Annotated in this window: 56 protein-coding genes and 1 tRNA gene (2 of these 57 only partly in view); 16 read left to right on the forward strand and 41 right to left on the reverse strand. The window is 67.1% G+C overall.

Going from position 1 to position 56,600, the window contains the following annotated elements:
- Positions 1-72, forward strand: partial view of a phosphotransferase gene (locus WT16_RS03115; protein ID WP_063532696.1) — the 3' portion only. It extends 1,035 nt beyond the left edge of the window; 72 of the gene's 1,107 nt are visible here — the last part of the coding sequence; its start codon lies off the left edge, out of view; it ends in the stop codon at positions 70-72.
- Between the two features lie 45 nt (positions 73-117).
- The gene (locus WT16_RS03120; protein WP_063532697.1) at positions 118-1,344 is read left to right on the forward strand and encodes an acyl-CoA dehydrogenase family protein; all 1,227 of its coding nucleotides are present in this window, start codon (positions 118-120) and stop codon (positions 1,342-1,344) included.
- A 48-nt stretch (positions 1,345-1,392) separates the two neighbouring features.
- Here WT16_RS03120 and WT16_RS03125 read toward each other — a convergent pair whose 3' ends face one another.
- From WT16_RS03125 to WT16_RS03265, 29 genes are all read right to left on the reverse strand, one after another.
- The gene (locus WT16_RS03125) at positions 1,393-2,652 is read right to left on the reverse strand and encodes a right-handed parallel beta-helix repeat-containing protein (RefSeq protein WP_063532698.1); all 1,260 of its coding nucleotides are present in this window, start codon (positions 2,650-2,652) and stop codon (positions 1,393-1,395) included.
- A gap of 98 nt (positions 2,653-2,750) precedes the next feature.
- On the reverse strand, positions 2,751-3,233 hold the full coding sequence (locus WT16_RS03130; RefSeq protein ID WP_006025122.1) for a MaoC family dehydratase: 483 nt from the start codon (positions 3,231-3,233) through the stop codon (positions 2,751-2,753).
- Positions 3,230-3,688, reverse strand: coding sequence for a MaoC family dehydratase (locus WT16_RS03135; RefSeq protein WP_063532699.1), 459 nt, complete (start codon positions 3,686-3,688; stop codon positions 3,230-3,232). The genes WT16_RS03130 and WT16_RS03135 overlap by 4 nt, the downstream gene beginning before the upstream one ends.
- A gap of 40 nt (positions 3,689-3,728) precedes the next feature.
- Positions 3,729-4,862: an acyl-CoA dehydrogenase gene (locus WT16_RS03140; protein WP_063532700.1), complete on the reverse strand. Its 1,134-nt coding sequence runs from the start codon at positions 4,860-4,862 to the stop codon at positions 3,729-3,731.
- Positions 4,863-4,873: 11 nt separating this feature from the next.
- Positions 4,874-6,070, reverse strand: coding sequence for an acyl-CoA dehydrogenase family protein (locus tag WT16_RS03145; protein WP_059934739.1), 1,197 nt, complete (start codon positions 6,068-6,070; stop codon positions 4,874-4,876).
- Between the two features lie 60 nt (positions 6,071-6,130).
- Positions 6,131-6,553, reverse strand: coding sequence for a DUF1178 family protein (locus tag WT16_RS03150; protein ID WP_006025118.1), 423 nt, complete (start codon positions 6,551-6,553; stop codon positions 6,131-6,133).
- A gap of 143 nt (positions 6,554-6,696) precedes the next feature.
- Positions 6,697-7,287 (reverse strand): NUDIX hydrolase, encoded by a 591-nt coding sequence (locus tag WT16_RS03155; protein ID WP_006025116.1) that lies wholly within the window; start codon positions 7,285-7,287, stop codon positions 6,697-6,699.
- Between the two features lie 36 nt (positions 7,288-7,323).
- Positions 7,324-7,629: a DUF2818 family protein gene (locus tag WT16_RS03160; protein WP_015601582.1), complete on the reverse strand. Its 306-nt coding sequence runs from the start codon at positions 7,627-7,629 to the stop codon at positions 7,324-7,326.
- Entirely contained in the window at positions 7,629-9,086 is a 1,458-nt protein-coding gene (gene nuoN, locus WT16_RS03165) for an NADH-quinone oxidoreductase subunit NuoN (protein WP_197486456.1), read from the reverse strand. The genes WT16_RS03160 and nuoN overlap by 1 nt, the downstream gene beginning before the upstream one ends.
- Positions 9,087-9,125: 39 nt before the next feature.
- Complete coding sequence (locus tag WT16_RS03170) at positions 9,126-10,616, reverse strand: NADH-quinone oxidoreductase subunit M (RefSeq protein WP_015600700.1); 1,491 nt, start codon at positions 10,614-10,616, stop codon at positions 9,126-9,128.
- A gap of 14 nt (positions 10,617-10,630) precedes the next feature.
- Positions 10,631-12,679, reverse strand: a complete 2,049-nt coding sequence (nuoL, locus tag WT16_RS03175) for an NADH-quinone oxidoreductase subunit L (RefSeq protein WP_063532702.1) — start codon at positions 12,677-12,679, stop codon at positions 10,631-10,633.
- A 17-nt stretch (positions 12,680-12,696) separates the two neighbouring features.
- On the reverse strand, positions 12,697-13,002 hold the full coding sequence (gene nuoK, locus WT16_RS03180) for an NADH-quinone oxidoreductase subunit NuoK (protein WP_004185739.1): 306 nt from the start codon (positions 13,000-13,002) through the stop codon (positions 12,697-12,699).
- 18 nt (positions 13,003-13,020) lie between these two features.
- Positions 13,021-13,677, reverse strand: coding sequence for an NADH-quinone oxidoreductase subunit J (locus WT16_RS03185; protein WP_006025111.1), 657 nt, complete (start codon positions 13,675-13,677; stop codon positions 13,021-13,023).
- 110 nt (positions 13,678-13,787) lie between these two features.
- Complete coding sequence (gene nuoI / locus WT16_RS03190; RefSeq protein ID WP_006025110.1) at positions 13,788-14,276, reverse strand: NADH-quinone oxidoreductase subunit NuoI; 489 nt, start codon at positions 14,274-14,276, stop codon at positions 13,788-13,790.
- Between the two features lie 15 nt (positions 14,277-14,291).
- Positions 14,292-15,356 (reverse strand): NADH-quinone oxidoreductase subunit NuoH, encoded by a 1,065-nt coding sequence (gene nuoH, locus WT16_RS03195; protein WP_009911792.1) that lies wholly within the window; start codon positions 15,354-15,356, stop codon positions 14,292-14,294.
- The gene (nuoG, locus tag WT16_RS03200) at positions 15,357-17,687 is read right to left on the reverse strand and encodes an NADH-quinone oxidoreductase subunit NuoG (protein ID WP_015601723.1); all 2,331 of its coding nucleotides are present in this window, start codon (positions 17,685-17,687) and stop codon (positions 15,357-15,359) included. It lies immediately after the preceding gene.
- A gap of 82 nt (positions 17,688-17,769) precedes the next feature.
- Entirely contained in the window at positions 17,770-19,080 is a 1,311-nt protein-coding gene (nuoF, locus tag WT16_RS03205; protein ID WP_063532703.1) for an NADH-quinone oxidoreductase subunit NuoF, read from the reverse strand.
- Positions 19,077-19,562 (reverse strand): NADH-quinone oxidoreductase subunit NuoE, encoded by a 486-nt coding sequence (nuoE, locus tag WT16_RS03210; protein ID WP_006025106.1) that lies wholly within the window; start codon positions 19,560-19,562, stop codon positions 19,077-19,079. Before nuoE ends, nuoF begins: the two co-directional genes overlap by 4 nt.
- 166 nt (positions 19,563-19,728) lie before the next feature.
- Complete coding sequence (locus tag WT16_RS03215; protein WP_006025105.1) at positions 19,729-20,982, reverse strand: NADH-quinone oxidoreductase subunit D; 1,254 nt, start codon at positions 20,980-20,982, stop codon at positions 19,729-19,731.
- 9 nt (positions 20,983-20,991) lie between these two features.
- Positions 20,992-21,594 (reverse strand): NADH-quinone oxidoreductase subunit C, encoded by a 603-nt coding sequence (locus tag WT16_RS03220; RefSeq protein ID WP_006025104.1) that lies wholly within the window; start codon positions 21,592-21,594, stop codon positions 20,992-20,994.
- 20 nt (positions 21,595-21,614) lie between these two features.
- Complete coding sequence (locus WT16_RS03225; protein ID WP_004186402.1) at positions 21,615-22,094, reverse strand: NADH-quinone oxidoreductase subunit B; 480 nt, start codon at positions 22,092-22,094, stop codon at positions 21,615-21,617.
- 62 nt (positions 22,095-22,156) lie between these two features.
- Entirely contained in the window at positions 22,157-22,516 is a 360-nt protein-coding gene (locus tag WT16_RS03230) for an NADH-quinone oxidoreductase subunit A (protein ID WP_009911791.1), read from the reverse strand.
- A gap of 155 nt (positions 22,517-22,671) precedes the next feature.
- A tRNA-Leu gene (locus WT16_RS03235) sits at positions 22,672-22,756 on the reverse strand.
- A 108-nt stretch (positions 22,757-22,864) separates the two neighbouring features.
- A complete protein-coding gene (secG, locus tag WT16_RS03240; RefSeq protein WP_063532704.1) occupies positions 22,865-23,242 on the reverse strand; it encodes a preprotein translocase subunit SecG in 378 nt (125 codons plus the stop codon).
- A gap of 85 nt (positions 23,243-23,327) precedes the next feature.
- Positions 23,328-24,128: a triose-phosphate isomerase gene (gene tpiA / locus WT16_RS03245; protein WP_197486449.1), complete on the reverse strand. Its 801-nt coding sequence runs from the start codon at positions 24,126-24,128 to the stop codon at positions 23,328-23,330.
- Positions 24,129-24,187: 59 nt separating this feature from the next.
- Positions 24,188-25,207: an NAD(P)H-quinone oxidoreductase gene (locus WT16_RS03250; RefSeq protein WP_063532705.1), complete on the reverse strand. Its 1,020-nt coding sequence runs from the start codon at positions 25,205-25,207 to the stop codon at positions 24,188-24,190.
- A 116-nt stretch (positions 25,208-25,323) separates the two neighbouring features.
- Complete coding sequence (pnp, locus tag WT16_RS03255; protein ID WP_006025098.1) at positions 25,324-27,465, reverse strand: polyribonucleotide nucleotidyltransferase; 2,142 nt, start codon at positions 27,463-27,465, stop codon at positions 25,324-25,326.
- Between the two features lie 301 nt (positions 27,466-27,766).
- On the reverse strand, positions 27,767-28,036 hold the full coding sequence (rpsO, locus tag WT16_RS03260) for a 30S ribosomal protein S15 (RefSeq protein WP_004185828.1): 270 nt from the start codon (positions 28,034-28,036) through the stop codon (positions 27,767-27,769).
- 105 nt (positions 28,037-28,141) lie between these two features.
- Positions 28,142-29,431 (reverse strand): branched-chain amino acid ABC transporter substrate-binding protein, encoded by a 1,290-nt coding sequence (locus WT16_RS03265; RefSeq protein ID WP_063532706.1) that lies wholly within the window; start codon positions 29,429-29,431, stop codon positions 28,142-28,144.
- Positions 29,432-29,777: 346 nt separating this feature from the next.
- On the opposite strand from WT16_RS03265, the gene WT16_RS03270 reads away from it, so the two are divergent.
- The 3 genes from WT16_RS03270 (at position 29,778) to WT16_RS03280 (ending at position 32,955) form a co-directional block, all read left to right on the forward strand.
- The gene (locus tag WT16_RS03270) at positions 29,778-30,278 is read left to right on the forward strand and encodes a hypothetical protein (RefSeq protein WP_009911785.1); all 501 of its coding nucleotides are present in this window, start codon (positions 29,778-29,780) and stop codon (positions 30,276-30,278) included.
- A gap of 449 nt (positions 30,279-30,727) precedes the next feature.
- A complete protein-coding gene (locus WT16_RS03275) occupies positions 30,728-31,363 on the forward strand; it encodes a carbonic anhydrase (protein ID WP_059934734.1) in 636 nt (211 codons plus the stop codon).
- 56 nt (positions 31,364-31,419) lie between these two features.
- A complete protein-coding gene (locus tag WT16_RS03280) occupies positions 31,420-32,955 on the forward strand; it encodes a SulP family inorganic anion transporter (RefSeq protein ID WP_015601549.1) in 1,536 nt (511 codons plus the stop codon).
- 143 nt (positions 32,956-33,098) lie between these two features.
- Here the strand turns inward: WT16_RS03280 and WT16_RS03285 are convergent, their stop codons facing one another.
- The 6 genes from WT16_RS03285 to WT16_RS03310 all read right to left on the reverse strand — a co-directional run bounded on the left by WT16_RS03285 (position 33,099) and on the right by WT16_RS03310 (position 40,132).
- On the reverse strand, positions 33,099-34,646 hold the full coding sequence (locus tag WT16_RS03285; protein WP_006025093.1) for a 2-isopropylmalate synthase: 1,548 nt from the start codon (positions 34,644-34,646) through the stop codon (positions 33,099-33,101).
- Between the two features lie 359 nt (positions 34,647-35,005).
- Positions 35,006-35,878 carry a CDP-diacylglycerol--serine O-phosphatidyltransferase gene (gene pssA / locus WT16_RS03290; RefSeq protein ID WP_009892204.1) on the reverse strand — a complete coding sequence of 291 codons (873 nt, stop codon included), beginning with the start codon at positions 35,876-35,878 and terminating at the stop codon, positions 35,006-35,008.
- A gap of 16 nt (positions 35,879-35,894) precedes the next feature.
- Positions 35,895-36,545, reverse strand: coding sequence for a phosphatidylserine decarboxylase (locus WT16_RS03295; RefSeq protein WP_006025091.1), 651 nt, complete (start codon positions 36,543-36,545; stop codon positions 35,895-35,897).
- Positions 36,546-36,666: 121 nt separating this feature from the next.
- Positions 36,667-37,683 carry a ketol-acid reductoisomerase gene (ilvC, locus tag WT16_RS03300; protein ID WP_006025090.1) on the reverse strand — a complete coding sequence of 339 codons (1,017 nt, stop codon included), beginning with the start codon at positions 37,681-37,683 and terminating at the stop codon, positions 36,667-36,669.
- Positions 37,684-37,765: 82 nt separating this feature from the next.
- Positions 37,766-38,257: an acetolactate synthase small subunit gene (gene ilvN / locus WT16_RS03305; RefSeq protein ID WP_004186134.1), complete on the reverse strand. Its 492-nt coding sequence runs from the start codon at positions 38,255-38,257 to the stop codon at positions 37,766-37,768.
- Between the two features lie 111 nt (positions 38,258-38,368).
- Entirely contained in the window at positions 38,369-40,132 is a 1,764-nt protein-coding gene (locus tag WT16_RS03310) for an acetolactate synthase 3 catalytic subunit (protein WP_006025089.1), read from the reverse strand.
- Positions 40,133-40,528: 396 nt separating this feature from the next.
- Here WT16_RS03310 and WT16_RS03315 point away from each other — a divergent pair, with 396 nt between their 5' ends.
- The 11 genes from WT16_RS03315 to WT16_RS03365 all read left to right on the forward strand — a co-directional run bounded on the left by WT16_RS03315 (position 40,529) and on the right by WT16_RS03365 (position 49,960).
- Positions 40,529-41,089 (forward strand): RNA polymerase sigma factor, encoded by a 561-nt coding sequence (locus WT16_RS03315; protein WP_015601210.1) that lies wholly within the window; start codon positions 40,529-40,531, stop codon positions 41,087-41,089.
- Entirely contained in the window at positions 41,086-41,508 is a 423-nt protein-coding gene (locus WT16_RS03320) for a DUF3619 family protein (protein WP_006025087.1), read from the forward strand. Before WT16_RS03315 ends, WT16_RS03320 begins: the two co-directional genes overlap by 4 nt.
- A 30-nt stretch (positions 41,509-41,538) precedes the next feature.
- Positions 41,539-42,288 (forward strand): DUF3106 domain-containing protein, encoded by a 750-nt coding sequence (locus tag WT16_RS03325; RefSeq protein ID WP_015601828.1) that lies wholly within the window; start codon positions 41,539-41,541, stop codon positions 42,286-42,288.
- A gap of 9 nt (positions 42,289-42,297) precedes the next feature.
- Complete coding sequence (locus WT16_RS03330) at positions 42,298-42,807, forward strand: RDD family protein (RefSeq protein ID WP_015601690.1); 510 nt, start codon at positions 42,298-42,300, stop codon at positions 42,805-42,807.
- Between the two features lie 90 nt (positions 42,808-42,897).
- Positions 42,898-43,836 (forward strand): UDP-2,3-diacylglucosamine diphosphatase, encoded by a 939-nt coding sequence (locus tag WT16_RS03335; RefSeq protein WP_063532707.1) that lies wholly within the window; start codon positions 42,898-42,900, stop codon positions 43,834-43,836.
- Between the two features lie 21 nt (positions 43,837-43,857).
- The gene (locus WT16_RS03340) at positions 43,858-44,892 is read left to right on the forward strand and encodes a glycosyltransferase family 1 protein (RefSeq protein WP_009911780.1); all 1,035 of its coding nucleotides are present in this window, start codon (positions 43,858-43,860) and stop codon (positions 44,890-44,892) included.
- A gap of 8 nt (positions 44,893-44,900) precedes the next feature.
- Positions 44,901-45,446: a diacylglycerol kinase gene (locus WT16_RS03345; protein ID WP_015602132.1), complete on the forward strand. Its 546-nt coding sequence runs from the start codon at positions 44,901-44,903 to the stop codon at positions 45,444-45,446.
- Positions 45,447-45,640: 194 nt separating this feature from the next.
- The gene (locus tag WT16_RS03350; RefSeq protein WP_006025081.1) at positions 45,641-46,360 is read left to right on the forward strand and encodes a TetR/AcrR family transcriptional regulator; all 720 of its coding nucleotides are present in this window, start codon (positions 45,641-45,643) and stop codon (positions 46,358-46,360) included.
- Positions 46,357-46,944, forward strand: a complete 588-nt coding sequence (locus WT16_RS03355; RefSeq protein ID WP_006025080.1) for a TIGR00730 family Rossman fold protein — start codon at positions 46,357-46,359, stop codon at positions 46,942-46,944. Before WT16_RS03350 ends, WT16_RS03355 begins: the two co-directional genes overlap by 4 nt.
- Before the next feature lie 52 nt (positions 46,945-46,996).
- On the forward strand, positions 46,997-47,755 hold the full coding sequence (locus tag WT16_RS03360; RefSeq protein WP_015600657.1) for an SDR family oxidoreductase: 759 nt from the start codon (positions 46,997-46,999) through the stop codon (positions 47,753-47,755).
- A 306-nt stretch (positions 47,756-48,061) separates the two neighbouring features.
- Positions 48,062-49,960, forward strand: coding sequence for a hypothetical protein (locus WT16_RS03365; protein WP_063532708.1), 1,899 nt, complete (start codon positions 48,062-48,064; stop codon positions 49,958-49,960).
- Positions 49,961-50,040: 80 nt separating this feature from the next.
- Here the strand turns inward: WT16_RS03365 and WT16_RS03370 are convergent, their stop codons facing one another.
- From WT16_RS03370 to WT16_RS03395, 6 genes are all read right to left on the reverse strand, one after another.
- On the reverse strand, positions 50,041-51,348 hold the full coding sequence (locus tag WT16_RS03370) for an MFS transporter (RefSeq protein ID WP_082874686.1): 1,308 nt from the start codon (positions 51,346-51,348) through the stop codon (positions 50,041-50,043).
- Between the two features lie 244 nt (positions 51,349-51,592).
- Positions 51,593-52,996 (reverse strand): amidase, encoded by a 1,404-nt coding sequence (locus tag WT16_RS03375; RefSeq protein WP_063532710.1) that lies wholly within the window; start codon positions 52,994-52,996, stop codon positions 51,593-51,595.
- Between the two features lie 241 nt (positions 52,997-53,237).
- A complete protein-coding gene (locus WT16_RS03380; protein WP_009911768.1) occupies positions 53,238-53,879 on the reverse strand; it encodes a DUF924 family protein in 642 nt (213 codons plus the stop codon).
- Positions 53,876-54,607 carry an alanyl-tRNA editing protein gene (locus WT16_RS03385; RefSeq protein WP_063532711.1) on the reverse strand — a complete coding sequence of 244 codons (732 nt, stop codon included), beginning with the start codon at positions 54,605-54,607 and terminating at the stop codon, positions 53,876-53,878. The genes WT16_RS03380 and WT16_RS03385 overlap by 4 nt, the downstream gene beginning before the upstream one ends.
- 111 nt (positions 54,608-54,718) lie before the next feature.
- Positions 54,719-55,129, reverse strand: a complete 411-nt coding sequence (locus tag WT16_RS03390; RefSeq protein WP_059934751.1) for a group II truncated hemoglobin — start codon at positions 55,127-55,129, stop codon at positions 54,719-54,721.
- A 76-nt stretch (positions 55,130-55,205) separates the two neighbouring features.
- On the reverse strand, positions 55,206-56,600 hold the 3' portion of the coding sequence (locus tag WT16_RS03395) for an FtsX-like permease family protein (protein ID WP_063532712.1). 1,218 nt of this gene lie beyond the right edge of the window; the window shows 1,395 of its 2,613 coding nt (coding positions 1,219-2,613); the start codon falls outside the window, past its right edge; its stop codon occupies positions 55,206-55,208.

The following is a 56,600-nucleotide window of genomic DNA, read 5'->3' on the forward strand; positions in this document are numbered from 1 at the left end:
GCGCTCGACGCCGGCCGGCGCGCGCGGCCGATGGCCGAGCTCGCGTGGCGCTACGCACGGCACGCGCGCTAGCCGCGCACCCTCCTCTTACCGAACCGTCCGACCAGCGAGGCAGCCATGCATTTCGATTACGCCCCGAAAGTCGAAGCGTTGCGCGCCCGGCTCAACGCGTTCTTCGACGAGCACATCTATCCGAACGAGCGCGCGTTCTACGAAGAAATCGCGCGCAACCGGCGCGCCGGCAACGCATGGCGGCCGGTCGAGCTGATCGAGACACTGAAGGCGAAAGCGCGCGCCGCGGGCTTGTGGAACCTGTTCCTGCCCGATTCGGCGCGCGGCGCCGGCCTCACGAACCTCGAATACGCGCCGCTTTGCGAAATCATGGGCCGCGTGCCGTGGGCGCCGGAGGTCTTCAACTGCAATGCACCCGACACCGGCAACATGGAGACGCTCGAGCGCTACGGCACCGATGCGCACAAGGCGACGTGGCTCGAGCCGCTGCTCGACGGCGCGATCCGCTCGGCGTTCCTGATGACGGAGCCCGAAGTCGCGTCGTCGGATGCGACGAACATCCGCACGCGCATCGAGCGCGACGGCGAGAACTACGTGATCAACGGCCATAAATGGTGGTCGTCGGGCGCGGGCGACCCGCGCTGCAAGCTCTACATCGTGATGGGCAAGACGGACCCGGACGCGCCCCGCCACGCGCAACAGTCGATGATTCTCGTGCCTTCGGACGCGCACGGCGTCACCGTGCACCGGCCGCTGAACGTATTCGGCTACGACGACGCGCCGCACGGCCACATGGAGATCACGCTCGAGGACGTGCGCGTGCCCGCGTCGAACCTGCTGCTCGGCGAAGGACGCGGCTTCGAGATCGCGCAGGGCCGGCTCGGGCCGGGCCGCATCCATCACTGCATGCGGCTCGTCGGGCTCGCGGAGCGCGCGCTCGAGCTGATGTGCCGGCGCGCGTCGGAGCGCATCGCGTTCGGCAAGCCGGTCGCCGCGCAGACGGTCACGCAGGAACGGGTCGCCGAGGCGCGCTGCATGATCGAGCAGGCGCGCCTGCTCACGCTGAAGACCGCGTACATGATGGACACCGTCGGTAACAAGGGAGCGCGCGGCGAGATCGCGATGATCAAGGTGGTCGCGCCGAGCATGGCGTGCCAGGTGATCGACTGGGCGATCCAGGCGCACGGCGGCGGCGGCGTCAGCGACGACTTCCCGCTCGCCTATGCGTACGCGAGCGCGCGCACGCTGCGCTTCGCGGACGGGCCGGACGAGGTCCACCGCAACGCGATCGCGAAACTCGAGCTCGCGCGTCACGCGCCGCGACCGGCCTGACGCGCGCTTCGCGCGGCGCACTCGCGGGGGCCGTCACGCGCCGGCCCCTCAAGAGCCCGATGCGGCGGCGCCCGCCTTCGCCGCGGACGACGTCGGCGTCTGCCGCAAGTACTCCCGCACCTGCGGCATGCGCGCGACGTTCGCCCCGGTGATCGTCAAGCCGTCCGTCGCCGAGCAGCCTGCCGGCGACGCCAGCGCGGCGCCGTCCAGCGTATTCGACGCGCACACGATCTGGCCCGCCGCGCAGCTCGGCGCCTGTTGCAGCGCGATCGGCGTGCCGCCGACCGACGCGAGCGCATTGCGCGACACGCGCAACTGGCAGACGTTGCCGAGCGCTCGCACGCCGGCGTACTGAACTCGGGCAATCCGGTTGTCGGTCACGGACACGCCGGCCGCCTTGCCCGACCAGGTATTGACGTCGATCGCGGCCATGTAGGTCGGCGAACGCGTGTTGTTCGGATCGGGCAATTCGATGTCCGACACCGTGTTGTTCGACACGATGACGTTCCGCGCGTCGTAAGTGTTCGCGCCGTCCTCCTGCCCCACGAGGATTCCGGCCGCCTTCTGCACGTTCCGCACCGTGTTGCCGGTGATCGTCACGTCCGCGCCGCCGACCACGGTCGCGCCGCGCCCCCAGTAGTTGCCGAGCAGCGTGTTGTTCTGGATCAGCACGTTGCTGCTGAGCTTGCCGTCCCCCTTGTAGCTGACGACCGCGACCATGTCGTCACCGGTGTGCTGCACCGTGTTGTCGCGCACCAGCACGTTGCGCGAGCCGTATGTCGTATGGATGCCGTCGGCGAGCGTGTCCTGAACCGTGTTGCCGACGATGGCGACGTCCGCGCCGCCGAACACGAAGATGCCCGCGCTCGCGCCGCCGCGCACCTTGACGTCGAGCACCTGGACGCCCGCGCCCGTCACCTCCACCTTCGTCGATTCCGGCGTCGTGAGCCGCGTCGTGCCCGCGCCGACCAGCGCGACGCCGACGAGCGTCGAATTCTGGCCGCGCATCTCGATGGTCTGGTCGGCATCGTTCGTCGCGACGAGCGTCGCGCCATAGCCGGACACCACGACCTGCGGATTCTTCACGAGCAGCGAACGCCCGACGACATACTGCCCCGGCGCGAGCACGAGGCGCTGGCCGGTCTGCAACGCATCGAGCGCCCCTTGCAGCGCATCGGCCTGATCGCTTCCGTTGCCAGCCGGATAGACGGTGACGTCGGCAGGCGCGGCCCATGCCTGCGCCGTGCCGCCGGCGGCGAGCGCGCACGCGGCGGCGAATGCGGCGAAAACTGGCTGTGATCGGTTCATCGTCGTCCCCTTCCGGTCGTTGTAAGGGCACGATAAGTTTCCGAAAGGTCGCGCGTCCGTGCGCGAGGCCACACATGCATCCGCCGCGCGAACCCCGCTCAGAAATAATGCAGCGTAATGAACTCCGCCGAGCAGGCCGGCACCGGCTGGCCGCCCAGTTCGACCTCCACCGACACCGTCCAGACCGCCTGCACGCCGCCCTGCTTCGCTGGCCCCGTCTCCTTCACCGCGAACAGCGCACGCACGCGCGAGCCGACCGGCACCGGCTTCAGGAAGCGCACGCGATTCAGGCCATAGTTCACGCCCATGCGCTGTTCGAAGCGCAGCGCGCCGGTCATCAGCGCCGGAATCAGCGACAGCGTGAGAAAACCATGCGCGATCGGTCCGCCGAAGGGCGACTCGCGCGCGGCGCGCTCGGGATCGACGTGAATCCATTGACGATCGCCCGTCGCATCGGCGAACCGGTCGACGCGCGCCTGGTCGACGTCGATCCAGCCGCTCGCGAGCGGCGCCGCGCCGACCCGCGCGCGCAGCGCGTCGGCCGACGCGACGACCGGCAGTTCGTTCGCGCTCGCCGTCATGCGCTCCCCTGCGGCGAACGCAGCCCGAAGATCACCTTCGAGCGCACGGTGATGACGATCTCGCCCTGCTCGTTGACGCCTTCCCATTCGGTCGTCACGATCCCGCGATCCGGTTTGCTCTCGGACAGCCGCTTGTCGAGGACCTTGTTGTACATCGTGATCGTGTCTCCCGCGCGCACCGGCTTGATCCAGCGAATTCCCTCGATGCCGGGCGAGCCCATGCTCGTCGAGCCCTGGAGCACGTTGCGCACGAGCATGCCCATGAACACCGAGCACGTATGCCAGCCGCTCGCGACGAGCCCGCCGAACATCGACGACCTCGCCGCTTCCGCGTCGACGTGGAAAGGCTGCGGATCGTAAGCCTGCGCGAACGTGACGATCTCGTCGACCGTGAATCGATGCTTGCCGACTTCGGTTCTACCGCCGACTTCCAGGTCTTCGTAACTGATACCCATCGAGCTTCTCCGTGAAATGAAGCGGGCGGGCGCCGCCCGCTCAGGCATCCTGCAGCGCCGCGAAATCCGGCAGCGACGCAAAACGTGCGAGGTGGTGATCGACGTCGCCGAGCGTGGTTTCGATGATCGACAGACGCTTGAACAGATGCGCGGCCGCGACCTCGTCGGTGACGCCCATCCCGCCGTGCAGTTGCACCGCCTGCTGGCCGACGAAGCGCGCGGCCTGCCCGACGCGAGCCTTCGCCGCCGACACCGCCTTGCGGCGCGCGTTCGCGTCGCCGCTCGCATAGCGCACCGCGGCGAGATAGGTAAGCGAGCGCGCCTGCTCGGCGTGGATCAGCATGTCGACCATCCGGTGCTGCAGCGCCTGGAAGCGCGCGATCGGCACGCCGAACTGCTCGCGCGTCTTCGTGTAGTCGAGCGTCGCGCGGTTGAGCGCGTCGAGCGCGCCGATCGCCTCGCCGCACAGCAGCACGACGCCGTAGTCGGCGATCTTCTCGAGCGCGGCGGCATCGCGCTCGCCGCCCGCGAGCGCGCGAGCGGGCGTGTCCGAGAAGCGGATCGTCGCCGCGCGCTGGCCGTCGATCGTCCGGTAGTCGACAATATCCGCGCCCGCCGCGCCGCGCGCGATCGCGAAGAGGCCAATCGCGCCGTTCGGCAGCCGCGCGGGCGCGATCAGCACGTCCGCCTGCGCGCCGTGCCGGACGACCGACTTGACGCCCGTCAGCACGAATCCGTCGCCGCCGGGCCGCGCGAGCGTCTCGATCGCGAACAGATCATGGCGCGCGTGCGGCTCGTGGAACGCGACCGCGAGCTTCGCGTCGCCCTGCGCCACGCGCTCGAGGAGCGCCGCATCCTCGCCGCCGCCCGAGCCCGCGACGCGCAGCGCCTCGATCCCGACCGCCGTCGCCCAATAAGGCTCGACGACGAGCGCGCGACCAAGCTCCTGCGTCGCGACGAGCATGTCGACGGCGCCGCCGCCGAAGCCGCCGTGCGCTTCGGGCACGGGCAGCGCGGTCAGGCCCAGCTCGGCCAACGCGCGCCACTGGTCGGCGGACACGCCCGCGTCCGAATGGACGATCGCGCGCCGCGCGTCGAAGCCGTAGCGCTCGTCGAGATAGCGGCGCAGCGCGTCGGCGAATTGCTGTTGTTCTTCGCTGAAGGTGAAGTTCATGGCGCCGCTCCTCACAGGCCGAGAATCATCTGCGCGATGATGTTCTTCTGGATTTCGTTCGAACCGCCGTAGATCGACGTCTTGCGGTAGTTGAAGTAATACGCGGCGAGCGGCGCCGCGTCGTCGTCGCCGGCGACGCTGTGCTCGCGCTCGCCTTCGAGGAACGCGGCGTCGAACGGCGCGGCGAGCGGCCCGATCGCGTCGACCATCAGCTCGGTCAGCGCCTGCTGGATCTCGGTGCCCTTGATCTTCAGCATCGACGCCTCCGGCCCCGGCCCGCGCCCGCTCGCCTCGCTGCTGACGACGCGTAGCACCGTGACTTCGAGCGCCATCAGCTCGATCTCGAGCGCGGCGATCTTCGCGGCGAACACGGGATCGGCGATGAGCGGCTTGCCATTCTTGCGCTCGCGCGACGCGATGCGCTTCAGGAAATCGAGCTCGCGCTTCGATGCGCCGACGCGCGCAATGCCGGTGCGCTCGTGCCCGAGCAGATACTTCGCGTAGGTCCAGCCGCGATTTTCGTCGCCGACGAGATTCTCGACGGGCACCTTCACGTCCTCGAAGAACACTTCGTTGACTTCACGATCCTCGTCGAGCGTGACAATCGGGCGCACCGTGATGCCGGGCGACGTCATGTCGATCAGCAGGAACGAGATCCCTTCCTGCTTCTTCGCGTCGGGATCGGTGCGCACGAGGCAGAACATCATGTCCGCGTACTGGCCGAGCGTCGTCCAGGTCTTCTGGCCGTTGACGACGTAATGATCACCGCGGCGCTCGGCGCGCGTGCGCAGCGACGCGAGGTCCGAGCCCGAGCCGGGCTCCGAGTAGCCCTGGCACCACCAGTCGGTGCCGTCGAGGATGCGCGGCAGATAGCGGCGCTTTTGCGCGTCGCTGCCGTACTTCATCAGCACCGGCGCGACCATCGACACGCCGAACGGCAGCACGGGCGGCGCGCCGATCCGCGCGCACTCCTCTTCCCAGACATGGCGCTGCGTCGCGTTCCAGCCGGGCCCGCCGTACTCGGCGGGCCACGCGGGCGCGGACCATCCCCGCGTGCCGAGCAGCCGGTGCCAGCTCGCGAAGTCGTCGCGATTCAAACGCTTGTGGTTGAGAACCTTCTCGCGCAGCGCGCGAGGCAGATTCGCCTCGAGCCACGCGCGGACTTCGGCGCGGAACGCGTCGTCGGCGGGGGAATAATCGAGATCCATGCGCAGTGTCTCCTCTGACCGCGCCGGCTGCCCGCGGGCCGCGCAGCGATCAGCGGTCGATCACTGCAGAGGCTCTTTCAGCGCGGCGGGAACCGGCAGCGGCATCACGTCGATGCCCTCTTCGGCCAAGGCTTGCGCGTCTTCGGGCGTGGTCACGCCGCGAATGCCGCGCGCGGGCGCTTCATTGTAGTGAATGCGCCGCGCTTCCTCGGCGAAGCGCTCGCCCACGTTCTCGGTCTTCGCCAGCACCTCGCGCAGCGCGCGCAGCGCCTGCGCCTGAAGCGCGCGCGGATCGGCCGGCTGCGCCCGCGTCGCGCCCGACAGATTCAGGCGCGGCGCGGACGGCATGCGGCTGACCTCGGTCGCCCCGCACACCGGACATTCGACCAGCTTGCGGGACAACTGCGCTTCGAACTCATCGGCCGACGCGAACCAGCCTTCGAACCGATGGCCATGCGGGCACTGCAAATCGAGGACCTTCATGCTGAATCAGGGCGTGCTGCCAGTGTATCGCAAATGGAAATTTTTTGAACGGTCGTGCTAAATTCAGTCGAAAAAAGTACACGATCGAGCCGACCGACGGCACCGATTGTATCCCTTCGCAAAACACCCCGCTCGGCGCGGCGCTACGGCCGGATCACGTCGCCGAGCGGCCACGCGCCCGACATCGCCTTCTCGAGCCACATCGTGCCGATAATCGTCTTGACGTCGCTGATCTGGCCGGCGCGCACCCATTCGAGCAAGTCCGGCAGCGTCGCCGTAAACGTCTCGAGAAACTCGCCGTCGTCGAGCTTGCGCTCGCCCGCCGTCAGGCCGCGCGCGAGATAGATGTCGATGAATTCGGTCGAATACGAAATGATCGGATGAATGCGCGTGAGGAACACGTATTCGCGCGCGGTGTAGCCGGTTTCCTCGCGCAGCTCGCGAACCGCGCAGGCGAGCGCGCCTTCGTCCGGATCGAGCTTGCCTGCCGGGAATTCGGCCATCACCTTGCCGATCGGATAGCGATACTGGCTCTCCATCAGCACGCGGCCGTCGTCGAAGAGCGGGATGACCATCACCGCGCCCGGATGCGTCACGTATTCGCGCGTCGCATGCTTGCCGTCCGGCAGGCGAACCGTGTCGCGCTTGACCTTCAGGAACGAGCCGTCGTAGACGGACGCGCTTTCGATGCAAGTTTCCGTGAGGGTGGCGTCGTGATTCGGCAAATCGGCCATCGGCGGCTCCGCAGTGGGGCGCGACGGCCTACGCCGTCAGCGCCGTTTGACGAGATACTGGAACGTGAAGCCGGGAAACGCGAACACCACGAAAAGACTGAAGGTGATCGCGTAAAACTGCCAGCCCTGTTCGAAGCGATTGCCGGCGCGCGATTCGAGCCAGAAGCCCAGCGCGCCGACGATGAAATACAGCACGATCATTTCGCCGATCCGGAGCCACGCGCTCTTTTTCGCCGTCGCTCCGCTCTTCAGCGGCACGACGGCGAACAGGCGCTGATTCAGGAACGGCAGGTTGGCGCCGACGAGCGCCAACAGCACGATGAACCAGCCGGCGGCCGACATTACAGCGGCAGCGTATGGCTGATCGCCTGCAGGCAGACCGTCATCAGCGGGCCCGGCACGATGCCGAGCACGACGACCGCGAGGCCGTTGAGCACGAGGATCGTGCGCTTGCACGCATCGCCCGCGATCGGCGTCGTGTCCTGCGGCGCATCGAAGTACATCAGCTTGACGATGCGCAGATAGTAGAACGCGCCGAACAGCGACGTGATGACGGCGAGCACCGCGAGCCACGTGAGGCCGGCGTTGACCGTCGCCTCGAGGACCGCGAGCTTCGCGTAGAAGCCGACCGTCGGCGGAATGCCGGCGAGCGAGAACATCATCACCATCATCACGAACGCGAACACCGGGCTGCGCTTGTTGAGGCCCTTGAAGTCGTCGAGCGTTTCCGCCTCGAAATCGCGGCGGGCGAGCAGCATCACGACGCCGAACGAGCCGAGCGTCGTCACGAGGTAGACGATCGTGTAGAACATCGCCGAGCTGTACGCGCTCGCCGCCGACGACGGATTGCCGCCCACCACGCCCGCGAGCAGGCCGAGCAGCACGAAGCCCATGTTCGAGATCGCCGAGTACGCGAGCATCCGCTTGATGTTGCGCTGGACGATACCGGTGATGTTGCCGACGATCAGCGACAGCGCCGCGAGGATCACGAGCATTTCCTGCCAGTCGACCGCGAGCGGCAGCAGGCCCATCACGAGAAAGCGCAGGCCCCACGCGAATGCCGCGACCTTCGGGCCGCCGCCGACGAACAGCGTCATCGCGGTCGGCGCGCCCTGGTAGACGTCCGGCACCCACATGTGGAACGGCACGGCGCCGAGCTTGAACGCGACGCCCGCAACGATGAAGATCACGCCGAACAGCAGCACCGCGTCGTTGATGCGGCCCGATGCGACCGCCTTCAGCACTTCGTTCAGCTCGAGCGAGCCCGTCGCGCCGTACAGCATCGAGATCCCGTACAGCACGAAGCCCGAGGCGAGCGCACCGAGCACGTAGTACTTCATCGCGGCTTCGCTCGACTGCGTCGCGTCGCGACGCAGCGCGATCACCGCGTACAGCGACAGCGACATCAGCTCGAGGCCGAGGTACAGCGTGAGGAAGTTGTTGCCCGAGATCATCACGAGCTGGCCGAGCAGCGAGAACATGCCGAGCAGGAACACGTCGCCGCGGAACAGGTCGCGATCCTCGAGGTACTTGCGCGAGTAGACGAGCGTCACCGCGAAGCCGAGCGACACGACCGCCTTCATCGCGCTCGCGAACGAATCGACCACGACCATTCGCGAGAAGACGTAGTACTGCTGCGGATCGAAGGCTTGCAGCGCGAACCACACGCCCGCCGCCGCCGACGCGACGACCGCGATCAGATACGTGAGGCGGCGGCCGGCTGCGCCGACGAAGGTGTCGTTCAGCCAGGCGACGACGATGGCGGCCATCACCAGCGCATCGGGCAACAGGACATTCATAGGTGCGTTTTGCATGATCTTTGTATCCTCCGCTCGGGCTTACTGGGCCAGCGGCAGTTTCGACTGCGCGACGTGGGAGAGGAGGTTTTCCACGGAAACGTGCATCACGTCGGTGAAGGGCTTCGGATAGAGGCCCATCAGCAGCGTGAACGCGGCGAGCACGGCGAGCATCGTGAATTCGCGACGGCTGATGTCCGACAGCTTCGCGACCTTGTCGCTCGTCACCGCGCCGAAGTACACGCGCTTGTACATCCACAGCGTGTACGCCGCGCCGAGAATCAGCGTGAACGCCGCGCCGAACGCGATCCAGAAGTTGTACTGGACCGACGCGAGGATCACCATGAACTCGCCGACGAAGCCCGACGTGCCCGGCAGGCCGCAGTTGGCCATCGAGAACAGCATCGCGAACGCGGCGAACTTCGGCATCACGTTGACGACGCCGCCGTAGTCGGCGATCTGGCGCGAGTGCAGGCGGTCGTACAGCACGCCGATGCAAAGGAACATCGCGCCCGACACGAAGCCGTGCGAGATCATCTGGACGATCGCGCCTTCGACGCCGAGCTGGTTGAAGATGAAGAAGCCGAGCGTGACGAAGCCCATGTGCGCGATCGACGAATACGCGACGAGCTTCTTCATGTCCGCCTGCACCATCGCGACGAGGCCGATGTAGATCACCGCGATCAGCGACAGCGCAATCACGACGGGCGCGAAGAAGTGGCTCGCGTCCGGCGTGATCGGCAGCGAGAAGCGCAGGAAGCCGTACGCGCCGAGCTTCAGCATGATCGCGGCCAGCACGACCGAGCCGCCCGTCGGCGCCTCGACGTGCGCATCCGGCAGCCAGGTGTGCACCGGCCACATCGGCACCTTCACCGCGAACGCGAGGAAGAACGCGATGAAGAGCAGCACCTGCGGCGTCATCGCGATCTTCGCGTTCTGCCACGTCGCGAGATCGAACGAATGCGTCTGCGTGTACAGGTAGATCAGCGCGACCAGCATCAGCAGCGAGCCGGCGAGCGTGTACAGGAAGAACTTGAACGCCGCGTACACACGGTTCGGGCCGCCCCACACGCCGATGATGATGTACATCGGGATCAGCGTCGCCTCGAAGAACACGTAGAACAAGAGGCCGTCAGCCGCCGAGAACACGCCGACCATGATCCCCGACAGGATCAGGAACGCGGCGAGATACTGCGACACGTGCTCGGTGATCACCTCCCAGCCGGCGATCACGACGATCACCGTGATGAGCGCGGTCAGCACGACGAACCACATCGAGATGCCGTCGACGCCGAGGTGATACGTGATGTTGAAACGTTCGATCCATGTCGATTGCTCGACGAACTGCAGCGCGGCGGTGCTCGAGTCGAAGCCCGTGATCAGCGGAATCGTGACGGCCAGGCTCGCGAGCGAGCCGATCAGCGCGATCCAGCGCGCCGCGCCCGGATTTTTATCGGAACCGACCGCGAGCACGACGAGGCCGAATACGATCGGCAACCAGATCGCGGTACTGAGAATCGGAAAAGAGTGCATTAGTCGTCCCCGCCTTATTTGCCGCCGAGCGTTACAAACAGGGTCAGGAGCCCCAGCATGCCGATGATCATGGCGAACGCGTAGTGATAGATGTAACCGGATTGGAGGAAGCGGATCACGCCGGCGAACCAGCCGATGAAGCGCGCGCTGCCGTTGACGAGGCCGTCGATCACCACGACGTCGCCTTCCTTCCACAGACCGCGGCCGATCGCGATCGAACCCTTCGCGAACACGACCTCGTTGATCTTGTCCATGTAGTACTTGTTGTCGAGCAGCGTGTAGATCGGGCCGAACGCGCGACGGATCGCTGCCGGCAGACCCGGGCGCTTCAGGTACAGGAACCACGCGACGACGACGCCCGCGAGCGCGAGCCAGAGCGGCAGCGACGAGATCGAGTGCAGGCCGAGCGCCGCCCAGCCGTGGAACTCCTCCGCCATCTCGGCGAGCGCCGGGTGGTTCTGGCCGATGAAGATCACCTTGTCGAACGCGACGCCGTGCTGGAAGAAATCGCCGTACAGCATCGGGCCGATCGCGATCGCGCCGATGATGACCGACGGAATCGCGAGCAGCACGAGCGGCACCCAGACGACCCACGGCGTTTCGTGCGGCTCGTGCGCGTGGCCGTGACCGTGGTCGTCGTCATGGCCGTGATGCGCGGCCGATTCGGCGCCGTGGTTGTTGCCGAATTCCTTCGGATGACGGAAGCGCTCTTCGCCGTGGAAGACGAGGAAGTACATCCGGAACGAGTACAGCGCGGTGACGAACACGCTCGCGACGACCGCGAAGTACGCGAAGCCCGAGCCCGGCAGGTGCGACAGCTTCACCGCGTCGATGATCGAGTCCTTCGAGTAGAAGCCCGAAAAGAACGGCGTGCCGATCAGCGCGAGCGAGCCGACGAGCGACGTGATCCACGTGATCGGCATGTACTTGCGCAGGCCGCCCATGTTGCGCATGTCCTGATCGTGGTGCATGCCGATGATCACCGAGCCCGCGCCGAGGAACAGCAGCGCCTTGAAGAACGCGTGCGTCATCAGATGGAACACGGCGACCGGGTACGCGGACACGCCGAGCGCGACCGTCATGTAGCCGAGCTGCGACAGCGTCGAATACGCGACGACGCGCTTGATGTCGTTCTGGACGATGCCGAGGAAGCCCATGAAGAGCGCCGTGATTGCGCCGATCACCGTGATGAACGACAGCGCGGCGTCAGACAGCTCGAACAGCGGCGACATGCGCGTGACCATGAAGATGCCGGCCGTCACCATCGTCGCCGCGTGAATCAGCGCGGAGATCGGCGTCGGGCCTTCCATCGAGTCGGGCAGCCACACGTGCAGCGGGAATTGCGCGGACTTGCCCATCGCGCCGATGAACAGACAGATGCACGCGGCGGTCAGCAGGCCCCACTGGGTGCCTGGGAAATTCAGCGACGCGAGCTCCGCGCGCTTCGCGAACACTTCGCCGTAGTTCATCGAGCCGGCGTACGCGAGGATGAGGCCGATGCCGAGCAGGAACCCGAAGTCGCCGACGCGGTTCACGAGGAACGCCTTCATGTTCGCGTAGATCGCGCTCTCACGCGTGAAGTAGAAGCCGATCAGCAGGTACGACACGAGACCCACCGCTTCCCAGCCGAAAAACAACTGCAGGAAGTTGTTGCTCATCACGAGCATCAGCATCGAGAACGTGAACAGCGAGATGTACGAGAAGAAGCGCTGGTAGCCGTCCTCTTCCGACATGTAGCCGATCGTGTAGATGTGCACCATCAGCGACACGAACGTGACGACGACCATCATCATCGCGGTCAGCGTGTCGACGAGGAAGCCCACCTCGAGCTTCAGCGAGCCGACGTTCATCCATTCGTAGACGGTCGCGTTGTAGCTCGCGCCGTCCAGCACCTGGAAGAACACCAGCGCGGAAAGAACGAACGAGACCGCGACGCCGAGAATCGTCACGCGATGCGCGCCCTTGCGCCCCACCGCGTTGCCGAACAGCCCCGCGATCAGCGAGCCCGCCAGCGGAGCGAGCGCAATCGCCAGCAGCAGGTTTTCATTGAGTGTCGTTGACATAACAGCGTTGCCTGAAATTAACCTTTGAGCTGATCGAGATCCTCGACATTGATCGTGTCGAGCTTACGGAACAGAGTCACCAGAATCGCGAGGCCGATTGCGGCTTCCGCCGCCGCGACCGTCAACACGAAGAACACGAAGATCTGGCCGTGGACGTCGCCCAGGTAATGCGAGAACGCGACGAAATTGGTATTCACCGCGAGCAGCATCAGTTCGATCGCCATCAGGATGATGATGATGTTCCGGCGGTTCAGGAAAATCCCGACGATCGCGATCGCAAACAGGATCGCGCCGAGCACGAGGTAATGAGCCAAGGTCAACATAGATTCTTCTCCTCTCGCTTAGCCGTTGTTCGAGCCCGACGCGGCGTCGCTCGCGGCGGTTTCCGGCTGCGGCTTGTCGGCTTGCATCTTCACGAGACGCACGCGATCCTCGCGGCGCACCTTCACCTGCTCGGACACGCGCTGGCGCTTGCTGTCCTTGCCCTTCTGCGCGGTCAGCGCAACCGCGGCGATGATCGCAACGAGCAGCACGAGGCCCGCGATCTCGAACGCGAAGATGTAATCGGTGTAGATGACCTTGCCGATCAGCTTCGTGTTCGGCATGCCGGCCGCCGCGCCCGCGGCCATGTCGTGCACGGGCGAGCCCGTCGCGCCGTAGCCGCGCCACAGGATCAGCGCGGTCTCGACGACGATGATCGCGCCGACCACGGTGGCCATCGGCACGAAGCGCCTGAAGTCGCGGCGCAGCACGTCGATGTTGATGTCGAGCATCATCACGACGAAGAGGAACAGCACCATCACCGCGCCCACGTAGACGAGCACCAGCAGGATCGCGAGGAACTCGGCCTCGAGCAGCATCCAGATCGCGGCCGCGTTGAAGAACGCGAGCACGAGGAAGAGCGCAGACGCCACCGGGTTGCGCGATGTGATCACCTTCAGCCCCGACACCACGAGGAGCAGCGAGAAGATGTAGAAGAGTACGGTCGTGAAGTCCATGATTACCGGTTCATCATTAGGCCATTGTCAGGCGCGGTTGGCTGGCACCGCCGGGCGTGCCGCGGCGCTGCCGCGACTCGCCGGCCCGGCGAGCGGGCCGGCGCATCGGGTTATCGATACCGAGCATCGGCGGCCTTCGCGGCCGCGATCTCCTTCTCGTAGCGATCGCCCACCGCGAGCAGCATGTCCTTCGTGAAGTACAGGTCGCCGCGCTTCTCGCCGTGATATTCGAGGATCTGCGTCTCGACGATCGAATCGACCGGGCAGCTCTCTTCGCAGAAACCGCAGAAGATGCACTTCGTCAGGTCGATGTCGTAGCGCGTCGTGCGACGGGTGTTGTCCTCGCGCGTCTGCGACTCGATCGTGATCGCCATCGCCGGGCACACCGCTTCGCACAGCTTGCACGCGATGCACCGCTCTTCGCCGTTCTCGTAGCGGCGCAGCGCGTGCAGCCCGCGAAAGCGCGGCGAGATCGGCGTCTTTTCCTCGGGGAACTGCACGGTGAACTTGCGCTTGAACGTGTAGCGTCCGGTCAGCGCGAGCCCCTTGAGCAGCTCGGTCAGGAAGAAGGTCTTAAAGAAGTGTTGGATTGCCGTCATGATTTCGTCCGCCCTTTATTTCCAGATATTCAGCGGCGACATCATCCAGAAACCGACCACGATCACCCAGATCACGCAGACGGGCAGGAACACCTTCCAGCCGAGGCGCATGATCTGGTCGTAGCGGTAACGCGGGAACGTCGCACGGGCCCAAATGAACACCGACAGCAGCGCGAAGACTTTCAGCACCAGCCAGAAGATGCCCGGAATGAACGACAGGAATTCGAACGGCGCGTCCCAGCCGCCGAGGAACAGCGTCGCCGCGAGCGCCGAGATCACGATCATGTTGATGTACTCGGCGAGGAAGAACAGCGCGAACGCCATCCCCGAGTAGTCGATCATGTGACCCGCGACGATCTCCGACTCCCCTTCCACCACGTCGAACGGGTGGCGGTTCGTTTCGGCGATGCCCGAGATGAAGTAGATGACGAAGACGGGCAGCAGCGGCAGCCAGTTCCACGACAGGAAATTGACGCCGTGGCCCGCGAAGAAGCCATGCTGCTGCGAGCCGACGATCTCCGACAGGTTCAGGCTGCCCGCCGTCATCAGCACGAGCACGAGCGCGAAGCCCATCGAGATTTCGTACGACACCATCTGCGCGGCCGCGCGCATCGCGCCGAGGAACGCGTACTTCGAGTTCGACGCCCAGCCGGCGAGAATCACCGCGTAGACGCCGACCGACGAGATCGCCATCGCGTACAGCAGGCCGGCGTTGATGTTCGCGAGCACGGCGCCCGCCTGGAACGGGATCACCGCCCACACCGCGAACGCCGGCACGACCGTCATCACGGGCGCGATCAGATACAGCCAGCGGTTTGCCGCCGTCGGATGAATCACTTCCTTGAGCAGCAGCTTCAGCACGTCGGCGATCGGCTGCAGAAGACCCGCGGGGCCGACGCGGTTCGGACCGAGACGCACATGCATCCAGCCGATCAGCTTGCGCTCCCACAGAATCAGGTACGCGACGCACAGCAGAATCACGACGGCGACGACGAGGATGCGCACGAGCGCCCACACCGTCGGCCACGCGAAGCCGAGAAGCTGGGCTCCGCCCGAGTTGATCGTATCGAACAAGCTCATTTACGCCTTCTCCACCACCAGTTCACCGGACAGGCTGCCGAGCGCTGCGCCGGCAGGCGTGGCTGCCGACACGCGAACGACGGCTTCCGCAAGATTCTCCTCGCGCACGGCCGGCAACTGCACCGTGCGATCGCCCTGGCGCACGCGCACCGCGTCGCCGTTCTTCAGGCCGAGCTTGTCGAACAGCGCGGCGGGCAGGCCCGCCTTGTGCGCCGCCTTCGACGCGGCCGTCAGGTGCAGCGCGCCCGCGCGGCGCGACAGCGCGTCGGCATGATAGATCGGCACGTCGGCGAGACGCTCGAGCGCGCCGTTCGCGGCCCGCGCGGCTGCGCGCGCGGGCGCCGCCGCCGTCTTGTTCGACAGACGCGGCGCGATTTCGCCGTCGCCGAGCGCGGCGAGACGCACTTCTTCCGACGTCTCGTACTCGAAGTTCGGCAGGCCGAGCAGACTGCCGAGCACGCGCAGCACCTTCCATGCGGGACGCGTGTCGCCGAGCGGACGCACGACGCCGTTGAACGACTGGGCGCGGCCTTCCGCGTTCACGTACGTGCCGGCCGTCTCGGTGAACGGCGCGATCGGCAGCAGCACGTCCGCGTAGTCGAGGCCGTACTTGAACGGCGACAGCACGACGACCGTCTCCGCCTGCTTCAGCGCAGCGAGCGCCTGCGCCGGATCGGCGGTGTCGAATTCGGGCTCGACGTTCAGGAGCACGTAGCCCTTGCGCGGCTGCGCGAACGCGTCGCGTGCATTGAGGCCGTTCGCGCCCGGCAGCGCGCCGACGAGGTGCGCGCCCACCGTGTTCGCCGCTTCCGTCAGGAAGCCGAGCGTCGCGCCCGTGTTGTCGGCGATCCACTGCGCGATCGCGTGGATCTGCGCGAATTGCGGATGCTGGACGACGCCGTTGCCGAGCAGCACGGCGCGGCGCTCGCCGTTCGCGAGCGATTGCGCAACCGCCCGTGCGGCGTCCGACGCTTCCACGCCCGCCAGCGCATCCGGCAGCGCCACGCCGCGCGCCTGCGCGACGGCGGCCGCGATGCCCGCGAGCGCGTCGAGCCATGCCGACGGCGCGGCGACGATGCGCTGCGCGCTCGGGATCAGCGCGTCGTCGCCCGTCGCGTGCAGGAAGTGCAGCTTCGCGCCGCCCTTCGCCGCCTGGCGCAGGCGCGCCGCGAAGAGCGGATGATCGCGGCGCAGGAACGAGCCGACGACGAGCGACGCGTCGACGGCCGACAAATCGGCGATCGGCATGCCGAGCCACGGCGCGCCTTGCGCGGCGGCGGAGAAATCGGCCTGGCGCAGACGGAAGTCGACGTTCGGCGTCTTCAGTTCGTGGGCGAGCTGCTTGAGCAGGAACAGTTCCTCGACCGTGCTGTGCGCGCTCGCGAGCGCGGCGATCGCAGCCGGGCCGTGCTCGTCGCCGATGCCCTTCAGGCCGCGCGCGACGTATTCGAGCGCCGTCTGCCAGTCGACTTCGCGCCACTCGCCGCCCTGCTTGATCATCGGCTTCGTCAGGCGCTCTTCGCTGTTCAGGCCTTCATACGAGAAGCGGTCCTTATCCGAGATCCAGCACTCGTTGACGGCTTCGTTCTCGAACGGCAGCACGCGCATCACGCGGTTGTTCTTCACTTGCACGACGAGGTTCGCGCCGACGGAATCGTGCGGGCTCACCGACTTGCGGCGCGACAGCTCCCACGTGCGGGCGCTGTAGCGGAACGGCTTGCTCGTCAGCGCGCCGACCGGGCACAGGTCGATCATGTTGCCCGACAGCTCGGAGTCGACCGTCTTGCCGACGAACGTCGTGATTTCCGAATGCTCGCCGCGGCCCAGCATGCCGAACTCCATCACGCCGGCGATTTCCTGGCCGAAGCGCACGCAGCGCGTGCAGTGGATGCAGCGCGACATCTCTTCCATCGAGATGAGCGGGCCGACTTCCTTGTGGAACACGACGCGCTTCTCTTCCGCATAGCGCGACGCCGACTTGCCGTAGCCGACCGCGAGATCCTGCAACTGGCATTCGCCGCCCTGATCGCAGATCGGGCAGTCGAGCGGATGGTTGATGAGCAGGAACTCCATCACCGACTGCTGCGCCTTCACGGCCTTGTCAGAGTTGGTGTGGACGATCATGCCGGCCGACACGGGCGTCGCGCACGCGGGCACGGCCTTCGGCATCTTCTCGACTTCGACGAGACACATCCGGCAGTTGGCCGCAACCGACAGCTTCTTGTGATAGCAGAAGTGAGGGATGTACGTATCCGCCTTGTGCGCAGCCTGGATCACCATGCTGCCTTCGGGCACCTCGACCTTCTTGCCGTCTATTTCAAGTTCAACCATGATGGTGAATGGTCCTTAACCTATTACCGCTCGCCCGCGTCCGCTCGACCGGGCGCTCGAATTCTGCAATCGGGTTGCGCCGTCAGGCCGCGGCCGCATGCGCGTGGCCGCCGACCATGCAGTGCTTGTGCTCGACGTGGTACGCGAATTCGTCCCAGTAGTGCTTGAGCATCCCGCGCACCGGCATCGCCGCCGCGTCGCCGAGCGCGCAGATCGTGCGGCCCATGATGTTCTCCGCAACCGAGTTCAGCAGGTCCAGGTCTTCCTGGCGGCCCTCGCCGTGCTCGATGCGGTTCACGACGCGATACAGCCAGCCCGTGCCTTCGCGGCACGGCGTGCACTGGCCGCACGACTCCTCGTAATAGAAGTACGACAGGCGCAGGAGCGAACGCACCATGCAGCGCGTCTCGTCCATCACGATCACCGCACCGGAGCCGAGCATCGAGCCCGCCTTCGCGATCGAATCGTAGTCCATGTCGGTCTGCATCATGATGTCGCCCGGGATCACCGGCGCCGACGAGCCGCCCGGAATCACGGCCTTGATCTTCTTGCCGCCGCGCACCCCGCCCGCGAGCTCCATCAGCGTCGCGAACGGCGTGCCGAGCGGAATCTCGTAGTTGCCCGGGCGCTCGACGTCGCCCGACACCGAGAAGATCTTCGTGCCGCCGTTGTTCGGCTTGCCCATCTCGAGGTAGTTCTGCGGGCCGACGGCCAGCAGGAACGGCACCGCGGCGAACGTCTCGGTGTTGTTGATCGTGGTCGGCTTGCCGTACACGCCGAAGCTCGCCGGGAACGGCGGCTTGAAGCGCGGCTGGCCCTTCTTGCCCTCGAGCGATTCGAGCAGCGCCGTTTCCTCGCCGCAGATGTACGCGCCGTAACCGTGGTGCGCATGGAGCTGGAACGAGAAGTCCGAGCCCATGATCTTGTCGCCGAGGAAGCCCGCGCGGCGCGCTTCGTCGAGCGCCGCCTCGAAGCGGCGATACACTTCGAAGATCTCGCCATGAATGTAGTTGTAGCCGACGGTGATGCCCATCGCGTACGCGCCGATCGCCATGCCTTCGATCAGCGCATGCGGGTTCCAGCGCAGGATGTCGCGATCCTTGAACGTGCCCGGCTCGCCCTCGTCCGAATTGCAGACGAGGTACTTCTGCCCCGGAAACTGGCGCGGCATGAAGCTCCACTTCAGGCCGGTCGGAAAGCCCGCGCCGCCGCGGCCGCGCAAGCCCGACGCCTTCACGTCGGCGATCACCTGCTCGGGCGGAATCTTTTCTTCGAGGATGCGGCGCAACTGCTTGTAGCCGCCGCGCGCGACGTAATCTTCGAGATGCCAGTTCTCGCCGGTGAGGCCGGCGAGGATCAGCGGTTTGATGTGACGATCGTGGAGGGACGTCATTTCGAGAGCTCCTCAAGCAGCTGGTCGATCTTCTCGCGGCTCATGAGGCTGCACATTTTATGGTTGTTGAGCAGCAGCACCGGCGCATCGCCGCACGCGCCGAAGCACTCGCCTTCCTTCAGCGTGAACTTGCCGTCCGGCGTGGTTTCGCCGAAATCGATGCCGAGCTTCTGCTTCAGATAGGCGGCCGTCGCCTCGGCGCCGCCGTGCGGCCCGAGCTGGCACGGCAGGTTCGTGCAGAGCGTGATCTTGTGCTTGCCGACGGGCGCGAGCTCGTACATCGTGTAGAACGTCGCGACTTCCTGGACCGCGATGGCCGGCATGCCGAGATAGTCCGCGACGAACTGCATCAGTTCGGGCGACAGCCAGCCATGCTCTTCCTGAGCGACGGCCAGCGCCGACATCACAGCGGACTGTTTCTGATCGGCGGGATACTTCGCGATCGCTCGATCGATTTCTTTCAGGCCTTCAGCTGAGATCATTTTCAGACACGACTCTTTCAATTCCTACCGCACGAACAACCTGCCGCATGACCGATGCGGCAGACCTGGCGCTCACTGTTGACAGCTTGTTGCGACGGCGCGCTCGAATGCGCGCCGCGTGTGACTCGCCGCTCGCCACCCGGCCGGGCCGCGAGCGGCGCGACCGTCAGCGGTCGATTTCGCCGAACACGATGTCCTGCGTCCCGATGATCGTGACGGCGTCGGCGATCATGTGCCCGCGCGCCATTTCGTCGAGCGCGGACAAATGGGCGTAGCCCGGCGCGCGAATCTTGAGCCGGTACGGCTTGTTCGCGCCGTCCGACACCAGATAGATGCCGAACTCGCCCTTCGGATGCTCGACGGCGGCGTACGTTTCGCCCTCGGGCACGTGAAAACCTTCCGTGAAGAGCTTGAAATGGTGGATCAGATCCTCCATGTTCGTCTTCATGCCGACACGCGACGGCGGCGCAACCTTGTGATTGTCGGTGATCACGGGGCCGGGATTCTTGCGAAGCCACTCAATACACTGTTTCGCGATACGCGTCGACTGGCGCATCTCCTCGACGCGCACCAGATAGCGGTCGTAGCAATCGCCGTTCACGCCGACGGGGATGTCGAAGTCGAGGCGGTCGTACACTTCGTACGGCTGCTTCTTGCGCAGATCCCACGCGATACCGGAGCCGCGGATCATCGGGCCCGTCAGGCCGAGTTGCAGCGCGCGCTCCGGCGACACGACGCCGATGCCGACGAGACGCTGCTTCCAGATCCGGTTGTCGGTCAGCAGCGTTTCGTATTCGTCGACGCACTTCGGGAAGCGCGTGAAGAAATCGTCGATGAAATCGAGCACCGAGCCCGAGCGCGCCTCGTTCATCTTCGCGAGCGCACGCTCATTGCGGATCTTCGACGCCTTGTATTGCGGCATCGCTTCCGGCAGATCGCGATAGACGCCGCCCGGACGGTAATACGCCGCGTGCATGCGCGCGCCGGACACCGCCTCGTACACGTCCATCAGGTCTTCGCGCTCGCGGAACGCATAAAGGAACACCGCCATCGCGCCGACGTCGAGCGCGTGCGCGCCGATCCACATCAGATGGTTCAGCACGCGCGTGATTTCGTCGAACAGCACGCGGATGTACTGCGCGCGCTCCGGAACGTCGATGCCGAGCAGTTTCTCGATCGCGAGCACGTAGCCGTGCTCGTTCACCATCATCGACACGTAGTCGAGACGGTCCATGTACGGCACGGACTGGATGAACGTCTTGTTCTCGGCGAGCTTCTCGGTCGCGCGGTGCAAGAGGCCGATGTGCGGATCGGCGCGCTGGATCACTTCGCCGTCGAGCTCGAGCACGAGGCGCAGCACGCCGTGCGCGGCGGGGTGCTGCGGACCGAAGTTGAGCGTGTAGTTCTTGATTTCAGCCATGACGCCCCCTTAATGTTTCAGACCGCCATAGCGATCCTCGCGGATCACGCGCGGCGTGATTTCGCGCGGCTCGATCGTCACCGGCTGGTACACGACGCGCTTCTCTTCCGGGTCGTAACGCATTTCGACGTAGCCGGAAACCGGGAAATCCTTGCGGAACGGGTGACCGATGAAGCCGTAGTCGGTGAGGATGCGGCGCAGGTCGGGGTGGCCTTCGAACACGATGCCGTAGAGGTCGAACGCTTCGCGCTCATACCAGTTCGCCGAGCTCCAGATGTCGACGACCGACGGCACGATCGGCAGATCGTCATCCGGCGCGAACACGCGCACGCGCAGGCGCCAGTTGTTCGCGACCGACAGCAGGTGCAGGACGGCGGCAAAGCGCGGGCCGTCGTAGGCGCCGTCGCCGTAGGTTTGATAGTCGATGCCGCAGAGGTCGATCAACTGCTCGAAGCCGAGCGAGCGATCGTCGCGCAGTTGCTTCGCGACTTCGAGGTAATCACTCGCCTTCACGACGAGCGTGAGCTCGCCAACCGCTTCGACGAGGCTCACCGCGCGCGCGCCGAGCGCGGCTTCGAGGTTCGCCTTGAGGGTCTCGATTTTGCTTGCCATGTTGTGGGGTGCTCGATGCTTTATTGACGGGCGATGGTGCTCGTGCGGCGGATCTTCGCCTGCAACTGGATCACGCCGTAGACGAGCGCCTCTGCAGTCGGCGGGCAGCCGGGAACGTAGACGTCGACGGGCACGATCCGGTCGCAGCCGCGAACCACCGAGTACGAGTAGTGGTAGTAGCCGCCGCCGTTCGCGCAGGACCCCATCGAGATCACCCAGCGCGGCTCGGCCATCTGGTCGTAGACGCGGCGCAGCGCGGGCGCCATCTTGTTGCAGAGCGTACCCGCGACGATCATCACGTCGGACTGGCGCGGGCTCGGACGGAACACGACACCGAACCGGTCGAGGTCGTAGCGGGCGGCGCCCGCATGCATCATTTCCACTGCGCAGCACGCGAGCCCGAACGTCATCGGCCATAGCGAGCCGGTACGCGTCCAGTTGATCAGCTTGTCAGCCGTGGTGGTGACAAACCCTTCCTTCAAGACCCCTTCGATACTCATTTGCTTTCCACTCCAGACAGGCGGCGACGCGTGGCCGCCCATGCAAACCGGCGATTAGCCCGTCACTCCCAGTCGAGGCCGCCCTTCTTCCAGATATAGGCAAAGCCGAGCAGGAATTCGAGCAGGAAAATCATCATTGCGACGAAACCGGGCCAGCCGATTTCGCGCAGGGCGACGCCCCACGGAAACAGGAATGCGGTTTCGAGATCGAAGATGATGAACAGAATCGCAACGAGGTAGTAGCGCACATCGAACTTCATGCGCGCGTCCTCGAACGCCTCGAAGCCGCACTCGTAGGGCGCGTTCTTCTCGCTGTCGGGCTTGTTGGGACCGAGGATCTTGCCGATGCTGACCAGCGCTATACCTAAACCAGTGCCCACCAGGAGGAACAACAAGACGGGGTAATAGGCTGCGAGGTTCAAGGCTATCCTCTATTGGTTGGTTCCGAGCGTTCCGGAGAATAACACCGTTCCGGGGAAAGGATCATTTCGGACTACCGGAGAACCCAAGCTGAGCGCAAGGGTAGCCCAGAAATGAAAAATGCCAGCCACACGAAGCGGCTGGCATTAAGTAACTTTGGTGCCGACGGCGAGACTCGAACTCGCACAGCTTTCGCCACTACCCCCTCAAGATAGCGTGTCTACCAATTTCACCACGTCGGCACTGCATGCAACCCGGGAGGAAACTTCGTATCCCGCGAATCGCTTCAAGAACAAAATTCTAACCCGGTTCCCTGAATTGTTCAACGCACAAACGCGTTTTTTTTAAATTTATTTCGGCACGTCCTGACCCGGCGCAGACGCAGCCGACACGGCAGCCGGCGCGGATGCGGCAGGCGCCTGCGATGCGGCGGGCGCCGACGCGGCGGGCGCGGGCGCTGCGCCGAGCACGCCGACCGACGGCGCCGACTTGTACGAGCCGAGGTAGGTCAGCGCGAGCGTTGCGATGAAGAAGATCGTCGCCAGAACCGCCGTCGTACGCGACAGAAAGTTCGCGGAGCCGGTCGCGCCGAAGAGGCTGCCCGAGGCGCCGCTGCCGAACGCCGCGCCCATGTCGGCGCCCTTGCCATGCTGCAGCAGCACGAGGCCGATCACGCCGAGCGCGGACAATAATTGAACCACAATGATCAAGACTTTCAGATACGGCATACATTCACCTGTTTGGTTTCAGGCAACCGGCGCATCTGCCGGCCACCCCGATATTCTTCGTTCTTCGCGCGCGGCCCGCGAACGCTTACTGCGCTGCCCGGCAGATCGCCAGGAAATCCCCGCTCTTCAACGACGCACCGCCGATCAGGCCGCCGTCGATGTCCGGCTGGCCGAACAGTTCGGCCGCATTGTCGGCCTTCACGCTGCCGCCATACAACAGCGACACGTGCTCCGCGCCCTTCGCCGCGAGCCGTCCGCGCAGGAACGCATGTACCTGCTGCGCCTGCTCGGCCGTCGCGCTCCTGCCCGTGCCGATCGCCCACACGGGCTCGTACGCGATGACGACGCGCGCCGCCTCGTCCGACGACAGCACCGCGAGCACCGCGTCGAGCTGCGTGCCGACGACCTGCTCGGTCGCGCCCGCTTCGCGCTCGGCGAGCGTCTCGCCGACGCACACGACGGGCGTCAGCCCCGCGGCGAGCGCGCGCTGCGTCTTCGCCGCGACCGTCTCGTTCGATTCGCCGTGATACGCGCGGCGCTCCGAGTGCCCGACGATCGCATAGGCCGCGCCGAACTCCGCGACCATGCCGGCCGCGACTTCGCCGGTATAAGCGCCCTGCTCGTGCGCGGACACGTCCTGCGAGCCCCACGCGACACGCCCGCCGTGAAGCTGAGCCTGCGCCTGCGCGAGATACGGGAACGGCACGCACACGCCGATGCCGACGTGCTCGCGCACCGCTCGCGCGCCCTGCGCGACTTCGTTCAGCAATGCCTGGTTGCCGCTCAGGCGACCGTGCATCTTCCAGTTGCCGATCACCCGCTTGATTCTTTGTTTCGACATCGTATGTCTCGTCGTGGACGCGCCGAAGCCGGGCGTCGTGTTCATCTGGCGAAGCGAACCCGCGATTTTACTGCGACGCTAGAGAACCGGTCAAACGACCGATGTCAAGCGTTCGCACCCCAATCGAGCACGATCTTGCCGACGTGCTCGCTGCTTTCCATCAGCGCATGCGCGTCAGCGGCCTGCGCGGCCGGCAGCGCGCGATAGACGACGGGCTTCACGCGCCCGTCCTCGATGAGCGGCCACACGCGCGCCTTCAGTTGCGCGGCGATGCGCGCCTTGAATTCGACGGGGCGCGGCCGAAGCGTCGAGCCCGTGATCGTGAGGCGCCGCCGCAGGATCTCGGCCACGTTGATTTCCGACTTCGCGCCGCCGAGGAGTGCGATCACGACGAGCCGCCCGCCGTCCGCGAGCGCCGTCAGTTCGCGCGGCACGTACGCGCCCGCGACCATGTCGAGAATCACGTCGACGCCGCGATCGTGCGTGAGCGACTTCACGACCTCGACGAAATCCTCAGTCTTGTAGTTGATCGCGCGCTCCGCGCCAAGCGTTTCGCAGGCGCGGCACTTGTCGTCCGTGCCCGCAGTCGCGAACACGCGAAAGCCGAGCGCATGCGCGATCTGGATCGCCGCCACGCCGATGCCGCTCGAGCCGCCCTGCACGAGGAGCGTTTCCTGCGCGCCGCCCTCGCCCGCGCCCAGTTGCGCGCGATCGAACACGTTGCTCCAGACGGTGAAGAACGTCTCGGGCAGCGAAGCGGCCTCGATGTCGGTCAACCCCTTCGGCGCCGGCAGACACTGCGCGAGCGGCGCCGCGACGTATTGCGCATAGCCGCCGCCCGCGAGCAGCGCGCAGACGCGGTCGCCGAGCTTCAGGCCGAACGGGTTCGCCGCGGGATCGGACAGATCGCCGCCGACGATCGCGCCCGCCACCTCGAGACCCGGCAGATCCGATGCGCCGGGAGGCGGCGCATAAGCGCCCTTTCGCTGGAACACGTCCGGGCGGTTGACGCCGGACGCCGCCACCTTGATCAGCACCTCGCCGCGCTTCGGCTCCGGCTGCGGCCGCTCCGTCAGCTTCAGCACGTCCGGCGCGCCGAATTCGGTGATTTCGATCGCTTTCATGCACGTCGCTCCAAGATCGTGACGGGTTTGCGCGTGCGATGCCGCACCCCGCAAACCGGTCCATCCTGTGAAAAACGGCCGGCGCGCGTTCGCGCTGCCGGCCGTCGCCCTGCCGCTTACTGCTGCGGCGGCGTGTCCGTCTGGGCGGCAGCTTCGTTCAGCAGCGCCTTCGCCGACAGGCGCACGCGCCCCTTCTCGTCCGTCTGGATCACCTTGACCTTCACCTGCTGGCCTTCCTTCAGGTAGTCGTTGATGTCCTTCACGCGCTCGTTGACGATCTCGGAGATGTGCAGCAGACCGTCCTTGCCCGGCAGCAGGTTCACGATCGCGCCGAAATCGAGGAGCTTCAGCACCGTGCCTTCGTACACCTGACCGACTTCGATCTCGGCCGTGATGTTCTCGATGCGCTTCTTCGCCTCGGCCATGCCTTCGCTGTTCGTGCTCGCGATCGTCACGACGCCGTCGTCCGAAATGTCGATCGTCGTGCCGGTTTCTTCCGTCAGCGCGCGAATCACCGAACCGCCCTTGCCGATCACGTCGCGGATCTTTTCCGGGTTGATCTTGATCGTGATCATGCGCGGCGCGAATTCGGACAGTTGCGTGTTCGCACCCGCGACCGCTTCCTTCATCTTGCCGAGGATATGCATGCGGCCTTCCTTCGCCTGCGCGAGCGCGACCTGCATGATTTCCTTCGTGATGCCCTGGATCTTGATGTCCATCTGCAGCGCGGTCACGCCTTCCGCCGTGCCCGCCACCTTGAAGTCCATGTCGCCGAGGTGATCTTCGTCGCCAAGGATGTCGGTCAGCACCGCGAACTTGTTGCCTTCGAGGATCAGACCCATCGCGATGCCCGCGACGTGCGCCTTCATCGGCACGCCGGCATCCATCAGCGCGAGGCAGCCGCCGCACACCGACGCCATCGACGACGAACCGTTCGACTCGGTGATTTCCGACACGACGCGGATCGAGTAGCCGAATTCGTCGGCGCTCGGCAGGCACGCGACGAGCGCGCGCTTCGCGAGCCGGCCGTGGCCGATTTCGCGGCGCTTCGGCGAGCCGACGCGGCCCGTTTCGCCGGTCGCGAACGGGGGCATGTTGTAGTGGAGCATGAAGCGGTCGCGGTACTCGCCTTCGAGCGCGTCGATGATCTGCTCGTCGCCCTTCGTGCCAAGCGTCGCGACCACCAGCGCCTGCGTCTCGCCGCGCGTGAACAGCGCCGAACCGTGGGTGCGCGGCAGCACGCCCGTGCGGATCTCGATCGGACGCACGGTGCGCGTGTCGCGGCCGTCGATGCGCGGCTCGCCGCCCAGGATCTGGCCGCGGACGATCTTCGCCTCGAGGTCGAACAGGATGTTGCCGACGGTTGCCTTGTCGGCCGCGACCGTGCCGGCCGCCAGCGCGTCTTCTTCCAGCTTCGCCGACGTCGCCGCGTACACTTCCTTCAGCTTCGTCGAGCGCGCCTGCTTGTCGCGGATCTGGTAGGCGGCGAGCAGTTCCGGCTGCGCGAGCTCGGTTACGCGCGCGTTCAGCGCCTCGTCCTTCGGCGCCGGCTGCCAGTCCCACTCGGGCTTGCCGCCTTCGCGCACGAGCTCATGGATCGCGTCGATCGCGGTCTGCATCTGCTCGTGGCCGAACACGACCGCGCCGAGCATCACGTCTTCCGGCAACTGATCCGCTTCGGATTCGACCATCAGCACCGCACGCTCCGTTCCCGCGACGACGAGGTCGAGGCGCGACGCCTTGATCTGCGCGCGCGTCGGGTTCAGCACGTATTCATTGTTCACGTACGCGACGCGCGCGGCGCCGACCGGGCCGTTGAACGGCAGGCCGGACACGGCGAGCGCAGCCGATGCGCCGATGAGCGCCGGGATGTCGGCCGGAATTTCCGGGTTCACCGACAGAACGTGAATCACGACCTGCACTTCGTTGTAGAAGCCCTCCGGGAAGAGCGGGCGCAGCGGCCGGTCGATGAGGCGCGAGGTCAGCGTCTCGTGCTCCGACGGACGGCCCTCGCGGCGGAAGAAGCCGCCCGGGATCTTGCCGGCCGAGTAGGTCTTCTCGATGTAGTCGACGGTGAGCGGGAAGAAATCCTGGCCCGGCTTCGCCGACTTCGCGCCGACGACGGTCGCGAGGACGACGGTGTCCTCGATGTCGACGACGACGGCGCCGCTAGCCTGGCGCGCGATTTCGCCGGTTTCGAGGCGCACCTTGTGCTGGCCCCATTGGAATTCCTTCACGACTTTATTGAACAGAGACATGGTCGCTCCTTTTCGTTCGTTATCGAACGCCGTGCGCGGACGAGGCCGGCGCGGCGATGGCGCGACCGGGCCACATGGGAAGAGGTGTGTTTTTTATGCCATTCCAGCGCCTTGCTCGCCGCCCGGCGTCGTGCGGGACGCGAACAGCGCGCTGGAATGACACAAAGCTCAACCCTTGTGCGCCTGGCCGGTTGTGGGCTTCGACAGCCCGGCGGCAAGCATCGTGCATGCCGCGAAAAAACAAAATGCCTGTATCAGCAGACTGACACAGGCATCTTGCTGGAGGCGAGCAACGCCCCGATTACTTACGCAGACCCAGCTTCTCGATCAGCGCGCGGTAGCGGTCGGCATCCTTGCCCTTGAGGTAGTCGAGCAGCTTGCGACGGCGGCTCACCATGCGCAGCAGGCCGCGGCGGCTGTGGTGGTCCTTCGCGTGGGTCTTGAAGTGACCCGTCAGTTCCGTGATGCGCGCCGTCAGCAGTGCGACCTGCACTTCGGGCGAGCCCGTATCGTTGGCGCCGCGCGCGAACTGAGCAACAACTTCCGACTTCTTGATATCAGCAACAGACATTTGATTTCCTTTCGACTGAACAGGCGGACACGGAAGAAAGGCCGTGCCGTGATTTGCAACCGGCGCGCATTGTAGCACAAGTCGCACGGCCGGCGAACCCCGCCTTCACGGGCGTTTCATGCGGCATGCGGCGGGCGCCGCGTCCCGCGCGGGAGGCAGCTCGTGCACCGTCCGGAACCCGTAGCCCGACCCCGCGTTGTCGAAACGCACGCCCGGCGCGCCGGCGCGATCCATCTCGATCACGTAAAGGGGTTGGATCAACTGGTGATCGGCCGCGCGCATCTGCGCCGGATGGAATCCGTCGTCGTATCGCATTCCTTCGAGCGCCTTCGCAACCGCGACCGGATCGGCCGAGCCCGCACGCGTCATCGCCGCCGCGACCATCTCGACCATCTCGCTCATCCGCCGCACCGGATAATCGTCCTGCGGCGCCGGAAAGCGCGCGCGGAACGCCCGGTAGAACGCATCGGACTGCGCGCCGCCCGCGTTTGGATGCCAGTCGGCGACCGCGAGCACGCGCTTCACGCCCGCGTCGCCGAGCGCGGCGGGCGCGTCCAGACTGTTGCCGTAGAACGTGTAGAACTTCGTCGCGAGCCCCTGCTCGCGCGCCGCCCGCACGAGCAGCGTCAGATCGTTGCCCCAGTTGCCCGTCACGACCGCGTCCGCGCCGCTCGCGCGAATCTTCGCGACATACGGCGCGAAGTCCTTCACGCGCCCGATCGGATGGAACTCGTCGCCGACGATCTCGATGTCCGGCCGGCGCGCCTTCAGCGCGGCGCGCGCGAGCGTGCTGACGTCGTGCCCGAAGCTGTAGTCCTGATTGAGCAGGTAGACCTTCCCCACCGCGCGGTCGCGCGCGAGCACGTCGGCGAGCGCGTCCATTCGCATGCCTGCGTGCGCGTCGAAGCGGAAGTGCCAGAAGCTGCAGTCCCGGCCCGTCAGCGCGGGATCGTCGGCCGAATAGTTGAGGAACAGCGCGCGGCGCCCAGGGTCGCGCGCGTTGTGCTTGTCGAGCGCGGCCACGAGCGCCGCCGCGACGGCCGAGCCGTTGCCCTGCGCGATGAAACCGATCCCCTTGTCGGTCGCCGCGCGCAACTGGACGAGCGCGTCCTCGACGCCGCCCCTGCTGTCGAGCACGACGAGCTCGAGCGGATGGGCGCCGTCGCGCAGCCGCACGCCGCCTTGCGCATTGACGCGCTCGACGCCGAAGCGCAGATTGCGCTCGACCGCCGCGCCCGCGTTCGCGAACGGCCCCGACATCCCCTCGACAAGCGCGATCCGGATCGGCTCGGCCGCCGCAGTGAGCGCCGCGCCGGCCGCCGCGAGCGACGGCAGCATCGTCAGGGATAGCGCCGCCGAAGCGGCGGCGGCAAAACGCATCCAGTAGGAAGACATCGCGTGGTTTCCTGCTCAGTCCGTTCGTCGAGCGCAGGATCATAGGCGAGCGCACGCCAGACGGGCAAGCCGCGCGGCGCGCGGTCGCATCGGCGGACACGTCGCATGACGGGTGCTGGCGCGGATATCGGTCGCCCGGCCGGCCAGCCGATTCGATCGGGTCTGCCGTTCCCGCCCCGCCCGCTCGCGATTGCGATGCACGGCCCGCACCGGGCGCCGGGTCCGCCGAACCGCACCGGAGCACCCCGCCCCGCGGGCGCCGCGGCGCAAACTTTTCCGGGCCGGCACGCGCACGCGAACGCCCGCCGTGATAAAACGTCGCCATTCCCGCCTCATGGAGAAACGCATGTTCGCTCGTCTCCCGGTTCTGTTCGCTTGCGCGGCGGCGCTTCTCGCCGGCTGCGCGCAACCGTGGCAGCAATTTCGCGCCGGCGATGACTCGTCGGCGATCGTCGCCCGAATGGGGCCGCCGCGCGAAGTCTACGATCTGCCGAACGGCGGCAAGCGCCTGATGTGGCCGACGCAGCCGATGGGCGAAGTCACGACGGCCGCCGACATCGACGCCCACGACCGCATCGTCAACGTGCGGCAGGTGCTGCAGCCGCTCGAGTTCTATCGCGCCGAGATCGGCAAGTGGACCAGGACCGACGTGCTCGTGAACTTCGGCCGCCCTGTCGAGACGTCGTACTTTCCGCTGATGAAGCGCGAAGTGTGGACGTACCGCTACCTCGAAGACAACGTCTGGTACATGCTCTACAGCTTCTACTTCGACGACGACGGCATCCTGCGGCTCACGCAAAAGACACCCGACCCGCTGCACGACCCTGATCGCCGCACGCTGTTCTGAGATCTCCCGCCGCCGGCCGCCCGACCGGCGCATCCTTTCAGAAAGTCTACGGAAAGTCATTTGGCGCGCACGGATTCTCAAATGACTTTTTTATCATTTTCTCATTAGCTTTTTAAAATTCTTGTCATTTTTCCTGACGCGCCAATATCCATTCCGCCGCGTCGACGAAATCAAGAACAAAACATCCACCCCTCCCCTCCAGCCCCGCTGGACGGGCATCTCACGCCCATTTCGGTGCGACATGCACCCTTTGCGGCAGCTCGACATTCATGATTGGTGCAATCGTCCGAGCCCCGAAAACAAATTGCAACAAAATATTTCAAGTTGAACTTCCGATTACGAGTTACCCCTAATATCACTCGCAACAACCTTTCAATCTAGAAAGAAATCAGTTCCGCGCCGATGCATCTTTGCGTCGCCGCCATCGCACGCATAGGAAGGAATCCTCAATGAATCGCCCGAAAAGCATGCTCGTCGCCAACATCGCCTGGGCCTGCGAGACGTCCGAGCGCTCGCCCGACTTCTTCGACGCGCTGTCGCGCGGCCAGAACCCGCGCGTGCTGTGGATCGGCTGCGCCGACAGCCGCGTGCCGGCGGAGGCCATCACGCAGAGTGCGCCAGGCGAACTATTCGTTCACCGAAACATCGCGAACATCTTTCAGCCCGACGACGACAACTGCGCAAGCGTGCTCGAGTACGCGGTCAAGGTGCTGAAGGTCGATCACGTGATCGTCTGCGGGCACTACGGCTGCGGCGGCGTGCGCGCGTCGCTCTTGCCTCCGTCGCCCGAGCTGCCGCACGTGAACCGCCGTATCGCGCCGCTGTGCGCGCTCGCCGCACGCCATCGCGCGGAACTCGACGGCGTGCCGCCCGACGAGGCCGCCGACCGGCTCGCCGAGCTCAACGTGCTCGAGCAGGTCCGCCTGCTGCGCAGCTCGCCGATCATCCGCGGCGCCGATCCCGCCCCGCTCGTGCACGGCTGGATCTTCTCGCTCGCCGACGGCCGCCTCAAGGAACTGGCGTCCGGCTACGCGGCGCCCGAACGGCCGCCGCGAGCCGAACGCGCAGAAGCCGCGGCCGCCTGACCGGCCGGCGCCGCGGCACCGCCACCCGGCCTCAACCCGTTTTTCCTCCGCTCACTATGAAGACTCTACGCGCTTCCTTGTCCACGTTTCCGCGCGATTTCGTGGCCGGCACCGTCGTGTTCCTCGTCGCGCTGCCGCTCTGCCTCGGAATCGCCAACGCATCCGGCGTCGAACCGTTCGCGGGCCTCGTGTCCGGCATCGTCGGCGGCCTCGTCGTCGCCGTGCTGAGCGGCTCGCCGCTGTCCGTCAGCGGCCCCGCGGCGGGCCTCGTCGTGATCGTCGTCGACGGCATCGCGCAGCTCGGCAGCTTCCAGGCGTTCCTGCTCGCCGTGCTGCTGTCGGGCGTCATCCAGTTCGGCTTCGGCCTGCTGAAGGCCGGCCGGTTCGCCGCGTACGTGCCGTCGCCCGTGATCAAAGGGATGCTCGCCGCGATCGGCATCCTGCTGATCGTCAAGCAAGCGCCGTTCGCGCTCGGCCTGTCCGGCGACGGCGATGCGCCGGGTCACGCGATGTTCGCGTCGGGCGCGATCGCGCTCGCGTCGCTCGCGCTCCTCGCCGTCTGGGAAACGCGCGCGATGCGCCGCTTCGCGTTCGTGCGCGTCGTGCCCGCGCCGCTCGCCGTCGTGATTCTCGGCATCGGCGCCACGGTCCTGCTCGGCTTCGTGTCGCCGAACTTCGCGCCGTCCGCCGAGCACCGGGTCGCGCTGCCCGAACTCGCGTCGCTCGCCGCGCTCGGCGACGCGCTGAAGACCGTCGACCTCGGCCCGAACTTCGCGTACCTGCTGAGCCCGGACGTGTGGCGCATCGCGATCACGATTGCCGTCATCGCAAGCCTCGAAACGCTCTTGAGCCTCGAAGCGGTCGAGCAGATCGACCCGAAGCGCCGGCCGTCGCAGCCGAATCGCGAGCTGAAGGCGCAAGGCGTCGGCAATCTCATTTCGGGCGTGATCGGCGGCCTGCCGATCACGTCGGTGATCGTGCGCAGCTCGGTCAACGTGAATGCGGGCGCGCAGAGCCGGATGTCGGCGATCGTGCACGGCGTGATGCTCGTCGTCAGCGTGTTCGCGCTCACCGGGCTCCTGAACCTGATCCCGCTCGCGAGCCTGGCGGCGATCCTGATCCACACGGGCTTCAAGCTCGCGAAGCCGGGGCTCTTCACGTCGGTCGCGAAGCAGGGTCCGGGCGCGTTCCTGCCGTTCGCGGCGACGATCGCGGGCGTGCTCGCGATCGACCTCCTCGCCGGCATCGCGCTCGGCCTCGCGTGCTCGGTGTTCGCGGTCGCATGCGCGAACCTGCGCAGCCCGGCGACGCTCGCGCAGCACGACGACCACTATCTGCTGTCGTTCCGCAAGGACGTATCGTTTCTCGGCAAGGTCCAGATCAAGCACTATCTCGCGCAAATCCCGGATCGGGCGGTCGTCATCATCGACGCGACCCGCGCCGACTACATCGATCACGACGTGCGCGAGCTGATCGACGCGTTCGTCGCGGAAGCGCCGCGGCGCGACATCACGGTCGACTATCGGCGCCAGGTTCATCACGTGCGCGGCGCGGGCTTGCGCTGGTTCTTCCGCAGCCCGACCGCGCAGTAAGCGGCGCAGCAGGCACATGAGCCGGCGCGCGCCGGCTCGTCACGCCGCAAGCAAAAACGCCCCGCGAGGCCTTCGGCCCGCGGGGCGTCGTTCATCGCGGCGCGGCGGCGATGCCCGCCGAGCACGCGCGGGCACGACATGCGCTACGCGCGTTGCGGATTCAGCTTGTCTGCGTTCGAGTGCAGCTTGTTGAGCGCGGCGATATACGCCTTCGCCGACGCGGCGACGATGTCCGGATCGGTGCCGACGCCGTTGACGATCCGCCCGCTCTTCGACAGACGCACCGTCACCTCGCCCTGCGCCTGCGTGCCCGTCGTGATCGCGTTGACCGAATACAGCAGCAGCTCGGCGCCGCTGCCGACCTCGGTCTCGATCGCGTTGAACGTCGCGTCGACGGGACCGTTGCCGCTCGCCTCGCCCGCCACCTCATCGCCGTCGACGGCGAACACGACCTTCGCCTGCGGCCGCTCGCCCGTCTCCGAGCGCTGCGCGAGCGACACGAACTTGTAGTGCTCGTGCTCCTGCGCGAGCGCCGATTCCTCTTCGGTGACGATCGCGATGATGTCCTCGTCGAAGATCTCGGCCTTGCGGTCGGCGAGATCCTTGAAGCGCGCGAACGCCGCGTTCAGCTCGGCTTCGCTGTCGAGCGACACGCCGAGCTCCTGCAGGCGCTGCTTGAACGCGTTGCGCCCCGACAGCTTGCCGAGCACGATCTTGTTCGCGGTCCAGCCGACATCTTCCGCGCGCATGATCTCGTACGTGTCGCGCGCCTTCAGCACGCCGTCCTGGTGGATGCCCGACGCGTGCGCGAACGCGTTCGCGCCGACCACCGCCTTGTTCGGCTGCACGACGAAGCCCGTGATCTGCGACACGAGCTTCGACGCCGGCACGATCTGCGTCGTGTCGATGCCGAGATCGAGGCCGAAGTAGTCCTTGCGGGTCTTCACGGCCATCACGATTTCCTCGAGCGACGTGTTGCCCGCGCGCTCGCCGAGGCCGTTGATCGTGCACTCGACCTGGCGCGCGCCGCCGATCTTCACGCCGGCGAGCGAGTTCGCGACCGCCATCCCCAGATCGTTGTGGCAGTGCACCGAGAAGATCGCCTTGTCCGAATTCGGGATGCGCTCGCGCAGCGTCTTCACGAGGTTGCCGTACAGCTCCGGCACGCCGTAGCCGACGGTGTCCGCGATGTTGATCGTCGTCGCGCCCTCGGCGATCACGGCCTCGAGCACGCGGCAGAGGAAATCCATGTCCGAGCGGCTGCCGTCTTCCGGCGAGAATTCGATGTTGTCGGTGAACTTGCGCGCGAAGCGCACCGCGAGGCGCGCCTGCTCGTACACCTGGTCCGGCGTCATCCGCAGCTTCTTCTCCATGTGCAGCGGCGACGTCGCGATGAACGTGTGGATCCGGAAGCTGTTCGCGGGCTTGAGCGCATCCGCCGCGCGCTGGATGTCCTTGTCGTTCGCGCGCGCGAGCGAGCAGATCGTGCTGTCCTTCACTTGCGACGCGATCGCATGGATCGCGTCGAAATCGCCGTTCGAGCTGGCCGCGAAGCCGGCTTCGATCACGTCGACCCTCATGCGCTCGAGGTGCTTCGCGATGCGGATTTTCTCTTCCTTCGTCATCGACGCACCGGGCGATTGCTCGCCGTCGCGCAACGTCGTGTCGAAAATGATCAGCTTGTCTGTCATGGGGACTCCAGGTGTCGAATGGGGAAACACACGTGATGAAGCTCGCGCCACCGCAGGCGACGCTAGACAACAGACGAAGCTCGACGGAGGGCGAAAACGGTCAGCGCGGCAGGCGCGCCAAGGCTAGCGCGCGTAGCGGCGCACCGGCTAGAAGAAGGAAGAGGCGGGAAAATGCGGTCATGCCGACGAATATAGCGGCATTCCCGGCCGCGCGCAATCGGCGCTTTTATCGAGGGCCGGAACGGCGCCCCGCGCGGCGGGCGGGCAAGAAAAACGGCGGCCTTGCGGGCCGCCGTTCTCGGGACGTCCGGCGAGATCCGGACGCGACTCCCGGCGCCGTTCCGGCCGGGAGGCGCCCGTCAGTGCTCGCGCTGCGACGAGCGCGCCGGATTCGCGCGGCCGCGCACCGCCATATAGGCCCAGAACACGTAGCCGGACAGCCCGTACAGCACGAAGAGGCCGAACAGCATCAACGGCGGATCGGACGACACGAGCACGAACGCGACGACGACGAGCAGGATCGCCGCGAACGGCACCCGGTGCCTGACGTCAAGCGCCTTGCCGCTGTAGAACGGCGCGTTCGACACCATCGTCACGCCCGCGTAGATCGTCAGCACGAATGCGACCCACGGCAGCCAGCCGAGCTTCATCGGCACGCGGTTGTCCGTCGCGAGCCACACGAAGCCCGCGATCAGCGCCGCGGCGGCCGGGCTCGGCAGCCCCTGGAAGAAGCGCTTGTCGACGACGCCGATGTTCGTGTTGAAGCGCGCGAGCCGCAGCGCGGCGCCCGAGCAGTAGACGAACGCGGCGAGCCAACCCCAGCGCCCCAGATCCTTCAGCACCCACTCGTACATCACGAGCGCGGGCGCGACGCCGAACGACACCATGTCCGACAGGCTGTCGAACTGCTCGCCGAACGCGCTCTGCGTGTGCGTCATGCGCGCGACGCGGCCGTCCATCCCGTCGAGCACCATCGCGGCGAATATCGCGATCGCGGCGGTCTCGAAGCGCACGTTCATCGCCTGCACGACGGCGAAGAAGCCGCAGAAGAGCGCGGCCGTCGTGAACGCGTTCGGCAGCAGATAGATGCCGCGCGTCCTCAAAAACTGCTGGCGCGCGGCGCGCCGGCTCTCGACCGGCGCGACGTCCTGCGCGACCGATTTGTTGTGACGAAACGACCGCGGCCACGGGGCATTGCCGTTGCGCGGCCGGCGCGGTTTGAATGCGGCCATCGATACGTCTTCCCGATTACTGTTGTTCGGGCAGTTCGGCGAGGATCGTCGACGACGCGGACACCTTCTCGCCGATCGACACGCGCGCCCGGCTGCCCTTCGGCAGATACACGTCGACGCGCGAGCCGAAGCGGATGAAACCATAGCGCTGGCCGCGCGACAGCGGCTCGCCCGCGCGCACGTAGCAGAGGATCCGGCGCGCGACGAGGCCCGCGATCTGCACGGCCGTCACGGTGTGGCCCGAGCCTGTCTGGATCACGACCGCGTTGCGCTCGTTCTCGGCCGACGCCTTGTCGAGCGCGGCGTTCAGGAACGCGCCCGGGAAATATTCGACCTTCTGCACCGCGCCGTCGACGGGCGAGCGCTGCGAGTGCACATTGAACACGTTCATGAACACGCTGATCTTCAGCGCTTCGCGATTCGCGTACGGATCGTGCGCCATTTCGACCGCGACGATGCGCCCGTCGGCCGGGCACAGCACCGCGTTCGCCTGCGTCGGAATCGCGCGCGGCGGATCGCGGAAGAACTGGACCACGAAGACGAGCAGCAGCCAGAACGGCCACGCGAGGCCGAACCCGCCGACGGCGTGGATCAACAGCGCGACGACGGCCGCGATCGCGATGAACGGCCAGCCTTCGCGCGCGATGATCGGATGAGGATAGTTCATGGTTCGTTCTTCGATGAATTGCAAAGCCCGTAGGATAGCAAAAGCCGCCCTCGGCTCCGGTGCCTTCGGGCGGCTTTTTGACGCCGGCCCTCGATTCGAGGGCCGGATATCGATGCGCAGCTTAGTTCTTCGACTGGTCGACGAGCTTGTTCTTCGCGATCCACGGCATCATCGCGCGCAGCTTCGCGCCGACCTGCTCGATCTGGTGCTCGGCCGTCAGGCGGCGGCGCGACTGCAGCGTCGGCGCGCCCGCCTTGTTCTCGAGGATGAAGCTCTTCGCGTATTCGCCCGTCTGGATATCGGTCAGGCACTGCTTCATCGCCTTCTTCGTCTCTTCGGTGACGACGCGCGGGCCCGTCACGTACTCGCCGTATTCGGCGTTGTTCGAGATCGAGTAGTTCATGTTCGCGATGCCGCCTTCATAGATCAGGTCGACGATCAGCTTCAGCTCGTGCAGGCACTCGAAGTACGCCATTTCCGGAGCGTAGCCCGCTTCGACGAGCGTCTCGAAACCGGCCTTGATGAGCTCGACGGTGCCGCCGCACAGCACGGCCTGCTCGCCGAACAGGTCGGTTTCCGTCTCCTCGCGGAAGTTCGTTTCGATGATGCCGGCACGGCCGCCGCCGTTGGCCGCCGCGTACGACAGCGCGATGTCGCGCGCCGCGCCCGACTTGTCCTGCGCGACCGCGATCAGGTGCGGCACGCCGCCGCCCTGTGCGTACGTGCCGCGCACCGTGTGGCCCGGCGCCTTCGGCGCGACCATGATCACGTCGAGATCCGCGCGCGGGATCACCTGGCCGTAGTGGACGTTGAAGCCGTGGGCGAACGCGAGCGTCGCGCCTTCCTTGATGTTCGCGTGCACTTCCTGCGCGTAGACGGCGGCGATCTGCTCGTCGGGCAGCAGCATCATCACGACGTCCGCGCCCTTCACGGCTTCGGCGACTTCCTTGACCGCGAGGCCGGCGTTCTCGGCCTTGCTCCACGACGCGCCGCCGCGACGCAGACCGACCGTCACGTTCACGCCGCTGTCCTTCAGGTTCAGTGCGTGCGCATGGCCTTGCGAGCCGTAACCGATGATCGTCACCTGTTTGCCCTTGATGAGGGAGAGGTCGGCGTCCTTGTCGTAGAAAACTTTCATGATTGTTCCTTCGCTGATTCAGTGAAATTCGTAAGTGAGGCCGGGCTCTGACGGCGCACCCGGCGCGTTCGTCGCAGCGGCGTCAGACCTTCAGAATGCGCTCGCCGCGACCGATGCCCGAGCTGCCGGTGCGCACGGTTTCGAGAATCGAGCCCGCGTCCAGCGCCTGAATGAATGCGTCGAGCTTGTCGCTCGCACCCGTCAATTCGATCGTGTAGGTCTTCTCGGTCACGTCGATGATGCGGCCGCGGAAAATATCCGCCATCCGCTTCATTTCTTCGCGCTCCTTGCCCACTGCCCTCACCTTGATGAGCATCAGCTCCCGCTCGATGTGTGCACCGTCGGTCAGGTCCACCACTTTCACCACCTCGATCAGGCGGTTCAGATGCTTCGTGATCTGTTCGATCACGTCGTCGGAGCCGATGGAGACGATGGTCAGGCGCGACAGCGACTGGTCTTCGGTCGGCGCCACCGTCAAGGTTTCGATGTTGTAGCCGCGTGCCGAGAACAGACCGACGACGCGCGACAGCGCGCCCGGTTCGTTTTCCAGCAGGACGGAAATGATGTGTCTCATGTTCGCTTCTTCCAGAAATATCCCGTGTCGTTGCGTATCGCGCAGCGCCCGCCGCGTGCCGCGCCGCCCTTCGTGAAGGCGGCCGCCCGCGGCCTCGGGCGCCTCGCGCCGTTACAGATCTTCCGATCCGAGCAGCATCTCGGTGATGCCCTTGCCGGCCTGGACCATCGGCCAGACGTTCTCGGTCGGGTCGGTCTGGAAGTCGAGAAACACGGTGCGGTCCTTCAGGCGCAGCGCTTCCTTGAGCGCCGGCTCGACGTCCGCGGATTTTTCGATGCGCATCCCGACGTGGCCATACGCCTGCGCGAGCTTCACGAAATCCGGCAGCGCATCCATGTACGAATGCGAATAGCGCTTGCTGTATTCGATCTGCTGCCACTGGCGGACCATGCCGAGATAGCGGTTGTTCAGCGAAATGATCTTCACCGGGGTGTCGTACTGCTTGCAGGTCGACAGCTCCTGGATGCACATCTGGATCGAGCCTTCGCCCGTGATGCAGACGACTTCGTCGTCCGGGTGCGCCATCTTGACGCCCATCGCGGCGGGCAGGCCGAAGCCCATCGTGCCGAGGCCGCCCGAATTGATCCAGCGGCGCGGCTTGTTGAAACGGTAGAACTGCGCGGCCCACATCTGATGCTGGCCGACGTCCGAGCAGACGAACGCGTTGCCGTCGGTGAGCTCCCAGAGCTTCTCGACGACGTATTGCGGCTTGATGATCTCGCTCTTGCGGTCGTATTTCAGGCAATCCTTCTCGCGCCAGCTCTCGATGTCCTTCCACCATTGCGCGAGCGCCTCGGTGTCCGGGCCGTGCTCGGCCGTCTGCAGTTGCTCGATCAGCTCCTTCAGCACTTCCTTCACGTCGCCGACGATCGGGATGTCGACCTTCACGCGCTTCGAAATCGACGACGGGTCGATGTCGATATGGATGATCTTGCGCGGACGCGACGCGAAGTGGCCCGGATCGCCGATCACGCGGTCGTCGAAGCGCGCGCCGATCGCGATCAGCACGTCGCAGTGCTGCATCGCCATGTTGGCTTCGTAGGTGCCGTGCATGCCGAGCATGCCGAGGAATTTCTTGTCCGACGCGCGATAGCCGCCCAGGCCCATCAGCGTGTTCGTGACCGGATAGCCGAGCAGGTCCGCGAACTGGTTCAGTTCGCGCGCCGCGTCGGCGAGGATGATGCCGCCGCCCGTGTAGATGTACGGACGCTTCGCGGACAGCAGCGACGACACCGCCTTGCGGATCTGCCCCGAGTGGCCTTTCGTGACCGGGTTGTACGAGCGCAGCGACACGCTCTTGACGGGCTCGTACTCGCACGGCGTCTTCGAGATGTCCTTCGGGATGTCGATGAGGACGGGACCCGGGCGCCCGGTGCGCGCGATGTAGAACGCCTTCTTGACGGTTTCCGCGAGCTCGCGCACGTCCTTCACGAGGAAGTTGTGCTTCACGCACGGCCGCGTGATGCCAACGGTGTCGCACTCCTGGAACGCGTCCTGGCCGATCGCCGCGGTCGGCACCTGGCCGCTGATCACGACGAGCGGGATCGAATCCATGTAGGCGGTGGCGATGCCCGTCACCGCGTTCGTCACGCCCGGGCCGGACGTGACGAGGCACACGCCGACCTTGCCCGTCGAGCGCGAGTACCCGTCCGCGGCGTGCACGGCGGCCTGCTCGTGGCGCACGAGCACGTGTTGAATCTTGTCTTGCTTGTACAGCTCGTCGTAGATGTAGAGGACCGAGCCGCCAGGGTAGCCCCAGATGAATTCGACGTTCTCGTCGGCCAGTGCCTTCATGAGCACGGTGGCGCCGATGGAGCCGGTTTTCTGAGGGGAAAGGGATTCCGACGTGGAGAATTCCGCGCTGGGCATGTTCATCTTGGACCTTTCGAATTTTCGGCAAAAAATTGATCGGGTGCTCTCTGCCGGGCTTGTGGCTCGGGTTCAAGCGGCGCGTCCAGTTGAAAGGCGGGCTTCATGGGCCAGCCTCAAATGTGACCATCACTCATGTTGCGAACTGGCAACGATAGCGGCTCGCCGGCGGGCGGTCAAGCGGAAAATCCCGCGGCGCATCAATCGCCTGCGAATCGCCTGCGAGTAGCGGCGGCGAACGCCCGGCCGGCGGCGGCGGCAAACCGCCGCGCACGCCCCTTCCGGCGGCCCAACCGCCCGAACTGGATGCCGTTCGCCGCGAAAATTTGTTAGCATCCGCGAGTTTTACGAATTTTTTCCGATCTTTTCACGCCGCAAGAACGCAGCGCAGACCTTTACGGAATGGCATCAGACAAGGAACTCGCGGACTTTCTGGCGGGCGTCGAAAGGCGCGCGTTCAAGCAGGCTGCGTACACGGTGCGCGACGACGACGCGTCGCTCGACATCGTGCAGGACGCGATGATTCGGCTCGCGGAGAAATACGGCGACCGCCCGGCCGCCGAATTGCCGCTGCTTTTTCAACGGATCCTTCAGAACGCGATCCACGACCATTTCCGCAGACAAAAGGTGCGCAACACCTGGGTCAGCCTGTTCTCGTCGCTGAACAACACCGACGACGACGAGTTCGACCCGCTCGAGACGCTCGAGTCGGCGGACGGCGACGGCGTCGAGAGCGGCGAGACGCGGCTCGAGCGCGAGCAGGTGCTCGCCCTCATCGACGACGAAATCCAGAAACTTCCGGCGCGTCAACGGGAAGCCTTCCTGATGCGTTATTGGGAGGATATGGATGTCGCCGAGACAGCCGCCGCCATGGGGTGTTCGGAAGGCAGCGTCAAGACGCACTGCTCCCGGGCCACTCACACATTGGCGTTGGCGCTCAAGGCCAAAGGAATCACGCTATGAGCTCCGCTCCCGCAACGAAAGAAGAACTCGATTTCGCCCTCAAGGTGCGTCGCGCGCTCGACGAGCGCGCGGCCTCGCTGCCTGCCGCGACGACGGATCGGCTCGCCGCCGCGCGCCGCGCCGCGCTCGCGCGCAAGAAGCCCGACGCCGCGGTCGTGCTCGTGCCGGCGCTCGCCGGCAGCGCCGGCACGCTCGAGCTGCGCCCGCCCGGCGAGCCGCGCAAGTCGCTCGCGCGCCGGCTCGCGCGCGCGTGGCCGCTCGCGCTGCTGCTCGCGGGGCTCATCGGCATCGCGTACTGGGAAGACATGCAGCGCACGGCGGAGCTCGCGGACATCGACGCCGCGATGCTGAGCGACAACCTGCCTCTCACCGCGTACCTCGACCACGGGTTCAACGCGTACCTTTCGCACACTCACTAACGCCAACGCATCAAGAAGAGGAACGCACGGGTGAGTCAAAAACGGGGATTGGCTGTCTTTTTCGGTTGCGTGATCGCGCTCGTCGTCGCGTACGCCGCCACCTACCCGCGCTTTCACCCACAACCGGCCGCGGTGGCGGCGGCGAGTGCGCCCGCTATCGCATCGGCCGCGATCGCGCTGTCGACCGACTTCCCGCCGCTGCCGCCCTCGGGCCCGCTCTCCTGGGCGCGCCTCACGCCGCAGCAGCGTGTCGCGCTCGCGCCGTTCGCGAATCAATGGGATTCGTTCAGCGACGAGCGCAAGCGCAAATGGCTGAAGATCGCGGCGCGCTTCCCGAAAATGTCGCCTGATGCGCAAAAGCGTCTGCAGGAACGGATGACCGAGTGGGTCCGGATGACGCCCGAGCAGCGCCGCGTCGCGCGCGAGAACTATCTGGTGTCGAAGGACCTGTCCGCGCAGGCCCGCGAAAAAGCCTGGAAAGCTTACCAGCAGCTATCGCCCGAGCAGAAGGAAAAGCTCGCCGCGGCCGAGCGCCGGCGCCGGCCGACCGTCGTCAGCGCGCCGCCCACCGGCAAGACCGACCGCGACATCAACCGGCTCGTCAACGCGCACGACCGCCATCCGGCGAGCGCGCCCACCGCGAGCATCGCGCCGCCCGCAGCGAGCGCGCCGGCCGCGGCGCCCGTGCCGGCGTCGGCCGCAACGACGGGCGCCGCCACGCCGCCCGCGCCGACGCCCGTCTCGCCGTCCGAGGCGCCGTCGCTCTTCAACGGCTCGTAAGCCTCCTTCGTGACAGCGTCCGCGCTCCCGTCCGAGCCGCCGCCGCCGAGCGTGCGCCGCCGGCTTGCCGCCCTCGCGTACGAGGGCCTGCTGCTCTTCGGCGTCGTGTTCTTCGCGGGCCTCGCGTTCGGCGTGACGCTGCAGCAGCGCAACGGCCTCGATCATCACAACCTGCTCGCCGGATGGATCGCGCTCGTCGTCGGCGCGTACTTCGTCTGGTTCTGGACGCACGGCGGCCAGACACTGCCGATGAAGACGTGGCGGCTGCGCGTCGAGACCGCGCGCGGCGCGCCGCTGTCGGCGGGCCGCGCGCTCGTGCGCTACGCGCTCGGCTGGCTGTGGTTCCTGCCGCCCCTCGCGCTGCACCCGCTCGCGGGCTTCCCGGTGCCTCGCACGCTCGCCGCGACGGCCGTCTGGTTCGTGCTGTGGGCGCTCGCCGCGCGCCTGCACCCGAGCCGCCAGTTCCCGCACGACCGCCTCGCCGGCACCCGCATCGTCGACGCGCCCCGCCGCGGCTGATTCCCCGTAATAAGAACGTCTCGTGACTGTCACGGCACAGTCACGCCCGCATGGCGCAATGCCGATAACGTCAACCGGCGCGAGTCATGCATGGGCAAAAAAACGTCCGCGACCTCCTTCTTTCGTGATCCTGCTGGCCTGCACGCCGCCAGCGCTTTCCTGTCCGGCTCGGCGGCGAGCGACACGCTCGCGCCGGCCCGCCCTCCCGCCGCGAGCGCCGCGCGGCACGACGACAACGAGCCCGCGTCGCACCGCTACCGGACGATCTGGCTGTCGGACATCCACCTCGGCACGAGCGGCTGCCAGGCCGGCTACCTGCTCGATTTTCTCAAGCACAACGAATCGGAGTACCTATACCTCGTCGGCGACATCATCGACGGCTGGCAGCTCAGAAAGGGCTGGTACTGGCCGCAGGCGCACAACGACGTGGTGCAGAAGGTCCTGCGCAAGGCGAGGAAGGGCACGCAAGTCGTCTACATTCCCGGCAACCACGACGAAGCCGCGCGCCAGTTCTGCGATCTCGCGTTCGGCGAGATCCACGTTCGCGGCGAGGCGTTCCACACGACGCTCACGGGCAAACGTTTGTGGATCGTGCACGGCGATCTGTTCGACGGCGTGATCCAGCACGCGAAATGGCTCGCCTATCTCGGCGACACGCTGTACACGCTGATCCTCGTGCTGAACCGCTGGTTCAACCGGATCAGAAGCCGCTTCGGCTTCCAGTACTGGTCGCTGTCGCAATACCTGAAGCACCAGGTGAAGAACGCCGTGAACTTCATTTCGTCGTTCGAAGCAGTGATGACCGACGAAGCGCGCCGCCGCGGCTGCGACGGCGTCGTTTGCGGCCATATCCACAAGGCCGAGATCCGCGACATCGACGGCGTGCTGTACTGCAACGACGGCGACTGGGTCGAAAGCCTGTCCGCGCTCGTCGAGACGATGGAGGGCGAACTGAAGGTCGTCTACTGGACCGTGATGCGCACGCCGCCCGCCGCGCTGTCGCGCAAGACCAAAGCCGCCACCGCCTGATCCCCTCTAGGACTGCCTGCGATGAAAATCATGATCGTCACCGATGCGTGGGAGCCGCAAGTCAACGGCGTCGTGCGCACGCTCAAGAGCACCGCGCGCGAGCTCACCGCGCTCGGCCACCGCGTCGAGCTCGTCACGCCGCTCGAATTCCGCACGGTGCCCTGCCCGACCTATCCCGAAATCCGCCTGTCGATCCTGCCGTACCGGCGGCTGCGCGAGCGCCTGAGCGCGTTCGAGCCGGACGCGCTGCACATCGCGACGGAAGGCCCGCTCGGGCTCGCCGCGCGCCGCTACGCGCGCGCGCGCAAGCTGCCGTTCACGACCGCATACCACACGCGCTTTCCGGAGTACGTGCAGGCGCGCTTCGGCGTGCCGCTGTCGGCGACCTACCGCTTCCTGCGGTGGTTCCACGGCGCGTCGCTCGCGGTGATGGCGCCGACGCCCGTCGTCAAGGACGACCTCGAGCGCTTCGGCTTCGACAACGTCGTGCTGTGGACCCGCGGCGTCGATCTCGACGTCTTCCAGCCGATGGAATCGAAGGTGCTCAACACCGCGCGGCCGATCTTCCTGTATGTCGGCCGCGTCGCGATCGAGAAGAACGTCGAGGCGTTCCTGAAGCTCGACCTGCCCGGCTCGAAATGGGTCGCGGGCGAAGGGCCCGCGCTCGCCGAGCTCAAATCGCGCTATCCTGAGGCGAATTACCTCGGCGTGCTGACGCAGGCGGAGCTCGCCAAGGTATACGCGGCGGCCGACGTGTTCGTGTTCCCGAGCCGCACCGACACGTTCGGGCTCGTGCTGCTCGAGGCGCTCGCGTGCGGCACGCCCGTCGCCGCGTATCCGGTGACAGGGCCCGTCGACGTGCTCGGCAGCAGCGGCGCGGGCGCGATGAACGACGACCTGCGCGAAGCATGCCTCGAGGCGCTGAAGATCGCTCGGCCGCATGCGCGCGCGTGGGCCGAGCGCTTCTCGTGGCGCGCGGCGTCCGAGCAGTTCGCATCGCACCTGAAGCCGCTGCCGAAATCCGCCTGCCCACACACCGAAGGCGCAGCCGTTTGAAACCAGCCATGCGCGCGAAAGCGCCCCCTGCCGGCTCGTCGCGAAAGCCGGCCGCATCTGCCGGCGCGACGCGTCCCGCCCACGTCCGCCTCGCGCCGTCTGAAACGCACGAGCCGCCCGAACCGCACGAGCCGCTCGGCCCGGACGATCCGCTCGCGCTGCCGCACAACCCGTACAAGGGCAATCGCGGCCTGATGCGCGCGTGGTACGCGCTCAAGAATTCATACAACGGCTTTCGCGTCGCGATCCGCGAAGAGAGCGCGTTCCGGCAGGAGCTCACGCTCGCGGCGATCATGCTGCCGATCGCCGCGTTCGTGCCCGTCGAGCCGGCGTCGCGTGCGCTCCTGATCGGCACCGTGCTGCTCGTGCTGATCGTCGAGCTGCTGAACTCGAGCGTCGAGACGGCGATCGACCGGATCTCGCTCGAGCGCCATGAGTTGTCGAAGCGCGCGAAGGATCTCGGCAGCGCGGCCGTCACGGTCGCGCTCTGCGCGTGCGTGGCCACCTGGGGCCTCATACTCGGCCCGCTCGTCTGGCACAAGCTCGCCGGCTAGACGGGGCGCGGCGTTTTGCGCCTGCGTGCGACGCAGCACCGCCGGGTATGCCCCGATGACGAAATACGCCGGACGCGCAAGGTAGCGGTTTATAATCGCCCGACAGCCTTCAAAACAGCAACCCGAGCCGGACTACGATTCACGCAGCAGTATTGGCAGCGCCCGCCTGTCCGGCAAACACAGGGCCGGACGACATGGAAGCGAAACCTCCCCGCCGCACGCGCGAACGGATACTTGAGTTGTCGTTGAAACTCTTCAACGAGATCGGCGAGCCGAACGTCACGACGACGACGATCGCCGAGGAAATGGAAATCAGCCCAGGCAACCTGTACTACCATTTCCGCAACAAGGACGACATCATCAACAGCATCTTCGCGCAGTTCGAACAGCAGATCGAACGGCGCCTGCGTTTTCCCGAAGATCATCGGCCGACGATCGACGAAACGTGGTCGTACCTGCAGTACATGGCCGACTTCATGTGGACCTATCGGTTCCTCTATCGCGATCTGAACGATCTGCTCGCGCGCAACCGCACGCTCGAAACGCACTTCAAGCAGATCATCAGCCACAAGGTCCGCTTCGCGCGCGAGATGTGCGAGCTGCTCGCGGCCGACGGCGAGCTCGTCGCGACGCCCGCCGAGATCGAGGTGATCGCGACCAACATGGCCGTGATCGCCACCTACTGGCTGTCGTATCAATACGTGATGCATCCGCGCAAGTACAACGATCAGGACGCGATTCGCGAGGAGCTGCATCAGGTCAGCATGCACGTGATCTCGGTGATCGCGCCGTATCTGCGCGGCCGCTCGCGGCAGATCTTCGACGATCTCGTATCGGGCAAGCTGCCGAAGCGCGAGTTCCACGACTACCTGCCGCCGCGCGACGGTTCGCCGCGCAAGGACGCGAAGCAATGAAGAGCGTCTGCGTCTATTGCGGTTCGGCCAACGGCGTGAAGCCCGTCTACACGGAAGCGGCGCGCGCGTTCGGCCGCGCGCTCGCGAACGCCGGCCTCACGCTCGTCTACGGCGGCGGGCGCGTCGGCCTGATGGGCGTGATCGCCGATGAAGTGATCGTGTCGGGCGGGCGCGCGATCGGCGTCATCACGGAGCTGCTCTACGACAAGGAAGTCGGCCACACCGGCTTGACCGAGCTGCACGTCGTGCCCGACATGCATCATCGCAAGAAGATGATGGCCGAGCTCGCGGACGCGTTCGTCGCGATGCCGGGCGGCGCGGGTACGCTCGAGGAGTTCTTCGAGGTCTACACGTGGGCGCAGCTCGGCTATCACCGCAAGCCCGTCGCGCTCTATAACGTCGACGCGTTCTACCAGCCGCTCATCGCGCTCCTCGAGCACACCGTCGACGAAGGCTTCATGCAGCGCACGTACTTCGACGCGCTGTGCATCGACGCCGCACCCGACGCGCTCATCGATCAGCTCGCCCGGTATCGTCCGCCCGCGCGCGACAAATGGACGTTCGTGTCGGAGCAGGACGCGTGAGCCGGCGCGACGCTTCGTGCACGCGCGAGGCGCCCGGGCCGAGGTCCAAGCAATGACGAATCCGTCCGCCAAAGTCGTTCTCATCACCGGCGCGAGCCGCGGCATCGGCCGCGCGACCGCGCTTCTCGCCGCCGCGCGCGGCTGGTCAGTCGGCATCAACTACGCACGTGACGCGGCAGCCGCCGACGCGACCGCCGACGCGGTGCGCGCCACGGGCGCGCAAGCGTGCGTCGTGCGCGGCGACGTCGCGAACGAAGCCGACGTGATCGCCATGTTCGACGCAGTGCAGTCCGCGTTCGGCCGGCTCGACGCGCTCGTCAACAATGCGGGAATCGTCGCGCCGTCGCTGCCGCTCGCCGACATGGACGCCGCGCGCCTGAAACGCGTGTTCGACACCAACGTGCTCGGCGCTTATCTGTGCGCGCGCGAGGCCGCGCGGCGGCTGTCGACCGATCGCGGCGGCGCGGGCGGCGCGATCGTCAACGTGTCGTCGATCGCCGCGCGGCTCGGCTCGCCGGACGAGTACGTCGACTATGCGGGGTCGAAGGGCGCGGTCGACACGTTGACGCTCGGCCTCGCGAAGGAGCTCGGCCCGCACGGCGTGCGCGTGAATGCGGTGCGCCCGGGCCTCATCGCGACCGAGATCCATGCGAGCGGCGGCCAGCCCGGCCGTGCCGAGCGGCTCGGCGCGCAGACGCCGCTCGGACGCGCAGGCGACGCCGACGAGGTCGCCGAGTCGATCGTCTGGCTGCTGAGCGACGCGGCGTCGTACGTGACGGGCGCGCTGCTCGACGTCGGCGGCGGGCGCTGACGCGCGGGCGGCGGCGCGCCGCGCCCGCCGACGTCCGCCAGTCTTATCCTTTCCGGCAAGCCGCCGCGCCATCCGGGCCCGCAATGTTTCGCGCTACGAAAGTTCCTCGCGCCCGCATACAAAACTTCACAATTCTCTGCACTCTTTACAGATTTTCTCCACAATTTCCGTAAACGTTCGTAACAGTCCCGTGGTTTACTAACGGCGACTGCGGCGTATGCCGCGAACATCGCTCCCGCCCTCTCGCGGCCCGAAATCGGCCGGACCCACGCAGTCCGGCCGGCACACACGAAGAGATCACCCAGCATGCAGGGAAATGCCACGCCCGGCAGCCGGCGCGCGCCCGCTTCCGCACATCACGCCGGCCCGCCCAAAAATCACTCGCGCTCGCCGTCCGCCGTGGCGCTCGCCGCCGCCGCGCCCGGCGCCGCGGGAACAGCCGCCGGATCGCGCGGCGCGGCGGCGGACCGCACGCCGCTCGCCGGATTGCGCGCGTGGCTCGTCGCCGCGGCCGTGCTTTGCGCGTACTTGTTGCCGGGCGTCCTCGGCCACGATCCTTGGAAGCAGGACGAAACCTACACGTTCGGCATCATCCAGCACATGCTCGAAAGCGGCGACTTCGTCGTGCCGACCAACGCGGGGCAGCCGTTCCTCGAAAAACCGCCGCTGTACGACTGGGTCGCCACCGGCCTCGCGTGGCTCTTTTCCCGCTACCTGCCGCTGCACGACGCGGCACGGCTCGCGAGCGCGCTGTTCGCCGCACTCGCGTTCGGCTTCACCGCCCGCGCCGCGCGCATCGCGACGGGCGCTGCGCGCTGGCTCGAACTGCCGGTGGTCGGCGCCGTCGCGCTATGCGCGGGCTCGCTCGTCGTCATCAAGCATTCGCACGACCTGATGACCGACGTCGCGCTGATGGCGGGCACCGCGATGGGCTTTTGCGGGCTGCTCGAACTCGTGATCCGGCACGCCGGCGGCGCGAACGGCGCCGAGGCCGCCCACCCGCCCGCGAACCGCTTCGCGGCCTCTCTCTTCGGCCTGGGCGTCGGCGTCGCGCTGATGTCGAAGGGCCTCTTCGTGCCGCTCGTGTTCGGCGCGACGCTCGCTGCGACGCTCGTTCTCTACCCGGCCTGCCGCAGCCGCGCGTTCTTCCGCTCGCTCGCGATCGCCGCGCTCGTGTGCGCGCCGTTTGCGCTGATCTGGCCGACCGCGCTGTTCCTGCGCTCCGAATCGCTGTTCCTCGTCTGGTTCTGGGAAAACAACGTCGGGCGCTTCTTCGGCTTCTCGGTGCCGACGCTCGGCGCCGAAAACGACAAGCCGCTCTTCATCTGGCGCGCGCTGCTGACGCTCGGCTTTCCGGCCGCGCCGCTCGCGCTCGTCGCACTCGCGCGCGGCCTCTGGCGCGACTGGCGCGCGCCACGCGTCGCGCTGCCGCTTGCGTTCACGGGCGTCGGAATGGTCGTGCTGCACATCTCCGCGACGTCGCGCCAGTTGTACATCCTGCCGTTCATCGCGCCGCTCGCGCTCGTCGCCGCGCAGGCGATCCCGCGCCTGCCGCAGCGGCTGCATACCGCGTGGGACTATGCGAGCCGGATGCTGTTCGGCATCGCCGTGGCGCTCGCGTGGATCGTCTGGTCGCTGATGTCCGATCACAATGGCCCGCGCGTCGGCTTGCAATGGCTCGGCCGCTGGCTGCCGCTCGACTGGACGATGCCGATCGAGCCCGCGCTCGTGCTGTCCGCGCTCGCGATCACGATCGGCTGGGTCGGCCTGCTGCCGTCGCTGCGGCTCGCTGGCAAGTGGCGCGGCGCGCTGTCGTGGGCGATGGGCGCGCTCGTCGCGTGGGGGCTCGTCTACACGCTGCTGCTGCCGTGGCTCGACGTCGCGAAGAGCTATCGTTCGGTGTTCGAAGATTTGAATCGCCGGCTCGCGCTCGAATGGAACGACGGCGACTGCATGGCGAGCGTCAATCTCGGCGAATCGGAAGCGCCGATGCTCTATTACTTCTCCGGCGTGCTTCACCAGCCTGTCGCGCAGCCAAATGCGAGCGCCTGCACGTGGCTCATCGTGCAGGGCACGCGCGCGAACCCGCCCGAGCTCGGCGCCGAATGGAAGCCGTTCTGGGCAGGCGCCCGGCCCGGCGACGATCAGGAAATGCTGCGCGTCTACGTGCGCACGCCGACCGCGGCAACCGTCGCCCATCCTTGATGCCCGCGGCGCGCGGCAGCCCATGCCGTCGCGCAGGATCGCCTCCCGGGCACGCGCGGCACGCGCCGACGCCGCGCCGGCTAGGGCCCGCTCACGCTCATAACGGGCTTGCGCCTGCCCGGCCAGGTCTCGGCGGCAAGCCAGCCGGCCGCGATGCAGATCGCGTTCGCGACGAGCAGATAACCGGTCGGCGCCATCGGGTTGCCGGTGGTGCCGATGAGCCAGGCGACGATGCTCTGCGCGGTGCCGCCGAACAACGACACCGCGACAGCGTAGACGATCGAGAATCCCGTCGAGCGCACGCGCTGCGGGAAGCTCTCGGCGATCAGCACGATGAGCGCCGCGCCGCTCATGCCGTGCAGGCCGGACAGCACGGTCAGCGTGACGAGGAACACGGCGGGCGTCGGACGCGAGACGATCAATTGCAATGCCGGAAAGATCAGCAGCAACAGCAGCACGCGCGGCCAGATCAGGACCGCACGGCGGCCGACGCGATCCGACAGGCTGCCGCCCGCGAGCGAGCCCACGGCGAGCGCCGCGCCCGTCGCAAACGTCGCGAGCATCGCGACGCCGCCCGGCAGATGCAGTTCGGTCAACGCAAACGTCGTCATGTAGTTGAGGAAATACTGCGTGATTGTGCTGCCGAGCAGAATCATCAGGCCGACCGCGATCGGCCGCCGATGCCGCGCGCTCAGCTCGCGCAGGATGTCGCGCGTCGAGCCGTACGCGCGGTGCGCGTCGATCGTGTCGGACAGCCGGCGGCGGATGTAGACGCCAATCGGCAGCGCCAGCAGGCCGAGCACGAACGGCACGCGCCAGCCCCACGCGTACAGGTCGGCTTCGGGCAGAGCGAGCGTCAGCGCATAGCCCGCGAGCCCCGCCGTGACCGCCGCGAAGCCCTGCGCCGCGACCTGCCAGCACGCGTACGCGCCGCGCCGCCCAGGCGGCGCGGCTTCGAGAATGTAGGTCGTCGCGGGCCCCGCCTCGCCGCCCCATGCGAGCCCCTGGACCAGCCGCGTGACGACGAGCAGGATCGGCGCCGCGACGCCGATCGTCTCGTATCCCGGGAGCACGGCGATCGCGCCCGTGCCGACCGCCATCATCACGAGCGTCAGCATCATCGCGGGCTTGCGGCCCGCCCGGTCCGCATACGCGCCGATCACGAGCGCGCCGAGCGGCCGCACGACGAAGCCGAGCCCGAACACGGACACCGACAGCAGCAGGCTCACGAACGGGCTCTTCGCCGGAAAGAACGCGTGGCCGATCATCACCGCGAAAGTCGCGTAAGCGCCGAAGTCGAAGAATTCGACCGCATTGCCGAGCGCAACCGCCGCGACGTTGCGGCGGGCGGCGGCGCGCGTCGCGGCCGCGCCGGCCGCGTCGATCATGCCGGCCGGCCGCTCGGGTGCCGGTGGGCAAGCGGGTTCAAGCAGGTCTTCCATGAAGCGTCCTCGATCGAAGCGACGACGATACCGGCCGCGGGTGCGGCGCGAGCGGTGCGAGCGGCGCAAAAGGCATGGGCGTCAGAACCGCGGGCGGCATCACGATGAACAGGCGAAAAAACGAAAAGACGGCGCGGGAGCCGGCGAAAAGCGCGCGGCGGCACACGGAGGCACACGGCACACGGCGCGTTCAGTCGCACCGTCGCGGCGGCGCCGGCCAGCGCGGCATCTCGCCGCGCCACGCCTCATACGCGCGGCCGAGCTGCAGCACGAGCCGGTCGGCGAAGCGCGGCCCGACGATCTGCAGGCCGATCGGCATCCCGTTGCGCGCGAAGCCGCAGTTGATCGACAGCGCCGGCTGCTCGCCCATGTTCCACGGAACCGTGAACGCGATGTGCTCGAACGGCCGCGCCGGATCGTCGGTCGGCCCTGCCCACTCGGCCGGGAAGCCGGCGACGACGTTGGTTGGCGACAGCACCGCGTCGACCGCCTGGAACAGGCGCGCGGCCGCCGCGCGCATCTCGAACGTCGCGCCGAAGCCGCGCACCGCATCGATGCCGGACACCGACGCGCCCTGCCCCGCCCACGCGACGATATACGGCAGGATGCGCTCGCGCGCCGCGGCCGGCAGCCGTTCGAGATCCGCCCATAGCCGCGCCTGCCAGAAACGGTCGAGGCCGTCGAGCATCGCGCGCGACAGCACGGGCGGCGCCGCGACGATCCGCGCGCCGTGCGCGGCGAAGTGCCCGGCCGCCGCTTCCACCGCGGCGACGATCTCCGGCTCCGGCGCGATTCCGCAGCCGGCGTCGAGCATCAGGCCGATCCGCATGCCCTTGACGTCCGCCGGCGCGATCGACCAGTCGATCGCCTCGGGCGGCAGGCTCGTCGCATCGCGCCAGTCCGGCCGCGACAGGAAGCGCATCAGCAGCGCGGCATCGTCGATCGTGCGCGTCATCGGCCCCGCGCAGCGGCCCGTGTAGTACGGATCGATCGGAATCCGCCCGTTCGACGGCTTGAAGCCGACGATCCCGCACCAGCCGGCCGGCAGCCGGATCGACCCGCCGATGTCGGTGCCGACGTGCAGCGGCCCGTAGCCCGCGGCCGCCGCCGCGGCCGCGCCGCTGCTCGAGCCGCCCGGATTCAGATCGAGCCGCCACGGGTTGCGCGTGATGCCGTACAGGCTCGACAGCCCCGACGACAGCATTGCGTAATCGGGCACCGTCGTCTTGCCGATCACGATCGCGCCCGCCTCGCGCAGCCGCGCCGCGGCGGGCGCGTCGACAGTCGCGGGCGGCGCGTCGGCGGCCGCGGCCGAGCCGTGCGCCACCTGATCGCCCTGCGTCGCGATCAGCTCCTTGATCGTCACCGGCACGCCGTCGATCTCGCTGAGCGGCGCGCCCGCGGCCCAGCGGCGCGTCGCCGCGAGCGCCTGCTCGCGCACTTGCGCCGGATCGAAGCGGCACAGCGCGTTCAGATGCGGCTCCCAACGGGCGATGTGGTCGAGCAGCGCGTCCGCGTAGTCGGCGGGCGTCGCGCTGCGGTTCTTGAACCGTTCGGAAAGCGAGCAAGCAGTCAGGTCGAGCAGCTCGGACATGGTATCGGCCTCGCAAGGTTGGAGGCGGGTGGTCGGGCCTTCGTCCGCGGCCGCCCGTCATCGGTGGAACTCACGATAGCAACGCAATAACGGCAATGAATCGCGCGATCGATGTCGAATCGCTCGCACATGCTTCGATCCCCCCGCCTCGCGGCGGACCGCGTCGTTCGCAGCGACAGCGGGCGGATCGAGTGCGCATCGGGCACGCGCCGCCCGCGCTCGCGCTCACGGCGGCGCGCGCTCAGAATGACGAGCCGGGCTCCTTCAGGAACGCGACTTCCGCGTCGGTCGACGGCCGGCCGAGCAGCGCGTTCCGATGCGGAAAACGCCCGAAACGCTCGATCACGACCGCGTGGCGCAGCGCGTAGCCGTGATAGCCGGCGCAGCCCGCTTCGTCCTTGATCTGCGCGCAGAGCCGCACCGCCTCGCGCTGGCTGTCGGGCGACTCGTCGTGCTCGAACGGCAGATACGCGAACGCGCGGTGGTGCCCCGTCGGCAGCGCGCGGTCCCCGCCCGACGCGACGAGCGCCTTCGCATGCGCGAGCGCCGCGCGGTCGGCCGCGAACGCGAGCGGCGTGCCCCGATGGATGTTGCGCGAGAACTGGTCGAGCACGACGATGAGCGCGAGCGCGCCGAGCGGCGTGCGCGCCCATGCGTCAAGCTCGCCCGCCTTCGCCGCGTCGGTGAGCGCGCCGAATCGCTCGCGCAGTTGCGCGTCGAACGCCGGGCCGCCGCCGAACCACATCTTGCGCGCCGTGCCGAACGCCGGATCGTCGGGCGCGCCGAACCAGAAATCGAGCACGTCGCGCGCGCGGGGATCGAGCGACGCCCGATCGCGCGCCGCGGCTTCGCACACGCCGCCGCCCGCGTGCGGGGCCGTCATGCAAGCTCCAGCACGAGACGGCGCGTGCGCGCGCTTTTCTTCTCGAGCTTCGCGACGCGCAGCGCGCCGATCTCCGCCGTGTTGCGCACATGCGTGCCGCCGCACGGCTGCAGATCGACGCCTTCGATCCGCAGCAGGCGCACGCGCCCGAGCCCCATCGGCGGCTTCACGCTCATCGTGCGCACGAGTTCCGGGCGCGCGGCCATTTCGTCGTCGGTGATCCATTCGGTCGTCACCGGATGCGCGCCGCCGACGAGTTCGGCAAGGCTCGCCTCCACGTGCTCGCGATCGATCGGCTCGACCGTCGCGAAATCGATCCGCACGTAATCGGCGGTCACGCTGCAGCCGTCGACCGGGTATGGCAGCACCGCGCACAGCAGATGGCTCGCCGTGTGCAGCCGCATCCGGCGGTGCCGCGGCGCCCAGTCGATTTCGGCGACGACCGCATCGCCCGGCCTCACGCCCGAAGCGAGCCGCGCCTGCCCCGGCGCGAGCACGTGCACCGCGTCGTCGGGCGTCGCGCCGTCGAACCTCGCCTTGCGCGTGTCGGCGACGGCAAGCGCCGCGCCGCCCGCGAGCGTCAGCGTGCCGGTATCGCCCGCCTGGCCGCCGCCGAGCGGATAGAACACGGTTCGATCGAGGTGGATGCCGGCTTCGTCGACGGCGGTGACCACCGCGTCGCAACGCGTCAAATAAGCGTCTTCGCGAAAGAGGGCTTGAGTAGCCATGGGGCGTCTCGGATGTCGTTATCGGTGATCGGGGCGATCAGTATGCGGTGCGCCGCGCGCGCCGCGACAGGCACAATTGCGCGCGGCGCGCACGGCAAGCGTACCGGAATTTCAACCGGGACGGTTTCGCATCCAGTCGGCCGTGTCGTGGAACGAGTGCATCAGCCGCTCGCGCAGCGGCTCGCCGAGCCCCACGTCCTGCATCGCCCACGCGATGCAGCGCAGCCACTGGTCGCGCTCGGCCGACGCGATCGGAAACGGCAGATGCCGCGCGCGCAGCCGAGGATGGCCGAAGCGCTCGATGTAGTGATCGGGCCCGCCGAGCCAGCCGCACAGGAACCAGAACAGCTTGTCGCGCGAGCCGTCGAGCGTCGGCGGATGCAGCGCGCGAATGCCGGCGAATTCGGGCTCGAGGTCCATCAGGTCGTAGAAGCGGTCGACGAGCTCGCGCACGCGCGCCTCGCCGCCCACGAGTTCGAACGCCGTCGGTTGCGACGGCGCGTCATCGGTGACATCGGTCATACGGAAATCGGTCGAATCGAAAAACAAATCAGGAAATGAACGAGCGGATCGCCCGAAGATACCGCGAGCGCGCGCTTCATGCATCGCGCAGCGACTGCAGCGCCGGCCTGCGCAGCACGCCGCGCAGGCCGAGCCACCCCGCCGCGCCCGCGCACGCGACGCCCGCCGCGATGCCGGCCGGCACGAGCCACGGGTCGGGCGCGAGCTGGAAATCGAACACGCGCGACGCGAGCACCGCGCCGACCGCGAGCGCGCCCGCCGCCGCCATCGCGCCCGCGAGCACGCCGACGACGGCGAACTCCGCGCGCTGCACGGCGGCGATCTGCCTGCGCGACGCGCCGAGCGCGCGCATCAGCGCGGCTTCACGCACGCGCTCGTCGCGCGAGCCGGCGAGCGCCGTATACAGCACGAGCACGCCCGCCGCGAGCGTGAAGCCGAACAGGAACTGCACCGCGCCGATCACCTGCAGCAGCACGCGCTCGAGCTGCGCGAGGATCGGCCCGACGTCGATCGCCGTCAGGTTCGGATACCGCGCGATCAGGCCGTCGAGCACGCGCTGCCGCGCGGCCGGCAGGTGGAAGCTCGTGATGTAGGTCGCCGGAAAATCGCGCAGCGCCGCGGGCGGCATCAGCACGAAGAAGTTCACGCGGAACGTGCCCCAATCGAGCTTGCGCACGCTCGTCACGGGCGCGTCGACGGTGAGGCCCGTCACGTCGAAACGCAGCGTGTCGCCCGTTTTCACGCCGAGCGTCTTCGCGAGCCCCGCTTCGATCGAGATCTGCGGCACGCTCGATGCGCCGAACCAGTCGCCCGCGACGAGCCGGTTGTCTTCGGGCAGTTGCGTCGTATACGACAGGTTGAATTCGCGGTCGACGAGGCGGCGCGCGTCGTCGCTCCGGTAATCGTCCGGATTCACCCGCTTGCCGTTCACCGACACGAGCCGCCCGCGCACCATCGGCGACAGCGCCGGATTCGCGATGCCGTTCGCCGCGAGATAGCGGACGACGTCGTCGCGCTGGTCGGGCTGGATGTCGATCAGGAACTGGTTCGGCGCGTCGGGCGGCGTCGACTGCCGCCAGCCGGCGACGAGATCGTTGCGCGTGATCGCGATGAGGAGCAGGCACATCAGCCCGAGCGCGAGCGCGGTGATCTGCAGCGCGCTCGCCGCACCGCGCCGGTCGAGCGACGCGAGCGCGTAGCGCCAGCCGAGCCCCGCCGCGACGCGGCCGTCGCGCACGAGCCGCGCGAGCGCGAACAGCGCGAGCCGCGCGACGAGCGCGAACAGCACGAGGCTGCCCGCGAAGCCGCCCGCGACGATGAGGCCGAGCGTCAGGTTGCCCGCCGCCGCGATCAGGAGCGCCGCGAAGAGCGCGATGCCCACCGCGTAGCCCGCCCACGCGACGCGGCCGGCGTCGCCCCATTCGCGGCGCAGCACGCGCACGGGCGGCACGCGCGTCAACGGCGCGAGCGG

The organism is Burkholderia sp. MSMB1589WGS (assembly GCF_001636105.1).
Lineage (GTDB): Bacteria > Pseudomonadota > Gammaproteobacteria > Burkholderiales > Burkholderiaceae > Burkholderia > Burkholderia humptydooensis.

Bases quoted from the DNA above. Each gene is read 5' to 3' on its own strand.
- WT16_RS03120 (WP_063532697.1), top strand. From the start codon at position 118: ATGCATTTCGATTACGCCCCGAAAGTCGAAGCGTTGCGCGCCCGGCTC.
- WT16_RS03125 (WP_063532698.1), bottom strand. From the start codon at position 2,652: ATGAACCGATCACAGCCAGTTTTCGCCGCATTCGCCGCCGCGTGCGCG.
- WT16_RS03130 (WP_006025122.1), bottom strand. From the start codon at position 3,233: ATGACGGCGAGCGCGAACGAACTGCCGGTCGTCGCGTCGGCCGACGCG.
- WT16_RS03135 (WP_063532699.1), bottom strand. From the start codon at position 3,688: ATGGGTATCAGTTACGAAGACCTGGAAGTCGGCGGTAGAACCGAAGTC.
- WT16_RS03140 (WP_063532700.1), bottom strand. From the start codon at position 4,862: ATGAACTTCACCTTCAGCGAAGAACAACAGCAATTCGCCGACGCGCTG.
- WT16_RS03145 (WP_059934739.1), bottom strand. From the start codon at position 6,070: ATGGATCTCGATTATTCCCCCGCCGACGACGCGTTCCGCGCCGAAGTC.
- WT16_RS03150 (WP_006025118.1), bottom strand. From the start codon at position 6,553: ATGAAGGTCCTCGATTTGCAGTGCCCGCATGGCCATCGGTTCGAAGGC.
- WT16_RS03155 (WP_006025116.1), bottom strand. From the start codon at position 7,287: ATGGCCGATTTGCCGAATCACGACGCCACCCTCACGGAAACTTGCATC.
- WT16_RS03160 (WP_015601582.1), bottom strand. From the start codon at position 7,629: ATGTCGGCCGCCGGCTGGTTCATCGTGCTGTTGGCGCTCGTCGGCGCC.
- nuoN (WP_197486456.1), bottom strand. From the start codon at position 9,086: ATGAATGTCCTGTTGCCCGATGCGCTGGTGATGGCCGCCATCGTCGTC.
- WT16_RS03170 (WP_015600700.1), bottom strand. From the start codon at position 10,616: ATGCACTCTTTTCCGATTCTCAGTACCGCGATCTGGTTGCCGATCGTA.
- nuoL (WP_063532702.1), bottom strand. From the start codon at position 12,679: ATGTCAACGACACTCAATGAAAACCTGCTGCTGGCGATTGCGCTCGCT.
- nuoK (WP_004185739.1), bottom strand. From the start codon at position 13,002: ATGTTGACCTTGGCTCATTACCTCGTGCTCGGCGCGATCCTGTTTGCG.
- WT16_RS03185 (WP_006025111.1), bottom strand. From the start codon at position 13,677: ATGGACTTCACGACCGTACTCTTCTACATCTTCTCGCTGCTCCTCGTG.
- nuoI (WP_006025110.1), bottom strand. From the start codon at position 14,276: ATGACGGCAATCCAACACTTCTTTAAGACCTTCTTCCTGACCGAGCTG.
- nuoH (WP_009911792.1), bottom strand. From the start codon at position 15,356: ATGAGCTTGTTCGATACGATCAACTCGGGCGGAGCCCAGCTTCTCGGC.
- nuoG (WP_015601723.1), bottom strand. From the start codon at position 17,687: ATGGTTGAACTTGAAATAGACGGCAAGAAGGTCGAGGTGCCCGAAGGC.
- nuoF (WP_063532703.1), bottom strand. From the start codon at position 19,080: ATGACGTCCCTCCACGATCGTCACATCAAACCGCTGATCCTCGCCGGC.
- nuoE (WP_006025106.1), bottom strand. From the start codon at position 19,562: ATGATCTCAGCTGAAGGCCTGAAAGAAATCGATCGAGCGATCGCGAAG.
- WT16_RS03215 (WP_006025105.1), bottom strand. From the start codon at position 20,982: ATGGCTGAAATCAAGAACTACACGCTCAACTTCGGTCCGCAGCACCCC.
- WT16_RS03220 (WP_006025104.1), bottom strand. From the start codon at position 21,594: ATGGCAAGCAAAATCGAGACCCTCAAGGCGAACCTCGAAGCCGCGCTC.
- WT16_RS03225 (WP_004186402.1), bottom strand. From the start codon at position 22,094: ATGAGTATCGAAGGGGTCTTGAAGGAAGGGTTTGTCACCACCACGGCT.
- secG (WP_063532704.1), bottom strand. From the start codon at position 23,242: ATGCCGTATCTGAAAGTCTTGATCATTGTGGTTCAATTATTGTCCGCG.
- tpiA (WP_197486449.1), bottom strand. From the start codon at position 24,128: ATGAACACGACGCCCGGCTTCGGCGCGTCCACGACGAGACATACGATG.
- WT16_RS03250 (WP_063532705.1), bottom strand. From the start codon at position 25,207: ATGAAAGCGATCGAAATCACCGAATTCGGCGCGCCGGACGTGCTGAAG.
- pnp (WP_006025098.1), bottom strand. From the start codon at position 27,465: ATGTCTCTGTTCAATAAAGTCGTGAAGGAATTCCAATGGGGCCAGCAC.
- rpsO (WP_004185828.1), bottom strand. From the start codon at position 28,036: ATGTCTGTTGCTGATATCAAGAAGTCGGAAGTTGTTGCTCAGTTCGCG.
- WT16_RS03265 (WP_063532706.1), bottom strand. From the start codon at position 29,431: ATGTCTTCCTACTGGATGCGTTTTGCCGCCGCCGCTTCGGCGGCGCTA.
- WT16_RS03270 (WP_009911785.1), top strand. From the start codon at position 29,778: ATGTTCGCTCGTCTCCCGGTTCTGTTCGCTTGCGCGGCGGCGCTTCTC.
- WT16_RS03275 (WP_059934734.1), top strand. From the start codon at position 30,728: ATGAATCGCCCGAAAAGCATGCTCGTCGCCAACATCGCCTGGGCCTGC.
- WT16_RS03280 (WP_015601549.1), top strand. From the start codon at position 31,420: ATGAAGACTCTACGCGCTTCCTTGTCCACGTTTCCGCGCGATTTCGTG.
- WT16_RS03285 (WP_006025093.1), bottom strand. From the start codon at position 34,646: ATGACAGACAAGCTGATCATTTTCGACACGACGTTGCGCGACGGCGAG.
- pssA (WP_009892204.1), bottom strand. From the start codon at position 35,878: ATGGCCGCATTCAAACCGCGCCGGCCGCGCAACGGCAATGCCCCGTGG.
- WT16_RS03295 (WP_006025091.1), bottom strand. From the start codon at position 36,545: ATGAACTATCCTCATCCGATCATCGCGCGCGAAGGCTGGCCGTTCATC.
- ilvC (WP_006025090.1), bottom strand. From the start codon at position 37,683: ATGAAAGTTTTCTACGACAAGGACGCCGACCTCTCCCTCATCAAGGGC.
- ilvN (WP_004186134.1), bottom strand. From the start codon at position 38,257: ATGAGACACATCATTTCCGTCCTGCTGGAAAACGAACCGGGCGCGCTG.
- WT16_RS03310 (WP_006025089.1), bottom strand. From the start codon at position 40,132: ATGAACATGCCCAGCGCGGAATTCTCCACGTCGGAATCCCTTTCCCCT.
- WT16_RS03315 (WP_015601210.1), top strand. From the start codon at position 40,529: ATGGCATCAGACAAGGAACTCGCGGACTTTCTGGCGGGCGTCGAAAGG.
- WT16_RS03320 (WP_006025087.1), top strand. From the start codon at position 41,086: ATGAGCTCCGCTCCCGCAACGAAAGAAGAACTCGATTTCGCCCTCAAG.
- WT16_RS03335 (WP_063532707.1), top strand. From the start codon at position 42,898: ATGGGCAAAAAAACGTCCGCGACCTCCTTCTTTCGTGATCCTGCTGGC.
- WT16_RS03340 (WP_009911780.1), top strand. From the start codon at position 43,858: ATGAAAATCATGATCGTCACCGATGCGTGGGAGCCGCAAGTCAACGGC.
- WT16_RS03345 (WP_015602132.1), top strand. From the start codon at position 44,901: ATGCGCGCGAAAGCGCCCCCTGCCGGCTCGTCGCGAAAGCCGGCCGCA.
- WT16_RS03350 (WP_006025081.1), top strand. From the start codon at position 45,641: ATGGAAGCGAAACCTCCCCGCCGCACGCGCGAACGGATACTTGAGTTG.
- WT16_RS03355 (WP_006025080.1), top strand. From the start codon at position 46,357: ATGAAGAGCGTCTGCGTCTATTGCGGTTCGGCCAACGGCGTGAAGCCC.
- WT16_RS03360 (WP_015600657.1), top strand. From the start codon at position 46,997: ATGACGAATCCGTCCGCCAAAGTCGTTCTCATCACCGGCGCGAGCCGC.
- WT16_RS03365 (WP_063532708.1), top strand. From the start codon at position 48,062: ATGCAGGGAAATGCCACGCCCGGCAGCCGGCGCGCGCCCGCTTCCGCA.
- WT16_RS03370 (WP_082874686.1), bottom strand. From the start codon at position 51,348: ATGATCGACGCGGCCGGCGCGGCCGCGACGCGCGCCGCCGCCCGCCGC.
- WT16_RS03375 (WP_063532710.1), bottom strand. From the start codon at position 52,996: ATGTCCGAGCTGCTCGACCTGACTGCTTGCTCGCTTTCCGAACGGTTC.
- WT16_RS03380 (WP_009911768.1), bottom strand. From the start codon at position 53,879: ATGACGGCCCCGCACGCGGGCGGCGGCGTGTGCGAAGCCGCGGCGCGC.
- WT16_RS03385 (WP_063532711.1), bottom strand. From the start codon at position 54,607: ATGGCTACTCAAGCCCTCTTTCGCGAAGACGCTTATTTGACGCGTTGC.
- WT16_RS03390 (WP_059934751.1), bottom strand. From the start codon at position 55,129: ATGACCGATGTCACCGATGACGCGCCGTCGCAACCGACGGCGTTCGAA.